We start from the raw sequence: 44,504 nt of genomic DNA, 5'->3' as shown, positions 1-44,504 counted from the left end.
AATTGCGCGACCTGATTGCGGTGGGCAAGGCCAAGCCATCCTGGATCGTGTCGCACGAGATCCCGCTCAGCCAAGCCGCGGATGCTTACAAGAACTTTGGCGACCGCAACAACGGGTGGACCAAAGTCATCCTCAAGCCCGAGTAGGCCAACGTCGACCAAACTCGCCGCGGTATGGTCAGCGCCCGGACTCGACCGTTGCGCAAGTGAATTCGAGTTCGTCCAGCGATCCAACCCCCAGGGCGCAATAATCACAGGCACCGAGACTCAAGCGCGTCGCATTTGCTGCCGATGAGGCGTCTGTTGTGTACTGATTGCGCGGTGTAAAAATGCTCCGTCGGAAGAATCCGGCGGAGCATTCATCGTGGTGGACGTTGACCGAGGAGACACGGGGTCATTCGGTTGAAACGGGTCAGATCGGCCGCAGCCCTTGAGTTTGACGGGAAATCAAGGAGTAGGTCGGTTCGTCGACGCGGCGGAAGACTCGGGCTCGGGCACCAACCCAGCTGGGCCATCGGCGAGCAGGAGGCGAAACTCGTCGGCGTCGAGAATGCGGATGCCGAGGGTCTCGGCCTTGCCGAGCTTGGATCCGGCACCCGGCCCGGCAGCGACGAAGTCGGTGTTCTTGGACACGCTCGACGCGCTCTTACCGCCAGCGGCGATGATCGCTTCCTGGGCGCCCTCGCGGGTAAAGCCCTCGAGGGAACCGGTGGCCACAACGGTCAGCCCGGCGAGCACTCCACCGGCCGCCTCGGCTGCGCCCGGCCCCGGATGGCCCGGGGTGGCGAACTGTACGCCGGCCGCTGCCCACTGGGTGACGATATCGACGTGCCACTCCACCAGGAACCAGTCCAGCACCGCGTCCGCAATAATGCCGCCGACCCCGTCGACCTCGGCGAGTTCCTCCCGGGTGGCCTCGCGAATGGCCGTGAGTGAGCCAAAATGGTTGGCCAGGGCGCGGGCGGCGACCGGACCGACGTGACGGATATTGAGCGATACCAGAACGCGCGACAGCGGCTTGGTCTTAGCTTTCTCAATCTCGACGAGGAGTTTGAGCGCGCTCGACGACGGTTGCAGGTCGATGAAGCCGGCCTTCTTCTCGGCCGGAGTCGGATTGCGCGAGAATGGCATGCGGATTTTCGCCACCCCATCGTCGTCTTCTTTTGGAAGCCCGGTTTCGGCATCGCGCACAATCACCTGGATCGGCAGCAAATCAGCCAGCTCAAGGTCGAACAGGCCAGCCTCGGTCGGCAGCGGCGGCTCCGCCGGCACGGTCGGCTGGGTGAGCGCGGAGGCAGCGACCTCGCCGAGCACCTCGATGTCCAGGCCGCCGCGGCTGCCGATGTGTTCGACCCGACCGCGCACCTGGGCGGGACAGCTGCGCGCGTTCGGGCAACGCAAATCGATGTCGCCCTCCTTGGCCGGGGCCAGCGGTGTGCCGCACTCGGGACAGTCCCGCGGCATGACGAATTCGCGTTCCGTGCCGTCGCGAAGCTCGACAACCGGGCCGAGCACCTCGGGAATGACATCACCGGCCTTCCGCAGCACGATCGTGTCGCCGATCAGCACGCCCTTGGCCTTGACCACGTCCTGGTTGTGCAGTGTTGCCTGGCGCACCTCACTGCCGGCCACGAGCACCTTCTCCATCACCGCGAAGGGGGTGGCGCGGCCGGTGCGGCCGACGCTGACGACGATGTCGAGCAGTTTGGTATTGACCTGCTCTGGCGGGTATTTGTAGGCGATGGCCCAGCGCGGCGCCCGGTTGGTGGCGCCGAGTTCGGCGTGTAGGGCGAGCTCGTCGATCTTGATCACGATGCCGTCGAGTTCGTGCACGACGCTGCCGCGGTGCGCCCCGTAGTACTCGATGAATTCCGCCGCCTCTGCGACCGAGGTGACCACGCGGAAGTAGCTGCTGGTGGGCAGGCCCCAGCTCTCGAGCAGGCCGTAAACCTCGGACTGAGACGTGACCGGCGGGTTTTCCCAGGCGCCGATGCCGTGCACGAGCATGCGTAGCCGGCCCAGGCGGGCCTTCATCAGCCGCAGCTGGTCGGTGTTCTTGCCAGCGGCCTTCTGCCGCAGCGACCCGGCTGCCGCATTGCGGGCGTTCGCGAACACCCGCTCGCCTGCGGCGGACTGCGCGGCGTTGAGTTCGTCGAACGCCGCCACGGGAAAGAAGACTTCGCCGCGCACTTCCATCAACGACGGATGCCCGGTGCCGGCCAGCTGACTCGGGATACCGGGCACCAGGTCGATATTCTCGGTGACATCTTCGCCGACGACGCCGTCGCCGCGGGTCGCCGCCGAGACGAGCACGCCGTTGGCGTAGCGCAGGTTGATAGCCAGGCCGTCGATCTTGAGCTCGCACAGGTACTGCACGGCACGGCCGGAATTCTCCGCTGCCTTGCGAGCCCAGACCTCGAATTCTTCGCGGGAAAAGACGTTGTCGAGGCTGAGCATCCGTTCGGCGTGCGTCACCGGGTCGAACAGGGTGACCTCGGCCCGCCCGCCGACCGTCTGGGTGGGGCTGTCCTGGCTTTGCAGCTCGGGATAGCGACGTTCAAGTTCGGCAAGACGCTGCACCAGCAGGTCGTACTCGGCGTCGGAGATGACGGCCGCGTCCTGACCGAAGTACGCGTCCCTGGCTGCCAGCACTCGGGTGGTGATGTCGGCAGCTTCGGCGGCCGCTGTGCTCAGCTCGTCGGGAGTGGTGTCGGCGACGGACTCAGGCATTGACCGGGACGGGGCTGGCCGAAGCGGTGCTTGCAGGAGTGGTGCTTGCAGTAGTGACTGAAACCGGAACGGCGCTGACCGTGCGGTCGATGGTGCACTGGCCGAGCACCCGGGTGCCGACATAGACGACGGCGGTCTGCCCGGGAGCGACGCCGGCCAGCGGCTCGTTCGGAATGATGCGCAGTTCGAGCGTTCCTTCGATGCCGGTTACCGAGGTCGTCGAGACCACCTGCGCAACAGCGGGAACCGGGTCGGCGTGCGCGCGGATCTGCACGTGGCAGTCGAACTCGACCTCGGGGTGCTCGGGCGCGAGCCCGGCCCAGGTGTACTTGTTGCCGGCGATCTCCTTAATGGCGAGCGCCTCCTTGGGGCCGACGACGACGGTGTTGGTGATCGGGCGCACCTCGAGTACGAAGCGGGGCTTGCCGTCGGCGGCCGGGGTGCCGATCGACAGGCCCTTGCGCTGGCCGACGGTGAACGCAACGGCGCCGTCGTGCTGGCCGAGGGTGTTGCCCGCGCGGTCGAGAATGTCGCCGGTAGCGGGAGCGACGCGTTCGCCGAGCCAGCCCTTGGTGTCGCCGTCCGGGATGAAGCAAATGTCGTAGGAGTCTGGCTTGTTCGCCACCGAGAAGCCGCGCTCGGCTGCTTCGGCCCGCACCTCGGCTTTGGTCGGCGTTGCACCGAGCGGAAACATGCAGTGGCTAATCTGGTCGGCGGTGAGCACGCCGAGCACGTAGGACTGGTCCTTCGCCCAAGCGGCCGCGCGATGCAGCTGCTTGTTGCCGTCGGCATCCGTCACAATGCTCGCGTAGTGGCCGGTGCAGACGGCGTCGAAGCCGAGGGCCATGGCCTTTTCGAGCAGGGCAGCGAACTTGATTTTCTCGTTGCAGCGCATGCACGGGTTCGGGGTGCGGCCGGCGGCGTATTCGGCGATGAAGTCGTCGACGACGTCGAGTTTGAATCGTTCGGAAAAATCCCAGACGTAGTACGGAATGCCCATGATGTTGGCGGCCCGCTGGGCATCCATGGAGTCTTCCACGGTGCAACAGCCGCGGCTTCCGGTGCGCAGCGTACCCGGCATTCGGTTCAACGCCAGATGCACGCCGACCACCTCGTGCCCTGCTTCGACCGCGCGCGCGGCTGCGACGGCGGAATCAACACCGCCACTCATTGCTGCTAAAACCTTCACTCAACGAGTGTACGCGCCAGTGCCCAGTGTGGGCCGACGAGGCGAGCCACGATCAGCGCCCTGGCACCCGATCGGCCATGCCGGCGGCGAGCGCCAGCGCGTGTGCGGCCGGCAGCGCGGCGAGCAGGGCGTCGACGTCGGCTTCGGTCGACGTGTGTCCGAGGGTGATGCGCAGGGCCCCGCGGGATTCGCTCTCGCTGCGCCCCATCGCGCGCAGCACGTGCGATGGTTCCGGCACGCCGGCCTGACAAGCCGAACCGGTCGACACCGACACTCCGGCGACGTCGAGGGCGAACAATAACGAGTCGCCCTCGCAGCCGGGAAAGCTGAAGTGGGCGTTACCGGGCAGCCGACTGGCCGGGTCGCCGTTCAGCACCGCCGACGGCGCGACGCGGGCCACACCGGCAATCACCCGGTCTCGGAGAGCAGCCAGGCGCGCTGTTTCGAGACCATGCCCCTCTTCTTGCTGCTGCGTTGCCAACTGATTCGGTGCCATCTCTTCCGAGCTGATAACGGATGCCGCCACCGCGAACGAGACCGCCGCCGCGACATCCTGGGTACCGCTGCGCACCTTGCGCTGCTGTCCACCACCGTGGATGAGCGGCTCCACGGTCGTCTTCCGACCGAGTACCAGCGCTCCGATTCCAACCGGGCCACCGACCTTGTGTGCCGAGACGCTCAGCGCCGACACCCCCGCTGTGGCGAGGGCGCGAAAATCAACCGGGATATAGCCGTAGGCGGCGACGGCGTCAACGTGCACCGGAATGCCGTGGGCTGCGGCGAGCGCCGCCACCTCGGCGACGGGTTGGATCGTGCCAACCTCGTTATTGGCCATGATCACGCTGACCAGCGCAATGTCGAGGGGGTCACGCGCAATGGCGGCCGCAAGCGCAGCTAGGTCAATGCGGCCCTGCTCGTCGAGCGGAATCCACTCGACGACGGCACCCTCGTGCTGGGCCAGCCACTCGACCGTGTCGAGGGTGGCGTGATGCTCGCCTCCGGGCACCAGAATGCGCTGGCGCGGAGCGCGCGCCCAGTACACGCCCTTAATACCGAGATTGATCGCCTCAGTGCCACTGCCGGTAAAGACGACCTCGATCGGATCACAACCAAGGCTCGCGGCCACGATTTCACGCGACTCTTCGAGCATCCGTTTCGCGTTTTGGCCCTGACTGTGCACGGACGCGGGGTTACCGACAACGCCCATCGCCTCGGCGTAAGCGGCAATAGCGGTGGGAAGCATGGGCGTGGTCGCCGCATGATCCAAATAGACAACCATGCCCTCCATTTTACAGATGAGCGGATGCCGGTAGTCATCACGGCTTACTCTTGAACTCATGAGTTCCGCCGACCCCCTGCGTAATCTCGGCGTACACCTGACGAGCGCCGGTGGTGAACTGCGCGTCTGGGCTGAACACGCCGACGCCATGGACCTGTGTCTGTTCGATGACACTGACCCGAACTGGATCATCAAGAGCGTGCCGATGACCAAGGACGTGCACGGAGTCTGGTCTGGCAAGTCCCGCACACTGTCCCCCGGACGCCGCTATGGCATTCGCGTGTCCGGTCCTGCCAGCCCCAAAAACTCCTTTCATCCAGAGAAAACCCTGATCGAACCGTATTCGCGGGGTTTGGTTCGGGTCGGTGCCGGTCTCTGGCAGTCCTCGGTCGTTGACGACGCGTTCGATTGGAACGGTGCCACCAAACCGGCGACCCTGCTCGATCACACCGTCGTCTACGAGGCGCACGTACGGGGCATCAGCCGGCTGAATCCGCTGGTGCCGGCGGCGCTGCGTGGAACCTACGCCGGACTTGCCCACGAATCGACCATCGCCTATCTCACTGACCTGGGCGTCACCGCGATCGAATTATTGCCGGTGCAGGCCTTTGTGTCGGAACAGCGTCTGATCAAACAGGGCCTGATCAACTACTGGGGCTACAACACCCTCAACTTTTTCACGCCGCACGCCGACTATGCCACCCAGGCGGCGCAGTCGGCCGGCCCGGAGGCTGTGCTGCGCGAGTTCAAGGGCATGGTCAAGCTGCTGCACGAGGCGGGGCTCGAGGTCATCCTCGATGTCGTCTACAACCACACGGCCGAGGAGGGTCGCAACGGACCGGTCACGAGCCTGCGCGGCATCGACAACGCTGCCTACTACCGGCAGGACGAGTCCGGTGCTTACATCGACGTGACAGGCTGCGGCAACACCGTCGACTTCAGCCACGACGTGCCCCAACGGCTTGTGCTGGATTCGCTGCGCTACTGGGCCAATGAGGTGCAGATCGACGGGTTCCGGTTCGATCTGGCCGCGACGCTCGGGCGCGACGCCGGCGTCGTCTACGATCCGGAGCATCCGCTTCTTCGGCAAATTCGTGACGACCCGGAGCTTGCCGGGGTCAAGCTCATTGCCGAGCCCTGGGATGTCGGCCAGGGCGGCTGGCAAACAGGCAACTTCGCGCCCGGCTGGACCGAGTGGAACGATGGCTATCGCGACCGAATCCGCGACTTCTGGCTCTCGGACATGCAAAGCCTGCGCCACACGGGCACAGCCGGCAGCGGCATCGGGCGCTTCGCAACCCGGGTCGCCGGTTCGTCGAACACGTTCGCCAATGAACGCGGCCCCCTCGCCTCCCTCAACTTCATTACCGCGCACGACGGGTTCACGCTCGCCGACCTGACCGCGTACAACACCAAACACAACCTCGGCAACGGGGAGTCGAACCGCGACGGCACCGATAAGAACAGCTCCTATAATCACGGCGTCGAGGGTCCAACCCGCGACGTGGCAATTCTGGCAACCCGGCGGAAGGCCATGCGCAATCTGCTCGGTACGCTGCTCCTCTCGGCCGGCATCCCCATGCTCACCGCCGGCGACGAGTTCGGGCGCAGCCAGCGCGGCAACAACAACGCCTACTGCCAGGACAGTGAGCTGACCTGGCTCAACTGGAACTTCGACGACTGGCAGCACGACCTGCACCGGGTCACCAGACGGTTGTTGCAGCTGCGCCGGGAGAACCCAGCGCTGCGACCGGTGCGTTTCGGTCGATTCGGCGAGACGACCCCGAGCGCGAGCCAGCTGGACTGGTACAACATCGCCGGTGAAGCCCTGCAGGGTGATGCCTGGAATTCACCGAGCGAGCGCACGCTGCAGTACATGGCGGCGTCCACGCCGGAGCACGAGACCTTCAACCGCATCCTGCTTGTCGTGAACGCGCGGGAGCAGAATGAAACCGTCACCCTGCCACGGCACGAGGGAGTGGATGGCTACACGCTGCTGTGGGATTCCAGTCACGATGATCTGCGCGACGCGGTCATCGAGCACGCGCCCGGCACTGCCTTGGTCGTGCCCGGCGCCTCGATGCAGCTGATGCGCGCGCACGGCGCGACAGTGCCGCTCACCGCAGTACCGCGCAGCAGCGCCCGGCGCTCCTAGCCGCCGGACCCACCGCCTAACTGGCGACGGCGACCAGGCCCATTTCGGCGGGGCTAATCAGAAGCGCGTTCTTGGGTACAACCCGCACGGTGTACCCAAAAGTCCCAGCGCGGTCGAGTTCGACCGTGCCGGTGAACAGGGTGGCGCCGCCGGCCGGTGCTGCTTTAACCTGCGCCGGCGCCGGCGCCGGCGCGAGAGCCGCAATGGCCACATCGCGCAGTTCGTCGGTGCCGAGGCTCTTGCCGTAGACGACCTCGACGGTCACATCGTCGGCGGAGAGCCCGTTCAGCTGCACGTGCGCCCGCAGGTGCAGGTCGTCGCCGACCTCTGGCACCGCTGACACCCCGCCGGATTCCACATGGGTGACGGCGACCTGCGGCCAGGCGGAGACGATCTTGCCCTTCCAGGCGGCGAGTTCGCGGGCCGCCCGGTAATTGTTGGCCGACATTAGCGCCTCAAAGTGGCCGGCCGGGCGATACAGCCGCTGCACGTATTCGCTCACCATGCGGTCGGCGGAGAGCTGCGGCGACAAGGTGGAGAGGGTGTGTCGAATATTGGAGACCCACCGCTCCGGCACGTCGTCGCCATTACGTTCATAGAACATCGGCGCCACCTGGTGTTCGATCAACTCGTACAGCGCGTCGGCTTCGACCCGGTCGCGTTCGGCGGCGTCCCCGGCAGAATCGGCAGAGGGAATCGCCCAGCCGTTCTTGCCATCGTAATATTCCGGCCACCAACCGTCGAGGATCGACAGGTTGAGCGCACCGTTCAGGGCAGCCTTCATGCCGCTCGTGCCGCAGGCTTCGAGCGGGCGTAGCGGATTGTTGAGCCAGACGTCCGTTCCCGGATACATCAGCTGGGCCATCGCGATGTTGTAGTCGGGCAGAAACGCGATGCGGCCGCGGAGCGCCGGGTCGGCGGCGAATTGAACGATCTGCTGGATCAGCCGCTTGCCCTCTTCGTCTGCGGGGTGCGACTTGCCCGCGATGACGATCTGAATCGGATGCTCCGGGTGCAGCAGCAGGGAACGCAAGCGTTCCGGGTCGTGCAGCATCAGGGTGAGGCGCTTGTAGGTGGGAACGCGTCGGGCGAACCCGATGGTCAACACGTTCGGGTCGAAGACCCGTCCGATCCAGGCCGGGGCGATGCCACCCGGGTTCTGGTCGCGCCAGGCGTTCAGCAGGCGCCGGCGAGCGTCCTCAACAAATTGTTGGCGCATCTGGCCCCTCACCGACCACAGGTCCTGGTCGGAGACCTCGCTGGAGGCCCAGTTGGCCGTTGACGTGTCGCTCGTGCCGAGTTTGCTGCTGGCGAGGCTTTTGAGTGCCGGGTCCGTCCAGCTCGGAGCGTGCACACCGTTCGTGATCGAGGTGATCGGGACATCCGCTGAATCAAAGCCAGGCCAGAGCCCGTTGAACATTTTACGGCTGACCTCACCGTGCAGGGTCGACACTCCGTTGGCGTGCTGGCCCAGGCGCAGACCCATAATCGCCATGTTAAACACCTCGGAGGAGCCGCCGGCGTAACCCTCCGCACCGAGGGCGAGCAGATCCTCCACGTCGACGCCGGGCAGCAGATCGGTAGCAAAATAGCGGTGCACGAGCGAGCGATCAAACCGGTCAATACCGGCCGCGACCGGGGTGTGGGTCGTGAAGACGGTTCCGGCGCGGGCCACCTGGAGGGCTTCCTGAAAGCTCAAGCCCTCGCCGATCAGGCTCGAGATGCGCTCGAAGCCGAGAAAACCGGCGTGGCCCTCGTTGGTGTGGAACACCTCGGGTTCGGGAAGTCCGAGCAGGGTGCTCCACAGCTTCACGGCGCGGGCGCCGCCGATGCCGAGCAGGAGTTCCTGCAATAAGCGGTGTTCGCCACCACCGCCGTACAGGCGATCCGTGACCAGGCGCAGGTCATCGGCGTTTTCGGGAATGTCAGCGTCGAGCAGCAGCAGCCGAACCCGACCCACCTTGGCCTGCCAGACCCGGGCATGCAGGGTGCGGTCGTCGGGAAGGGCGAGCGAAACTTGCACGGCGGAGCCGTCGGCACGGCGCAGCACGGCCAGCGGCAGCCCATCCGGGTCGAGCAGCGGGTAGCTTTCCATCTGCCAGCCGTCGGGCGAGATGGCCTGGCTGAAGTAGCCGGCCCGGTAGAACAACCCGACACCGACGAGCGGCAGGCCCAGGTCTGAGGCGCTCTTGAGGTGGTCGCCGGCGAGAATTCCCAGGCCACCCGAGTACTGCGGCAGGGCGGCGGCAATGCCGAATTCCGGCGAGAAGTACGCGATTGCGGCGGGTTTCTCCCCCTCAAGGCTCTGATACCAGCGCGGCTGCTCAAGGTAATCGCGCAGTGCGTCGCGGGTGGCGTTCACCTCGGCCACATAGTCGTGGTCCTGCGCAAGTTCATCGAGGCGGCGCGGATCAACCGCGCCAAGCAGGGCAACCGGATCGGTGCCGATCTCGCGCCACAGCTCGGGGGCAATACGCTCGAACAGCTGTCGAGTTGGCTCGTGCCACGACCATCGGAGGTTGCCAGCCAGTTCATCAAGAGCGGCGAGGGGCTCGGGGAGGACGGCGCGGACGGTAAATTTGCGGATGGCCTTCACGAGGTCAACCTTAGGGGTGCCGTGTGAGAATTACGCAACACGCCAATGCGGGAGTCACGGCCACTCTTTCACGCTACGGTCGTTCTGTGGCCAAGACAGCAGCAAAAAAGACGATCCCGCCGACAGCAGCGAGGAGTAGCAGCAGCCGAGCCGGCGCATCCACTCGCACGTCGCCTATAGCTGACGTTGAACCCGTGTCGGGCAACCGGGCATCCGTTGGCCGGATCCCCGTGCTCGACCTGTCTCCCCAGCTGAACGACAACCTCTGGCCGGTGCGCGCCTTCGCCGGCGAGGTCGTACCGTTCGGTGCGACCGCTTTTCGGGAGGGCCACGACCTGATCGGCGTCGACCTCCAGCTCACGGCTCCCGACGGCAGCACGACGCGGCATCCGATGCTGCCGCAGGCCGACGACAATGACCGGTATAGCACCATCGTGCAACTCGGCACTGCCGGCCACTGGACCTATCGGGTGCGTGCATACGCCGACGACTTCGCCACCTGGGAACACAACGCCCTGATCAAGGTTCCAGCCGGCATCGACACCGAGCTCATGTTCAGCATCGGCGCCGGACTGTTGCAGCAAGCCGGCGCTGATAAGGCTAGGCCGATGAAGGAACGACGCCTGTTTCAGGCGGCAGCGGCCACCATCGCCGACACCGGCAAGCCCGTTGCCGTTCGTTTGCTGGCAGCAGCGGATGCCGCCCTCCGGCAGGCCATCGCGGCCCACCCCCTCGCCGGCCTGGTTTCGCTCTCGGCCGAACGCAGCATCATCGTCGAACGCACCCGCGCCGGGGTAGGTGCATGGTACGAATTCTTTCCACGCTCGGAGGGCGCCGTGCGGCACAGTGACGGCAGCTGGACCAGCGGAACATTCCGCACCGCGGCCCAGCGTCTGCCGGCCGTGGCCGCGATGGGCTTCAACGTGCTCTACCTGCCGCCGATCCACCCGATCGGCCAGGCGTTTCGTAAGGGGCCGAACAACTCACTCACTGTCGCGCCCGGCGATCCGGGCTCGCCGTGGGCGATCGGCTCCGCCGACGGCGGCCACGACGCCATCCACCCCGACCTTGGCACGGTAGCCGACTTCACGTCTTTTCTTAAAAAGGCCGCTGGCTTCGGCATTGAGGTCGCTCTCGACTTTGCTCTGCAGGCCTCCCCCGACCACCCGTGGGTGCAGGAGCATCCCGAATGGTTCACGACCCTGCCCGACGGCACCATCGCCTACGCCGAGAACCCGCCGAAAAAATACCAGGATATCTACCCGATCAATTTCGACAACGATCCGGCCGGTATCCGGGCGGAGGCGCTGCGCCTGCTGCGCTACTGGATCAGCCTCGGCGTGCGCATCTTTCGGGTCGATAATCCGCACACCAAGCCGCTCGACTTTTGGGAGTGGCTCATCGCTGAGGTCACTGCGACCGATCCAGACGTGGTGTTTCTGGCGGAGGCCTTCACCCGCCCTGCACTCATGCAGGCGCTCGGCAAGGTGGGTTTTCAGCAGTCGTACACGTACTTCACCTGGCGCAACACCAAAACTGAGCTGGAGGAGTTCTTCGATGGCCTCGCCACCACGACGGCCGATTTCCTTCGCCCCAACCTGTTTGTGAACACCCCCGACATTCTCACCGAATACCTGCAGTTCGGCGGCCCGGCAGCCTTCAAGATTCGCGCAGCCCTCGCCGCGACGGCGGCGCCCAGCTGGGGCGTCTATGCGGGCTTCGATCTGTTCGAAAACGTGGCTCGGCCCGGCGCCGAGGAGAGCATTGACAGCGAGAAGTACGAGTATCGGCCGCGCGACTGGAGCAAGGCCGAAGAGCTCGGCACGTCCCTCGCGCCGTACCTCACGCTGCTCAATCGCATTCGGAGTGAGCATCCGGCGCTGGCTCAGCTGCGCAATCTGGACATCCACTCGAGTGACGATGAGTCGATTCTGGTCTACAGCAAGTATCTCGATGCCGCATTCACCGGTACCGGTCAAGCGGATGCCCTCATTATCGTTGCCAATGTCGACCCGCACTCCGTGCGCGAAAGTATCGTGCATCTCGACGTCACTCGGTTCGGCATCATTCGCGGCGACAGCTTCGACGTGCACGATCTGGTCTCCGGAGCCACCTGGACCTGGTCGGCCGACAACTTCGTGCGACTAGACGCCTTTACGGAGCCGGTGCATATTCTGCACGTCACGCCACACAATTCGGCCCGAGCATGAGCGGTCACGACAAGAAGAAGAAGAAGCACGACAAGCAGAAGCACAACAAGCACGAGAACGCGAGCACCTCCACGGATACGAAGGGTCAGGCAAAGAAAATCGACGGCAAGAAGGCACAGTCTCCCGCGGCGCAGTCCCCGAAGGCACAGCCGAAGAAGACCACGGCGAAAAAGACACACCCGCACGCCGCCCCGCTCGAACCGGCGCCCATTCCCGAGCACGTGCTCGAGGCCGTCGCCGCGGGCAGCTACTACAACCCGCATGAAATTCTCGGCCAGCACCTCGCCAACCTGGCCGGCGTGTCCGACTCGCTCGTCGTCATCCGTGCGCTGCGACCGCTCGCTACCGAGGTGTTCGCGATTCTCGCCAACGGCTCGCACGTCGAACTGGCCCACCTCGCGCACGGTATCTGGCAGGGCGAAAGCACCGTCGGGCTCAGCGACTACACGATCGAGGCCCGCTACCAGGACGCGCCATCGTGGATCTGCGACGACCCATACCGCTTCATTCCCACCCTCGGCGAACTGGACCTGCACCTGATCGGCGAGGGCCGTCACGAACGCCTGTGGGACGTTTTGGGAGCACACCACCGTCAGCACCAGGGCATTGCGGTCGCATCCATCGGCACCTCGTTTGCCGTCTGGGCCCCGCACGCACGGGCCGCACGCGTCATTGGCGACTTCAATGGTTGGAATGGTGTCACTCACGCCATGCGCAACATGGGCACCACCGGCGTCTGGGAACTGTTCATTCCGGGACTGGAACTCGGCACCAACTACAAGTTCCAGCTGCTCGCGCAGTCCGGCGCCTGGGTCGAAAAGGCCGACCCGATGGCCCGCCTCGCCGAGGTTCCACCGCAGACGGCGTCGGTCGTCACCGCGTCGAACTACGAATGGGCGGATGCTGCCTGGCTGGCTAACCGCGTCGCCAACGATCCGCACAACCAGGCCATGAGCATCTACGAGATGCACGTGGGTTCCTGGCGGCCCGGGCTCGGCTATCGGGACCTCGCGGATGAGTTGGTTGGTTATCTGAACGAACTCAGCTTCACGCACGTGGAATTCATGCCCCTTTCTGAGCATCCGTTTGGCGGCTCCTGGGGCTATCAAGTCAGTGGCTATTACGCGCCGACCAGCCGTTTCGGCTCACCGGACGACCTGCGTTACCTGATCGACCGGCTGCACCAGGCCGGCATCGGCGTCATCATGGACTGGGTACCGGGGCACTTTCCGAAGGACGACTTTGCCCTCGCCCGCTTTGACGGCCAGGCGCTCTACGAGCACCCGGACCCGCGCCGGGGCGAACAGCTGGACTGGGGCACCTACATTTTCGATTTCGGTCAGATGCAGGTGCGCAACTTTCTGGTCGCCAACGCCCTGTACTGGCTCGAAGAATTTCACATCGACGCGCTGCGCGTCGATGCCGTCGCCTCGATGCTCTACCTCGACTATTCCCGAGAAGACGGCCAGTGGGAGCCGAACCAGTACGGCGGCAACGAGAACCTTGAGGCGATCAGCCTGCTGCAAGAGATCACGGCGACGGCGTACAAGCGCAATCCCGGCACCATCATGATTGCGGAGGAATCGACCAACTGGGGCGGGGTGACGGCTCCGACCAGCGGTGGCGGGCTCGGTTTCGGGTTCAAGTGGAACATGGGCTGGATGCACGACTCGCTCGAGTACATGCACGTCGACCCGATGTACCGGTCGTACCACCACAACGACATCACGTTTTCGTTCATCTATGCATTCAGCGAGAATTTTCTGCTGCCGATCAGCCACGACGAGGTCGTGCACGGCAAGGGCGCCCTGGTCGCGAAGATGCCTGGCGACTCCTGGCAGCAGCTGGCCAACGTGCGTGCCTATCTCTCGTTCATGTGGGCGCACCCGGGCAAGCAGCTTCTGTTCATGGGCAGCGAATTCGGGCAGCGCTCGGAGTGGAGCGAAGCGCGGGGCCTTGACTGGTGGATGCTCGACCAGCCGGCGCACCGGGGCCTGTTCAACCTGGTCGGCCAGCTCAACCGGGTGTATCGCGACAACGCAAGCCTGTGGAGCCGGGACAACGACCCGGGCGGTTTCGAAATTCTCGACGCCGGCGCCGCCAGCCAAAACGTCGTGTCGTTTCTGCGCTGGGACAACCACGGTGTTCCGGTGGCCTGCTTCTTCAACTTCGCCGGCCACCCGCACACCGACTACCGGGTAGGCCTGCCATTTGCCGGACAGTGGGAAGAAATTCTCAACACGGATGCCGCCGACTTCGGCGGCTCCGGCGTGGGCAACCAGGGCAGCGTCGAGGCGTACAACGAGCCCTGGGCCGGTCGCCCAGCCGCCGCGACCATAACCCTGCCGCCCCTAGCCGGACTCTGGCTCCGCCTACGCCGCTAGGCCCTTCTCGCGAGAAGATCAGTAGAGGAGGGCGGTGAGGCGGGAGCGGGTGGGCGCTACCCGGGGGTCGTCTTGGCCGATGACCTCGAACAGTTCGAGGATGCGCTCGCGGATGGCGTTGCGGCCGGGGGCTGGCTGGGCCGGAAACAGGCTGAGCAAGCGATCGAAGGCATCCTCGATGTGCCCGCCAGACAGGTCGAGGTCGGCGACCAGCAGTTGCGCCTCAAGATCGTCGGGAGAAGATGCCGCACCGTTTCGAATCTGGTCGATGGTCTTGCCCTGCAGCCGGGCGAGCAGGCTCACCTGGGCAAGACCGGCGACGGCCATCGTGTCGTTCGGGTTCTGGGCGAGCGCCGTACGGTATTCGCTCTGCGCTGTGGCATAGTCGCCGGCTTCGATGGCCGCGTAGGCCTCCAGGTGGTGCGGCGGCAGTGGTTCCTCGACGGGTGCGGCGGCCGGCTCGTCGGAGGCGGCCGGCACTTCAGCCATGCCCGTCACGCCCTGCTGGGCGGCGAGTTCGAGCACGCGGCCGAGTACGTCGCTAATTTGTTCCTCGGCCAGCGGGCCGTTGAACAGCTGTACCGGCTGGCCGGTGATGACGGCGGCGACCGTAGGAACCGACTGCGCCTGAAAGGCCTGCGCGAGTTGAGGGTTCGCGTCAATGTCAACGCGGGCCAGCACGAACCGGCCGGCGTAGGCCGTGATGATCTTTTCCAGCCCGGTCATCAGCGCAGTAGATGGCTCGCTCCAGGACGCCCACAGACCCACGATCACGGGAACGCGCGACGACAGTTCGAGCAGCTCACCGAAGTTCGCGTCGGTACCGTCGAGCACCAGGCTCGGCACCGCGACCGGTCCGGTCGCGGCTCCCGGGGCGGCGGGAGAACCCCCGGTGACGGCAGCCGGCGGTGCACCGGCCGGTGCCCGATTCACGAGCGAGGAGAGGTCGACCGCTCCGCGCAGGCTGGAGGGGGAAGGGGGCATATTCGTCATGGAAGCTCCGCCGATGAGATCAGGCCCTGGGCAAAGCCCAAAAGCACTATTTTGTCGCTTGAACCGGCCGTCGGTACGTAGAACAGCAGTTGGTCGCGATAGGTATTTTGAAAGCCCTTGGCCGTGGTGGTAATGCCAGAGAGCGCCTTGGTGGCCGCGGCATCCGCATCAGGGCCGACCGTGGCACCCTCGTCGACCGGCTTGACCGTTTCGGTTTCGGTCATGCTCACGGCCACGATGCTGCCCGAATCGTTGGTCGCCAGAGCGACCGCCTCGTCGTTGCCCGCCGCTGCGGCAAATTCAATGGATGCCGTCGTCGGCAAGGCGGCAATCTTCGCCGCATTCAAATCGGCGACCTGGATGCGAAAGTTGTCTCCTTCGCTTTCGAACAAAGGGTACAACGCGCTGGCCTCACCGTTCAGCAAGATATCGGCGTAGGCGGCAGAGATCTCATTCGGCGGCAGCAGCAACAATTTGTTGTCGGGCGCGATCGCCGGGGCACCCACCACCGCCGGGGCTACCTTCGGCACGTGCGCTGACTGCTCGAGCGCGAACAGGTATTCCACTTGATAGTTGGAACGAGCCGACTCCTGCTTGAGCATGACCGCCGTCGTGGGAATGGTGGAATCGTTGGCGTCCTGAACCACGGTCATAACCACCCGTGGCCACGAGTTGGTCTGCTGGGGCAGTGTGAACGTAAGCGGAGCGCCCGGGAGAGCCAGCAACGGAGCCACAGCGGGGTCGACGGCGCGAATCTTGTAGTTGGCCAGGCGTTGCTCAAGGGCCGGACCGGTAAACCTCGTGGCAAGCGTTTCGGAATTCAGGTTCGCATCGGCATCCGCTGTGAGAACAGAAATCTCGCTCATGATGTTCTCGAGTTGGGCGACCGTGACCGCTGGCGGTGGAAGTTCGGCTGCCGCCTCGACCGAGTCGGTGGCTTGCGGCGTCGGGGTCGGTGTGGCGGTGACCGTCGTCGCCGGGCTGAAATCGGGCCAGAGTTCGGCCGAGCAGCCACTCAGCGCCAGGCCGGACACCACAATCATCGGGATAATGGCAACCCGACGGGCGATTCCGCGCCGAGAAGTGGTGATCTGACTGGCCTTGATCGCCTTGGGGCGCGGGGCGCGCGGCAACCGGGGTAGGCGCGGTCCACGCGGAACGTTGCGCCGCGGGCGACGTGACCGGCGCAAGTGCAGCAGCGCAAGCAAATACAGCACCAAGCCCGAGAGCAGCAGCAGTGCCCCGCCGGCCAGCAGCGGACCGGCCCACGGAGTGGAGTTGTCAGAGGCCCACGACAAACGGATGCTGGTCGGCGCCGGTTCGATCCCGTCGGAAGCGATGATGACCGATATGCCCTCTGGCAGGGCCAGCGTGCTCGTGAGTGAATCGATGCTGGTGAATTCCTCCAGCCACAGGTCGGAGCCAGCCGGGTTCACAATGGTCGGTTCCTCAGCGGCCGTGATTCCGGCAATGCCGGTCTCGTTCTCCTCTACGACGGCGGCGGTTGTCGTCGCGGAGAGTTCACCCGTTTCTTCGCTGAGGCCAACCGTCGCGTATGCGTCATTGCCGATCCAGGCGGACACGTCTTCCGAACGCCCATAAGCCATGAAGATATCTCCAGCGCCTCGCACGTCGATGGTCTGGCTACCCGCGGACGCGGCGAGGGCCGCTGGATCAACCACGACATACTGCGGCTCACCGGTTACTGTGGCGGTCAAGGAGCTGAAAGCGGGTTCCAACAGGATTGTTCGCTGCGCGATGCCGAGAACGATCATCACGGCGGCAAGAACGAATGCCGCTATGGCAAGAGCAAATCGCACGTATCACCCTTCAGCGTTGAACGCTGGTCGGTACTATCTGGGGCACTGTTCAGTCACTGTGGGTGACTCGCGTGACTGAAGGTCCTCAGACACGGACCTTTCACGTTACTGCGTTCTCCTGAGAGGAGCCTAATAGAGTGCGGCACCAGCTTGTTAGCTCGAACGAGAACGGTCGCTGGCCGCACAGGACTAAAATTGTGGTGTTCCCCGTCATGCATGATCCATCTACGGGCCTGGGCCCCACCTGCAAGGAGTTAACGTGTCTGACGACCAGGGTGATTTCACCCAAGTATTTCGTGGCTATGACAAAGACGAGGTCTCGAAGGCCGTTCAGGCCCTCCGACGCGAACTGATCCAGGCAAACACCCAAAATGCTGAGGCTGGCCGCGAGATCAAACGGCTGGCCGCACGCATCGAGGATCTCACTGCCGAGATTGAAGAGGTCGGTAGTCCCACGTTCTCTGGCCTAGGGACGAAGTTGGAAAGCACCCTACGCGTGGCGGAGGAACAGTCCACCCGCGTTATCGCCCAAGCAGACATCGACGCGGAGAAACTGCGCGCTTCGACGCAGGCCGAGGTCGACCTGCTCCGCAACAACGCGCTCGAGCACGCCGAGCGCACCCTCTCTGATGCCACGGTCAAGGCCCGCCGCGTTCTCGACGACGTGCGAGCAGAAACGGGAGACGCCCAAGCCCGCGCTCAGGACGAGCAAGCCCAGATCACCCAGGATGCCGTGCGGGAAGCGTCTCTGATTCGTGGCGCTGTCGCCACCGAAGCGGCCGAGGCGCGCGCAACGGTCAAGCGCGAGGTCGCCGCCATCCGTTCTGAAGCGGATCGAGAAGCCGCCGAGGTGCGCGTCGTGGCCCAGCGTGAGGCCACCGACGCGCGTGAGACCGCTGCCGGCTTGACCCGGGAGACCGAACTGATCCGAGCCGAGGTAGCGCTCGAACTCGACCAGCAACGCGCCGACCTGCAACGTGAAACCGAGCAGGCCCGCTTAGACCTTTCTACCGAAACCGAGCAAGCCCGGGTAGACCTCGCCCGCGAGACCAGCGAGGGCCGCCTGGCGCTGGCCCACCAAGCCGACCAAGCCCACACCCTGCTCGCCGCAGAGGTCGAGCAAGGTCGAATCGATCTGGCCCGCGAAATCGAACAGAGCCACGCCGTGCTTGCTGTCGAACGTGAACAAGCCAGCACCGATGCGGCCCGCGATCAGGTGCGCCAGCGCGCCGCCCTGACTCGCGAGACTGAGCAGGCCCACGCCGCGCTCGCGGCCGAAGTTGAGCAGGAAACGGCCGACCGAATTCGCCAGAACCAGCAGGCCAGGCTGGATGCGGAGTCCGATGCCGAGCAGGCTCGCATCGACCTAGAGAATCAGCTCGCGGCTGCCCGCTCGAAGAGCGAGCACGAGGTGTCCCAACTGGCCAGAGAAGTCGACCAGACCCGTGCCGACTTCGACGTTGAGCTGAAAGCTCGCCGTGACGAGGCCGAGCAAGAACATCTCGCCCTGCATCAGGAAGCGCTCGCGCAGGCGCAGAAATTTCAAGCGGATGCCTCCAAACAGCTGGCCGAGACCACCGCACGCACCGCAGAATTGCGCGCCGTCAACGAGCAGCTCGATACTGGCGCCCGCGCCGCAGCCCAGGCCGAGAAGCAGCAAGCCGAGGAGGCGGCCGAGCGTATTCTGAGCGACGCCCACAGCAGCGCTACTGCACTCGTCACCGATGCCACAACGCGCTCCCAGGCACTCGTCGCTGACGCCGAAGATCGCATGGCACAGATTAGAATTGAACGCGACGCTGTTGCGGGATATTTTGAAAGCCTTCGCAGCGTTTTGACCCAGGCAGAGCGGGTCGCAGCCGAGTAAATCCCCAGGCCTGGAGACGACCCGTGAAAATTCAAAATGCGTTTCGGTTCGGACTCGTCGGTACTTTAGGCGTGGGCCTGGGCCTGCTCATCATCACCTCGATCATCTCGTTGCAGACGATCATCATCTACGTCGGGGCCGCGCTGTTCATCGCGCTCGGGCTCGACCCAGCAGTGTCCTGGCTGGAGAAGAAGAGATTCCCGCGGTGGGCCGCGATTGTGACCGTTCTCGCCGGCGTGCTCGGCGTGCTGACGGCGGTCGTCTTCGCGATCGTGCCGATCATCGTCGACCAAGTATCTAAGCTCTCTAAGCTCTTCCCCGAGCTAGTGCGTGCGGTCAACTCCTCCACCCTCTCGGTCGATCTGCAAAATCAGTTCCCCGCACTCGATGTGCCTGCGCTCACCAAGTCCATCACCGATTACCTGGGTGGAAACCTCTCAAACATCACCACGACTTTGGTTCAGTCGGGCTTGGCGTTTGTGAGCGGGCTCTTCGGGGCGTTGATCATCCTCATTCTCACGCTCTACTTCACCGCCTCCCTCAACGGCATGAAACGCGCAACGTACCAGCTGATACCCGCGTCGAAACGTGAGCGTTTCACCAACCTGAGCGAGCAGATCACCACGGCCGTCGGTCGCTACATTGTCGGGCAGGCCGCCCTGGCCTCTGTGAACGGGGTGTTGAGCTTCATCTTTTTGTCGATCATTGGGGCGCCCTTTCCGGCGTTGCTCGCGTTCATCGCCTTCCTGCTCTCACTGATTCCGCTCGTCGGTACGATCAGCGGTTCCGTCATCATCGTGCTGACCTGCCTGATCCCCGAGATCGGCAGCTCACCAAAGACGGCCCTGGTCGCGGCAATCTACTACCTCATTTATATGCAGGTCGAGGCATACTTCCTGAGCCCCAAGATCATGAGCCGGGCTGTTGCAGTGCCGGGAGCTGTCGTCGTCATCGCTGCCCTAGCCGGCGGCAACCTGCTGGGCATTCTGGGCGCCCTCATCGCCATTCCGGTCGCTGCGTCCGTCATCATGATCGTCAAACAAGTCGTCATTCCCCGGCAGAACGAGCTGTAAGTTACTCCCCGTGGCCGCGAACTCGGGTCACAAAGCGGCGCTCAGGAGGCAGCCGCCAGCTCTCCGGTCCACTCGGTGGGCAGCGGGAGCGCTTCTGGATTGACCGTCGCGACGATCTCGGTCAGCACCCGACGGGTGAGATTCTCACCGACCCAGAGGTGTTTGCCGCCCTCGACCTCGATAAACCGCAGGCCCGGAACGCTAGCAAACCGCACGCGGGCAGCATCCGGTCTGAGATAATCGTCAAATTCGGCGATGACCGCTACCAGCTGGCGCTCATTACCGGCCCACGCCGCCAGTTCGGCGTTCGTCGTGCGGTGCAGGGGCGGTGAGAGCAGTATGGCACCGAGAATCGGATACTCCAGGCCGTATTTCAGAGCGAGTTCCGTTCCGAAAGACCAGCCGACCAGCCACGGGTTGGGCAGGTTGCGTGCGGCGACGAAGGCCATCGCTGCCGCCACATCGGCGCGTTCGGTCACGCCACCCCCGAAGTTACCGCCACTGGTTCCGCGCGGTGACGAGGTGCCTCTGGTATTGAAGCGCAGCACGGCGAGGTCAGCCATCGCCGGCAAGCGGTTGGCCGCCTTGCGCAGAATGTGCGAGTCCATGAACCCGCCGGCGGTGGGCAGCGGATGCAGCGTGACCAGGGTCGCCACGATCGGTCGCCCCACCGGGGTCGCCAACTCGCCCACCAGCGTGAGTCCATCGCTGGTGTTAAACGTGACCTGTTCTCTCATAGCGGGCAGTGCGATGCCTCCACGAACATTAACGGGCAGGGTCACTGGGTCTCCTTGCGTCTCGAGTGTGGCAGGGTCACGAGTCATTTGATCTTCCAACAGTGCATGTGCCAGTGCCGACGATTCGATAAGTCGGCCGCATCGCCCAGGACTCCGTCGCCGCGCCAGGTGACCATGTGCGCAGTGCCCGGCACGATGTCGAGCGTGCAACCGGGGCACAAATAGGTCTTGGCGGCATTCTTGGCTGATACCGGCTGAACGTGCCACAGACCGTCCCGGCGAACCTCGCTTCGACGCCAGCCCGCCAGCAGGTCATTTAAGTCGTCAGCGTCGTCATCATCCCGGGGAGCTGACTTGCGGCCTCGGGGTCGATTGCTGCGCGCCATTGCTCCAGTCTAAAGCGCGTGCAGGCCGGTACGCGCCCAACGGCTTACCCAGCTGCCTGGTGCAGACAAGCAGGGCTGTCAGTACCAGCCGGATGCCTCGGACTTCGCCCACGCTCCGCACGGCGTGCCGTACCGCCCCGAGACGTAGCCCAGGCCCCATTCAATCTGCGTTCCGGCGTTCGTTGCCCAGTCTTCACCCGCTGACGCCATTTTGGAACCGGGCAGTGCTTGAGGAATGCCGTAGGCGCCACTCGAACCGTTCTGAGCGCTCACATCCCAGCGCGACTCTTTTTGCCACAGGGAAACGAGGCAGTCGTATTGGTCTTCACCCCAGCCACGAGCCGCAACGGCGTCGTAGGCGTACGCCTTGGCAGAGCCAGGATCGGGCACGGCAGCCGCGGGTGCTGTGAAAGTCTTCTTCTTCGCGGCGACAACGGGAACGGGAACCGGCTTGGGCTTTTCCGTCACGGTGTAGCCGTCGCGGGTGATGGTGTTCGTGTAGCTGCCGGCCACGAGCACGGCTTGTGCCGGTGCGGAATCGGTGCTGCTGGCCAGTTGAAAGTAGGGCGATGCTGTGGCACCCGAGTACGGATCGACCACGGTGACCAGAACGAAGGCGAACGCTGCGGTGAACCCGAACACGACCTGTGATGGCTTGGCACGCCGCCGGGTACGACGAACAGGCGGCCGAGCCGGAGCCGAGATGGTTTTGATTTCTTGCAGATGCCTACCCATTAGTAGAAGACCCTAGCCGACAATTTTGATAACGGCCAGATAACGGTCTCCCCATTACCGAACCGCAAGCATGACCTGCACGACACTGTCGAGCACCAGATCGACCTGCGCTTCGCGGTATCCTCCCCGTTCAGGGCGAAAAACGGCCGTGCGAACTTCGTCCACCGAGAGCTCACGGCCGTCGTGAAAATACTTCACCAACTTATTGGCAAACCGATCAACATCGACCCGTCTATAGCCAATTGCCAGCACACTCGTGCGGGTGAACCGGTGTCCGGGCGCACGGCTGAGGCGGGTGACCAGTTCGTTGGCCACGGCACCGGCCTCGGCCATCCACGCCCCCGCTCCCCCGGTGCGTGTGGCCTGATCGCGTTCCCGAGCCGCGAACGCGTCTTCCAGACGTTCCAAAGCCGCGTCAACATGTTCCGGCGAATAACCGCCCTTGTGCATGGCAAAAGCGGTGTGCCGGATGCCCTCCGCCGTCAGGTTCGCGCCGCTGCGGCGCGCTTCGTCCGTCGCCTGCTTCGTGCCAACTCTCTGGTGGTCGGGGGCGGGCTGCCGTGCCCCAGCACGTCCGGCCGCGATCCAGTCGACCGATCCCAGGGCACCGGTGTCGGCATCGCTTTGATCGGTCTCATCGACCTGGTCATAGGCTCTGCGGGCAGCGGCCATAAAAGCGTCAACCTGCGCGACGTTATAGCCGAGAGACTTCTTGCCCACTCGGGGAAATATGGTGCTCATACCCTCATTGTCTCGTACGGAGTTCGTGGTGGAAGAATCGGTCAGACTCACGCGAAGACCAAATAGAGCGCGTACGCTGCAGCGGCCGACGGCAGGATCGAGTCGAGCCGGTCAAGAAAACCGCCGTGCCCTGGCAGCCACGAGCTCATGTCCTTGATACCGAGGTCACGCTTGATGAGCGATTCGGCGAGGTCGCCGAAGGTGGCGGTGAGCAGGATGACTGCTCCGAACACCAGACCGAACCACCATGGCTGGTCGAGCATGAAGATCGACAGCACGACACCGGCGATCACACAGATCACGCCAGCACCGATGAAGCCCTCCCACGTTTTCTTGGGACTGATCAAGGGAGCCATCGGGTGCTTGCCGAAGTTCAGCCCGCTGACGTAGGCCCCAATATCGGCAGAAATCACCAGGATCAAAAAGGCGAGGGTCCACCACTGGCCGTGGTCTTGGGCCACCAGGAGCACGGCGAAACTGGCGAGAAAGACGACATATACCTGAATCAGGATGCCGCCACCCACGTCGCCGACGAGGGAACGGGCCGAGGCACGATGCGACGGAATCACAAGAAGGCCCAGACGCCACAGGCCGATCAGCACGATACCACCGAGCATAGCCAGCCACTGGCCGGTCGCCCCAAAGTAGAACGCTGCCGGAACGATGGCAATCGCCGAGATGATCACGGGAATGCGGGGAACGCTATGCCCGGCGTGGCGGAGGGCCTGTGCCAATTCAAAGGCACAAAAGCCCACGATCACGACGGCAAAAATCATAAACAATTGCTTGATGATGATGAGGCTGACCAACATGGAGCCGCCGAGCACCAAACCGATCAAAGTAGCCAGGATGAGGTTGCGCCCGGTACGCGCCGCGATGCGCTCGTTCGTAGCATCAAGCTGGGCGCGGGTCGCCTGCACCTGACGTTCAAAATCGGCCTTGGTGTTTTGCACCTGGCGTTCGAAATCTGCCCGCGTAGTTTTTACCTGCGCCCGAAACTCGGCACGACTGACACCGTGACCGCGCTTGTGCGGCTGGTCATTCCCGGGTTTCTCGGTCATCTCAGCGTTCCCTAGATCTCGAGGAGTTCGGCTTCCTTGCGCTTGAAGGCGTCATCAATGCCATCCACGTGGCTCTTCGTGATCAGCTCAAGCTCTTTCTCGGCCCGACCGACCTCGTCGTCGCCGACCTCAGTCTTGAGAGTGTCGAGTTCATCCTTAGCCTTGCGGCGAATGTTGCGCACCGAGATGCGGGCATCCTCTGCCTTGGCTTTGACGATTTTCACGAATTCCTTGCGGCGTTCCGTGGTGAGTTCTGGAAGGGTTGCCCGAATGGTGGTGCCGTCATTGCCAACGTTGGCACCCAGGTTCGGCGTGTCCCGAATCGCGATCTCGATGTCCCGCAGTGCCGCCTTGTCGTACGGACCGATCAGCATCGTGCGAGCTTCCTGGTTCTGTAGGGAGGCGAGCTGCTCCAGCGGAGTCAGGGTGCCGTAATAGCTCACCAGAATCTTCGCGAACATCTGCGGGTTGGCACGCCCCGTGCGCACGGTACCAAAATCGTCTTTGGCAGCCTCGAGGGCCCGGTTCATGCGCGCAGTGGCGTCGGAAAGAACATCCGCTATCACGGTGACTCCTTTATTGGTGGTGGAACAATTCTAGTTGGAGACGCGAGTGCCCAGATCGGTGCCCAGGATGGCCGCTGTCACGTTACCTTCTGGTGCCATACCGAACACCTGCATCGGCATGTGGTTATCCATGCACAGACTAAACGCGGTGGAGTCAACCACCTTGAGGCCACGCTGCAGGGCCTCGAGGTAGGTGATGTGGTGAATCTTCTGGGCGTCGGGATTGGTGCGCGGGTCGTCGGAATAGACGCCGTCAACGCCGTTCTTGGCCACGAGCACCACATCGGCGTCAATTTCGAGGGCGCGCTGAGCCGCAACGGTATCGGTAGAGAAGTACGGCAGCCCGGCGCCAGCGCCGAAGATGACGACGCGGCCCTTTTCCAGGTGACGTTCGGCGCGCCGCGGAATGTACTGCTCGGCGACCTGGGTCATCGAGATGGCGGACTGCACGCGGGTCTCAGCGCCGGCCTGCTCGAGAAAGTCCTGCAGGGCCAGAGCGTTCATAACCGTGCCGAGCATCCCCATGTAGTCGGCACGTCCACGGTCCATGCCGCGCTGGGAGAGTTCGGCGCCGCGAAAGAAGTTTCCGCCGCCAACGACGATGGCCACTTCGACCTGTTTGGCACCCTCGGCGATTTCTCGCGCCAGCGAGCTGACGACATCCGGATTCACCCCAACGGCGCCGCCGCCGAAGGCTTCACCGGACAGTTTCAAGAGCACACGGCGTTTTTTGGGGATAGCACCCGGGTGCACCGGGCTGGAGTGGGTGTGGGTACTGGCCGTGTCAGTCATGTCGTGCGGGGCCTTCCGAAGTGGGGTACTACCAAACTACCAAGTGCGCGCGTATACCCGGCAGGGGCACACACACAAACGGAGGTCGGATCGCTTTCGCAATCCGACCTCCGTCAGTTTTTGTTAGGCGCCGACCTTGAACCGGGCAAAGCCCGACACGGTCAGTTTTGCGTCGTCCAGAACCTTCGCGACGGACAATTTGTTGTCCTTGGCGTAGTCCTGTTCGAGCAGGGCCACCTGCTTGAGGAATGCCTTGACGCGTCCCTCAACGATCTTGGGCAGGGCCGCTTCCGGCTTGCCCTCGTTCTTCGAGATCTCGGTGACGATCTTGCGCTCGGTCTCCACGAGGTCAGCAGGAACGTCGCTCGCTGCCAGGTACTCGGGGTTGGCGAACGAGATGTGCTGAGCAACGCTACGAGCGGTCTCTACATCGGCTCCGGAGAAGCCGAGAACAACACCGACCTGCGGGGGCAGGTCCTTGCTGGTCTTGTGCAGGTAGATCGAGAACGACTCGCCGGTGACGGCTGCAACACGGCGAAGTTCGAACTTCTCGCCGATGATGGCTGCTTCGCCGTCGATGAGCTCGGCAACGGTCTGGGTGCCAGCCGTTGCGGCCAGTCCAGCCTCAACAGTGGTCGCGCCAGCGGCGGCGATCGCGTCGATAACCTTGTCGGCCAGGGCGACGAACTTGACACCCTTCGCGACGAAGTCGGTCTCGCAGGCGAGCTCGATCAGGTACGCGGTGTTGCCAATTTCTTTGGCAGCGACCAGTCCCTCAGAGGTGGAACGGTCAGCGCGCTTGGCGTTGCCCTTGGCACCCTTGAGACGCAGGATCTCGATGGCCTTGTCCATGTCGCCGTCGGCTTCAACGAGGGCGTTCTTGGTGTCGACCATTCCGGTGCCGAGGTTCTCGCGGAGAGCCTTGACGTTTTCGAGTGTGAAGTTTGCCATACCGGGTTCCTTACTTGGTCTCGTCGGCGACGACGGTCGGCTCTTCGGCGACAGCGTCGGCGATGCTGGTGTCAGCAACGATGACCTCTGCAACGACGGCCTCATCGGCGGCGACGGAAGCGTCGGCAACCTTCTCGGTTTCGGCAGAGGACTGCGCGGGGGTGCTCTCGGCGTCGGAGGCCTGCAGCAGTTCGGCTTCCCACGCGGCGAGGGGCTCAACTTCGGCCTCCGGCTTGGCGTGGCGCTGGATCAGGCCCTCGGCTGCTGCGTCCGCGATGATGCGGGTGAGCAGGCCAACGGAGCGGATGGCGTCGTCGTTGCCCGGAATCGGGTACTGCACGTCGTCGGGGTCGCAGTTGGTGTCGAGAATGGCGATGACGGGGATGCCGAGCTTGCGCGCCTCGTCAATGGCGAGGTGCTCCTTGTTAGTGTCAACAACCCACAATGCAGACGGGGTCTTCGTGAGGTTGCGGATTCCGCCGAGGCTCTTGTGCAGCTTGACCAGCTCGCGCTTCTTGATAAGCATTTCCTTCTTCGTGAAACCGCTCTTGGCGGTGTCGTCGAAGTCGAGCTCTTCGAGTTCTTTCATGCGGGCCAGACGCTTGGAAACGGTCTGGAAGTTCGTGAGAAGTCCACCGAGCCAGCGCTGGTTGACGTAGGGCTGGCCTACGCGCTGCGCCTGCTCCGAGATGGATTCCTGGGCCTGCTTCTTGGTGCCAACGAAGAGGATGGTGCCGCCGTGAGCAACCGTCTCCTTGACGAAGTCATAGGCCTTGTCAACGAACCCGAGCGACTGCTGCAGGTCGATGATGTAGATGCCGGAACGCTCGGTGAAGATGAAGCGCTTCATCTTCGGGTTCCAACGGCGGGTCTGGTGCCCGAAGTGCACGCCGCTGTCGAGCAGCTGGCGGATGGTTACGACGGCCATATGCCGTACTCCTGTTCTAATCTGCGCTCGCACGCACATCAATCGGTTTGTGCGATAATCGGTCGATCATCGCTCCTGGTGCCCGGCACACGTCCGCCCTGTGACACGAAGATTCACTGTGCATGAATCTGGCGTGAGACGGGACCGATTGGACATGGCGGCCAAATGGGCACGCGTAGTCAGCGCACAAAGCGCTGCTGGGGATAGCGTACCACCGCTGGCCGGTCGGGCGGAACCGTTCGAGTGGGTCCGAGTAAGGTGGCGCGGGCGAGACGGGGCGGCTCCTCCACAGGCGTGGTTCTGCGGTTCAGTGCACGGATACCATCGCATCCCATTTCGCACGGTTGACGCACGGCAGGCTGTGCTCATGCAGACTGTACGCGGTGCAATGGTTCATCTTGTTGCAGGGCATGTTCGGACGCGGCGTATTCACGGTCGCCGACTGGCAGCATCCGCTTTAATGGGGTTGATTCTTCTCGCGAGTCCGGTTCCCGCGGCGAGCGTGGAACCGCCGATGGGCGTTGCTACGGCAGCGAATGGCTGGCGCTGGCCGCTCCCGGAGCCGCACCGGCTGATCGCACCGTTCGTTGCGCCGGCATCACCGTATGCCGCCGGTCATCGCGGCATCGACCTGGCGGCGCAGGCCGGGGACGCCGTGCTGGCACCGCACGACGGCGTCGTGTCGTTCGCCGGCGTGGTCGTTGATCGACCCGTGCTTTCCATCACGCAGGCCGATGATGTGATCGCAACGGTGGAGCCGGTACTGGCACTCGTGTCGGTCGGCGACCGGGTACTGGCTGGGCAAGAGATTGGCACGGTGGCTTCTGGCGGTCATTGCCCGCCGGGCTGCCTGCACCTGGGGATACGCCTGCACGGGCAATACGTCTCGCCGCTCCTCTATTTGGGCGGCGTGCAGCGGGCCGTTCTACTGCCAGCCGGGCCGTGATCGGTGCGCCACTTCGACGTGACGACGGCCACCGCGCGCTCGGTATGGCCAGGATTTAAGCGCGGGGGTGGGCCAGTCCGTAGCTGGCCTTGAGGCGTTCGGCGGAGACGTGCGTGTAAATCTGGGTGGTGCCAAGGCTGACGTGTCCGAGTAGTTCTTGCACGGCCCGCAGGTCAGCGCCACCGTCCAGCAGATGGGTGGCTGCCGTGTGCCGCAGGGCGTGCGGCCCGGCCGGACCGGTACCGGGAACCTCGGCGAGCAACGTTGCGACTAGACGGTAGACCCCGCGCACGCCCAAGCGCTGCCCCCGTCGGCCGAGAAACAATGCGGCGGCGGGCACTAGAGACTGGGGTGCCGTGGCTGCGCCCGTGCTCGCGGTCTGCTCCAGGAGGGCGGGCCTGGCCTGGCCGAGGTACTGCACGATCGCACGCTGTGCCGGCACACCGAACGGCACCACCCGCTCCTTGGATCCCTTTCCCGTGACCCGAACGGTCAGCCGGTCAAGGTCGACGTCGGCGACGTCGAGTCCGATCAGTTCTGAAACACGCAGGGCAGAGGCATAGAGCAGTTCGACGATCGCCAAGTCGCGCCCGGCCATCGCCTCTCCGCCTCTGGCCCGGGCCGTCAGCGAGTTGAGCAACTCGTTCATTTGGGTGTGCGTGATGACTCGAGGCAGGGTATGGCCAGGCTTGGGCGAACGGAGGCGGGCGGCCGGATCCACACTGTCATCGCGGGCGCGAGCCAGCCAGGCGGTGAAGCTGCGTACCGTCGCCGACCGGCGGGCGAGCGTCGCGCGGGCTAGGCCAGCCTGGGTGCCAACCCACAGCCATTCCCGCAGCAGTTCCAAGCTCAGATCAGCGGATGTCGCGACGCCACGGTCGACCGCAAACACAGCCAGCTGCGTCAAATCAGTGCGGTACGCCCGCACGGTGTGCGCCGAGTAGCCCCGCTCCGCACTGAGGTAGCACAGAAACGCGTCAATGTCATCGGTCAGCTGCACGGGTTCACTGTCTCTTTCTCGACGTCATTGCTGACGAGAGAAGGCGTCGAGTCGATCTTCGGGCGAGAGGGAGTCCAACCGTTCGAGGTAGTCGGCCGAAAAATGCGTGGCGGTCTCGAAGGTGCCCAGCGGCACCTGCGAGTGCGTGATCTGATCGGCGTAGACGTGCACGAGGTTGAGGGTCTGTCCGCCGTTTACCCCGGTGAGTTCACGACTGGGTGCACTGAGATCCATCGTGTAGCAAGTGGCCGCAGCCACCGACACCGGAATTCCGGCAAACACGCCCTGGGTTGCATAATGCAGGTGCCCGCCGAGGATGGCACGCACGTCGCTGCCGGCCAACACCGCGGCCAGTCTCGGTTGTTCTTGCAACTCGAGCACGCTCATGAGCGGTAGCGGCGTCGGAATCGGCGGGTGGTGGAGGGCCAGGATGGAGCCGTGGCGAGCGGGCGTGCTCAGCACTGTGCGCAGCCATTCCAATTGCGCGTTGGTCACTTCACCGTGGTGATAGCCCGGCACGCTGGTGTCGAGGGCAATAATTCGCAGGCCGTCGAGGTCAATCACTTGGTCGATGGGGTCCTGGTGGTCGGCGTTCTGATCGACGCGGGTCTGAACGTCGGTATATCGGACCTCGGGCGCCACCGGTGCGCCCGATTGGTTCTGGCGGAGCAGGGTACTGCGAAACGCGGCGCGCTTGTCGTGGTTGCCCATCACCCAGATGATCTTGGCTTCCCACTGGGCGGCGGCGGCCTCCATGATGCCGCGGATGCGGCGGTAGGCATCCGCTTCGCCCCGATCGGCGATATCACCGGTGAGAATGAGTGCGTCGGGGCGGATGCCGGAACGGTGCAACTGTTCGAGAGCGCGGTGCACCGTGTGGTCGGTGTCGATGGCGTCGTAGAGCGCAGCGCCCTCCGCGAGAAAATGCGTGTCGCTGAGGTGAACCAGAATCTTTTCAGCGGGCGCATACTGGCCCCAGTGCACGGTCGACATGCCCCACCCTTCGTCACGATCCAGCCTACGGGCTGCCACCGACACTCGGGTTCTGCGGTGCCACTACGCCGGAACGCCCGCGCTGCAGCGTGAGCGTCCAGGACGTCCCGCGCACCGCACCGGCCCCACGTTGCACGCCGTTATGCCCGGCGCACCCAGCCGGCCTCTCGCTCCTGGACGGCCCCGTCGAGGTCGAGGCCGCCGAGGGCGCCGCGCACGGCGTCACTCGACAACCCGGCGCGGCGCGACAGATCGGCGACCGTGCGCGGAGACCGACCGCTCAGGGCATCAAACACGCGGATCTGGTCGCTCGTTCGCGGTACCGGGCCGGGGCCCGCGTCGGTGTCTGGAAAGTCCAGGGGAACCTGAATCGACCGCTCGCCGACAAGCTCAGCCATTTCACTCGGATTCGTCACGCAGACGGCGGCGAATTCGCGAATCAGGCGATGGCAGCCGGCCGAGGTGGGGCTCGTGATCGGGCCGGGAACCGCGCCCAGTGGGCGGCCGAGGGCAGATGCATGGCCGGCCGTGTTGAGGGAGCCAGACCGCCAGCCAGCTTCGAGCACGATAGTCGCCGCACTGGATGCGGCAATGAGTCTGTTTCGTTGCAGAAACCGCCATTTTGTCGGTGCCGCGCCGCAGGGAAGCTCGGAGATGACGGCGCCGGAGGCCACGATCCGGGTCAGCAGGGAGTCGTGGCCGGTCGGGTAGAACCGGTCGACTCCCCCGGCGAGGAAGGCCACGGTGATTCCATCGCTGGCGAGCGCGGCCCGGTGCGCCATCCCGTCGATGCCATAGGCAGCACCCGACACGATGGCAAATCCGCGGTCGACGAGCCCGGCCGAGGCTTCCATGGCGATGTGTTCGCCGTATCCGGTGGCCGCCCGGGCTCCGACTAACGCGATGGAGTTGGGCAGGGCGGCGAGCGCAGAAGGCACGCCGCGCCACCAGAGCGCGAGCGGCGCATGCAGCTCGAGGTCGTTCAGAGCCTCGGGCCAGAGGGCATCCGTTGCCAACAGTAACCGGGCTTCGACGCGGGCCGCCTGTTGCAGAAAACGGATGACTTCGGTTGAGTTGAGCCGCGGGCGCCAGCGCTGCAGCCCCAGGTCGAGGGCGGCCTCAAGTTCGGCGCTCGTGTCGGCATCCGCGTCGCTGAAATCAATGGCCGGACTCACGGCGAACAGCACACGTGGGCCGACTGGCGCGTCGCCGGAGAGCGCGTCGCGCACCAGGGCGCCCAGGCGCACCGGGCTCCACGACTCGAGGATCGCGGTCAGGGCAACCCTGGCCCCGAGGCTAGCCACGAGCAGTCCGGCCGTGCCGTCTCCCGGTTCGGCTATGCCCGACCAGGCCGCGCGGGCGAACACCTCGGCGATAGCGGCGGTGTCGGTTCCCATCGCGTCGGTTCCCATCGCGTCTATTCTCACCGCGTCTGTTCCCATCGGGTCGGTTCCCACCGGGTCTGTTCCCATCGCGTCTGTTCCCACCGGGTCTGTGACGGTGAGGGTCGCTGTGTTGTCGGCGCTGCGCGTAACGGATGCGCGGCCCGAGACGACGGTGCTGCTAGCGTCATCCGAACGGCCACCCCCAGCGGTGCTCCCGGAAACGTCTGTGCTGCCGACGAGGTGAAGTGCGTTGGTGATCGGCATGTCGGTGATCGGCATGCTGTTAATAGGCATGCTGTTAATAGGCATGCTGTTAATAGGCATGCTGTTAATACGTATAGGGGCTACATCGTGGCCGCGTTCGCGGTTGGTGCCGAAGGTAGGTGGCGAGTCACCCGATGCCGCCATGCCGCCGCGTACCCCCAAAGCCAGCGCTCTGACCCGGGACTCGTCGAGACCGAACAACTTCATGATGTCATTCCTTTGCGTAGGTAGAGGGCTTGCCCGACCTGATCGGCGCCGGGACTGGTGAGACCGTCGTAATCTGCGAGAGTCCAGGCGATGCGCAGCACCCGGTCGTAGCCGCGCATGGTAATTCCGCCACGTTCGAGCGCACGGTCAAGGCCCGCCGTTGTGGCCGCGGTCAACCGAACCTGGGCGCCGCGCAGCCACGGGCCAGGAACCTGCGAGTTCAACGTCCACGGCGTGCTGGCGAGCCGCTCGGCCGCCGCAGCTCTGGCGCCAACCACCCGATTTCGGGCGCTGCCGCTGGTGAGCCGATTCGTGCCGGCGGCGAGGCGCAGCTGAGCGGCCGTGATGCGCTTGACGTTGAGCTGGATATCAATACGGTCAAGCAACGGTCCGGAGATGCGGGCGAGATACCGGCGGCGCGCGTTCGGCGGGCAGGTGCAGCTGAGGTCCCCCGCCCCATACTGCCCGCACGGGCAGGGGTTGGCCGCCATCACGAGCTGGAATCGGGCCGGAAAATGCGCGACGGCATTGGCCCGGTGAATGCTGATCCACCCCGATTCCAACGGTTGACGCAGGGCGTCAAGCACCGGCGAGGCGAACTCGGGAGCCTCGTCGAGAAACAAAACACCGTGCGAGGCCTGCGACGCGGCCCCCGGCCGAATCTGCCCGTTGCCACCCCCCACCATGGCCGCCGCCGTCGCCGTGTGATGGGGCGCCTCCCACGGCGGGCGGGTAATGAGGGCATCACCAAGCCCGAGGCCACCGAGTGAGCGCAGCGAACTGACTTCAAGCGAACTCGCCGGGTCGAGGTCGGGCAGCAGCCCCGGTAGGCGGGCCGCAAGCATGGTCTTGCCGGCCCCTGGCGGGCCCAGCAGAAAGACGTGATGTCCGCCGGCTGCGGCGATTTGCAGGGCCAGGATGGCGTCATCATTGCCGATCACGTCGGCCAGGTCGGGTTCGGCGTCGGTGCTGTTCGGCAGGGCCGCCGCGAGGATTGGCTCGACCGGTATCGGCGCGAGCTGGGCTCCGTGGAAGATCGCCGCATCACGCAGCGACGCGACGCCAATCACCCGCACATTGGGCACGAGCCGGGCCTCGGCCTCATTGCCGATCGGCACCATCACCGTTGTATACCCGAGGCGAGCGGCCGTCATCACGCCCGGAAGGATGCCCGGGGTTGGTCGCAGTCGCCCGTCGAGGGCGAGCTCCCCAAAGTGCACGACCTTGCCCACTGAGACGTGCGAAATGGTGCTGTCCGCGGCGAGGCACGCCAGTGCGATCGCGAGATCGAAGCCGGCGCCGTGTTTGGGTAACGCGGCCGGCGACAGATTGATGGTGAGGCGGTGAACGGTGAGCGGGCATCCGCTATTGGTGGCCGCCGCGCGTACCCGCTGGGTTGCCTGGGAGAGGGCCGCGTCGGGCAGACCGATCAAAATCATGCCGGGCAGTTGCGCCGAGATGTCGGCCTCGACCTCGACCAGTGCGCCGGTCAGGCCCAGCAGGGCAACGGCGTGGGTGCGAGCGATGCCCATCAGAACACGCCCTCGAGGTGTTCGATGACCGGTTGGCGGCCGTTTGGCGCGATCACCGCGATAACGTCGAGCCGGATCTGGCGCGGCCACCGCTCGGCCTGTACGCACCATGCGGCAGCGAGGCGGCGCATCCGGGCGAGCTTTTTGACGGTGATCGCTTCAAACGGATGCCCGAAGCTCAGGCTGCTGCGCGTCTTCACCTCGACGAAGACCACCGCAGAGCCGCGTTGCACGACGAGGTCGATCTCGCCCTCTGCGCAGCGCCAATTACGTGTCAAGATCGTGTAACCGGCACCCTCGAGAAAGCGAGCGGCCTGCTCTTCGCCGAGTTTGCCGACTTCGTCTTTACGCGCCACGAGTGCCTCCGAGAACCAGAGTGATGTCTCGGGGCCCGTGCAGCACCGGCCGCCACCACATTGGTGGAGAAGACCCCAACCGTGGTGCCTGTGGAGGAGGCGCTACGCGAAGTGCAGCACAGGCGGCACTGTTTGGTAGTCAGCTGCCCCGCGCAGCGCTACTCGTCGTGCATCACGAACAGGCGGCGCACGACGTCGCCGGCCACGAGCGCATCCAAGCTCTCGTTGAGGTCGGCGAGCGGGCGGGTATCGGTGTGCAGCAGTTCGACCGGCAAGAGGCCATCTCGCCACAGCTGCAGGTAGCGCGGAATGTCCCGGCTCGGCACCGAATCGCCCATGTAGGAGCCGAGCAGCCGATGGCCAAGCCCGGCAAACTGCAGGGCGGACGTCGTGATGGTCTGCTCGGGATGCGGCAGGCCGACCGACACCAGTGCGCCGCCGCGGGTGAGTAAGGCGAGGCTGGCTTCCATGACGCGGGCACTGCCGACGGCTTCGATGGCGAGGTCGACGCCATCTCCAGCGTGCGTGTGCACGAGCTCGGCCGCCTGGTCGGGCGATCCGGCATGCTGCGCGCCTAATCGGAGGGCCAGCTCCTGTTTCTGTGGCAACGGATCGATCGCGATCACGGTCGTGCCGGCTACCTGAGCCGCGGCCATCACGGCCATCAGGCCGACCGCGCCGAGACCGAAGACGATTACCGATTGGTCGGGCGCGAGGGCGCCGGTGTTGAGCACGGCGCCGATACCGGTGAGCGCCGCGCAGCCAAACATGGCGGCGACGTCGAAGGGAACGTCTTGGTCAATCACCACGACCGATTCGCGGGCGACGACCGCGTACTGCGAGAAGGCCGAGACGCCCAGGTGGTGGTTGATGCGCTCCCCCGAGTCGCTCGCCAGCACTGCCGGGCCGTGCAGCAGGTCGCCGGTTCCGTTCGCCGCGGCGCCGCGGTGGCAGAGCGCTGGTCGCCCAGCCAGGCAGGCCCGGCACTCGCCGCAGCTCGGCACGAACACCAGCACGACCCGGTCGCCGACGACCACATCGGTGATGCCGTCACCGATGGCTGCCACTGTGCCGGAGGCCTCGTGGCCGAGCGCCATCGGCAGGGGGCGGATGCGCGAGCCGTCGATCACCGACAGGTCCGAGTGGCAGAGGCTCGCTCGTTCGATGCGCACGAGTACCTCACCCGACCGCGGTACCGGCACCGGAATCTGCTCGAACGTCAGCGGTCGGCTGTCGGCGTAGGGGCGCGAGGAGCCGGCTTCGCGAAGAATCGTGCTGAGCATCGTTGCTGGAATCATTCCTCCAATCTATCGTCAGCTCCACGTACGCTGGGCATATGAAAACGCTGCGCAACCGGGTAACCGACTTCGGCATGTATGCCCTGAACGGCGTGCACCGGATGCTGCTGGCTCTAACGCGCGGACGCCTCGGCTGGACCATCGGCACCATGCAGACGGTCGAGCTGCACACGATCGGCCGCAGCAGCGGGCTTCATCGGTCGACGATGCTCACAGCGCCGGTGCAGGAGGACGGTCGATACATATTCGTGGCATCCAAGGGCGGCGACGACCGGCATCCGTTCTGGTACCTCAACCTCGTGGCGCAGCCAGCGGTGGACCTGACCATTCGCGGGGTGACGCGGCCGTTTCGGGCGCGCACCGCATCATCCGCTGAAAAAGCCGAACTCTGGCCGCGCATCGTCGCCGCTTACCCCGGATATGGCGCCTACCAGGGCAGGACCGCGCGCGACATTCCGGTGGTCATCTGCGAGCCGCGGATCTAATCGCGGATGGGGCCTGGGCCCGGACCATGGGCCCAGTTTATAAACTGGGCCCATGGACGGGGCCCAGGCCCCGTCCATGGCAGGGGTCAGGCTACCGGCTCGAGGGTCTCGGCGGCGACGATGGCCGGGAAGATCGGCGCGTGCACGCCGGCCATCTCCTCCAGCACCCGGATGACTTGGCAGCTGTACCCGAATTCGTTGTCATACCAGACGTACAGCACGGCCTTCTGGTCGGTGACGATGGTGGCGAGTCCGTCGACGATGCCGGCACGGCGAGAGCCGAGAAAGTCACTCGAGACGACCTCGGGCGAGTCGATGTAGTCGATCTGCCGGTGCAGCGAGGAGTGCAGCGACATGGTGCGGAGATACGTGTTGAGCTCGTCCTTGTCGGTCGCGCCGGCCAGGTTGAGGTTGAGGATGGCCATTGACACGTCGGGGGTGGGCACGCGAATGGCGTTGCCGGTGAGCCTGCCGGCCAGCTCGGGCAGGGCCTTGGCCACGGCCTTGGCCGCACCGGTCTCGGTAATGACCATGTTGAGCGCGGCCGAGCGGCCGCGGCGGTCGCCGGAGTGGAAGTTGTCGATGAGGTTCTGGTCGTTGGTGAAGGAGTGCACGGTTTCGACGTGGCCGTCGATGATGCCGTAGCGGTCGTTGATGGCCTTCAGCACCGGGGTGATCGCGTTCGTGGTGCAGGACGCCGCAGTGATGATGCGGTCGCTGGCCAGAATGTCGCCGTGGTTAATGCCGTGCACGATGTTCTTGAGCGCGCCCTTGCCCGGCGCGGTCAACAGCACTCGCGCGACTCCTGGGCACTTCAGGTGCTGCGACAGGCCCGCTTCGTCGCGCCACTTGCCGGTGTTGTCGACGACGATGGCGTCGTGGATGCCGTACTGCGTGTAGTCGACGCTGGCCGGGTCGGCGGAGTAGATCACCTGGATCAGCGTGCCATTGGCCAGAATGGTGTTGTTCTCTTCGTCGATGGTGATCGTGCCCTCGAAGGGGCCGTGCACCGAGTCGCGGCGCAGCAGGCTCGCGCGCTTGATCAAATCGTTGGCGGATCCGCGCCGCACGACAATCGCTCGCAGACGCAGCCCCTGGCCACCACCGGCGTGCTCGATCAAGATTCGCGCGAGCAGTCGGCCAATGCGGCCAAACCCGTAGAGCACGACGTCGGTACTGGTGCGACCATCGAGTCCGTGCTGGCCGACCACGTCGGCCAGTTCGCCGCGCAAGTATTCCTCCAGGGTGACGCCGTCGTTCTGCTCGCGAAAGCCGACGGCCAGGCGTGCTAAGTCGACCGAGGCTGCGCCGAGACCCAGCCGGTCGAGCTCTTGCAGAATCGGCAGCGTCTCGGCGAGCGGCAACTCGACATCCGCTATGTGACGGGCGAAACGGTGGGCCTTGAGCAGTCCGATGACCGACTTGTTCACTAGGCCGCGTCCATACACGCTGGTAACAACGTTGTTGTCCCGGTAGAGGCGCCCGATCAGGGGAATCATCGCCTCGGCCAAGGCCTCACGGTTGCTCCATGTTGCACGGGCACGATCAGCGTCCTGAATCACAGGGTTGCCTTCCTAAACCTTCGTTGGTTAGTCCGTTAAACGGATCATGTCCGGCCACCCACGGTCCCGGAGTAATTCTTACTCGTCGAGCGCCAGTTCCTTGGGGAGTTCGAAGTCTTTCGACGCGAGTTCTTCTACGTTGACGTCCTTGAAGGTCAGCACGCGCACCGACTTCACGAATCGGTCGGAGCGGTAGACGTCCCAGACCCAGACGTCTTTCATGGTCAGTTCAAAATAGAAATCGTGTTCGGTGTCACGGCGCACCAATTCGACCTCATTGGCGAGGTAGAAGCGTCGTTCGGTTTCGACGACGTACTGAAACTGTCCGACTACGTCTCGATATTCCCGGTACAGGGCCAACTCGACCTCGCGGTCGTAGTCCTCGATTTCGTCTTCTTCCATGGTGATCTCATCTTACGCTGAGATTTTGAGCCACGATTTTCGGTGTAAGGGGCTCGGTCCGAGCAGGTTGATCGCGCTCATGTGGGCTGCACTGCCGTACCCCTTGTTCGACGCCCAGCCGTAGCCAGGCTCTTCGTCGTGCGCGGCGATCATCAGGCGATCGCGGTGCACCTTCGCGATGACGGATGCCGCCGCCACCGACCCACAATCCCGGTCAGCCTTGATACGAGTCACGACGTTCAGGGGGGTGGCCAACGCCTTGTTCAGCCAGTCGTCGCTGCCGTCGAGCAACACGATGCTGCCGGCCACGTCGACGCCCTGCGCATACAGGTCGGACAAGGCACGCTTACCGGCAAGGCCGAGGCAAGCGATAATACCGAGTTCATCGACCTCCGCGGCCGAGGCGAGGCCAACAGCAGAGAATGTCGCCCAGGCGACGGCGAGCGGCGCGAGCAGCTCCCGGCGCGGCTCGCTGAGCATCTTCGAATCGCGCAGCCCCTGCGGCATGCTCAAAACGGAAGCGTTCACCGCGGCAAATCCCACTGCCACCGGCCCGGCGAGGGCCCCGCGACCGACCTCGTCACAGCCGATCACGAAGCTTGCACCGGTGCGCAACAGGTCGAACTCCACCTCGAGGGTGGGATCGGACACCGCCACTACTGCGCACCCTGCTCGTGCTGTGCGCCCTGCTCGGTCTGCTCGACCTCGCGGAACACGTCAGGGTAGTCATCGAGCCAGGCCCAATGGTCGAGCGGCCAGCTCACCACCAGCGCTCGACCGACGACGTTCTCGACGGGCACATAGCCCTTACCAGCCGTCTCGCCGTTGTAGCGGGAATCCTTGGAGTTGTAGCGATTGTCGCCCATCATCCAGAGCGAATCAGCCGGAATTGTGACATCGAAGTCATCCCTGGAGACCTTGGTCTCACCGGCCGGCAGCAGCGCGTAGGCCGACTCGTCGAGTGGAATATCGTTGACACTCATCTGGCCGAGGGCATTGCAACAGACAACGTGGTCGCCGGACAGCCCGATGACCCGCTTGATCAAGTGGTCATTGCTGTCGGGAGCTGACAGTCCAACGACAGACAGGAGCCAGTCGGCTCCGGCCACGATCGGGTTCTGCACGATCTCGGCCTGCGGCAATAGCCATCCGCCCGGGTCCTTGAACACGATGACGTCGCCGCGAGTGATCGGAATCAGGTCGGGTTCGAGCTGGTTCACAATGATGCGGTCATTGACTTGCAGGGTGTTCTCCATCGACCCAGATGGAATGTAGAACGAGCGGATCAAAAAGGTCTTGATCAGAAACGAGATGAGCAGTGCGACCACAAAAATGATGAGGAGGTCGCGAATGAACAGCAAGACACTGCGCTGCTTGCTGGGTGCCATCTTTCTGGGATACCTCTTCGACCCTGATACCCGGTGGTCGGGCTGAGAGGCGAGCACTTCATCTGTCATTTAACCGCCTGAGCTCCCCATCAGTTTAGGTGATGGGGAGCTCAGGCAAATGCGGGGTCAGCGCGAGAGTTAGCGCTTTTCCTTGATCTTGGCCTTCTTGCCACGCAGGTCGCGCAGGTAGTACAGCTTCGCGCGACGAACGTCGCCGCGGGTCACGATCTCGATGTGGTCGATGACCGGGGAGTGCACCGGGAAGGTACGCTCGACGCCGATCTGAAAGCTGACCTTGCGAACGCAGAACGTTTCGCGCACGCCTTCGCCGGAGCGGCCGATGACGACTCCCTGGAAGACCTGGATACGAGAGCGGGTTCCCTCAATGATGTTGACGTGAACCTTGACGGTGTCGCCGGCACGGAAGTCAGGAAGATCCTTCTTCAGTGATGGGGCGTCTACCGCGTCGAGAATATGCATGTTGTTTCGCTCTCTGTACCCGCCACAGGTCGACTACGCTAGGTGCTTCATTCGAAGCAATCAGTATGAGGATGTGCGCCGCAACGAGCAGGTTCCCCTGTGGCAGAGTCCTGCAGCGGCACAATCGCCAAGTCTGCCATGAATTCGGCCACGCGCCAAGTCAGGCCCCAGCCCAGGTCAGGGTCGGTCGCGCTTTTCTTCGATAACAATGACGTCTGGCGTGTTGCCGCGTGCAAAAGTCGGTGCCGGTTTCGAGATATTTGGCGACGCATAGGGCAGTGGATGCTGCGGCCCGGCTGGTGCAGACTGCCCGCGTGCGGTCTGTTCCACCAGATCAACCATCGCGCGCATTCGACGCTTAGCCGAGCCGAACAGTTCCCAGACCGCGAACCAGAAGACGGCGATGCCGCCGATAATGACGAGCACGCTGAGCCAGCCGGCGGCATCCGTTGACAAGGGAACAGCGATGATGAGCGCGTGCCAGAGGGCCAGTACGCCGACGTCGGCGTAGGAAAGCGCCCGGGCTTCGCGCACTTCTTTGCGCGCATAAAAGAGGAGGGCAACGAGAAGCAGCCCGAAACCAATGAGGACAGCTGCGAAGAAAATGCCCAGCACAGCCCAGGCACCGGATCCGAAGATCGCGGACCCAACGAGGAGCCAGAGCGGCAGGGCTCCGGCGGCAATGAATTGCCAGTGGTAAAAGGCTCGGCGGATGATCACCGGGTCAGCCTATCGGCGCACTCTGGGGCTTTCCTTGGCGTTCGCTGGAGGCAGAAGATGGGCCGTCAGAATGGGCCGGACGGGCTTTCAGGTCGAGTGCGTTCAGGTCGTGGGCTGCTGAATGGTGCGCAGCAGCAGGTCGGGGCGTACGCGTTCGGTGCGTTCGATTTGCTGCTCGTGGCGCCAGGTACTGATGGCACCGTGGTTGCCGCTGAGCAACACCGGCGGCACATCGAGGCCGCGCCAGCTGGACGGTTTGGTGTAGCTGGGGTATTCCAGTAGGCCGTCTTCGTGGGATTCCTCAACGAGGCTCTCAGGGTTGCCGACGACGCCGGGAATGAGACGTCCGATCGCTTCAATCATGGCCATCACTGCGACCTCTCCCCCGTTGAGCACATAGTCGCCGAGGCTGACCAGGCGCACCCGGCCGCGCTGTGAGTAGTGGTCCACGACGCGCTGATCGATGCCCTCGTAGCGGCCGCATCCGAAGACGAGGTGCCGTTCGAGCGACAGTTCGCGGGCCATGGCCTGGGTGAACTGGTCGCCAGCCGGCGACGGAAAGATGAGGATCGGGCCGTCGTCGGAGGCGTTGACGGTGGCTGGCGTTTCGGTCAAGGCTGCCTCGGGCGAAGCACCGAGGATGGCGTCGAGGGCGGCTCCCCAGGGTTCTGGCTTCATCACCATACCGGCGCCACCGCCATAGGGAGTGTCGTCGACCGAGTGGTGCCGGTCGTGGGTGTGGTCGCGCAGGTTGTGCACGCCCAGTTCGATCAGTCCACTCTGGCGAGCCTTGCCGAGCAGCGACAGGTCGAGCACATCGAAGAATTCCGGAAAAATGGTGACAATGTCAATGCGCATGGTCAAATTCTAGAAGAGTCCGGCGTGCGCTTTCGCCTCCAGATAGCGGTCGATGACCAGATCAACCAGTGCGCCGGGGGCATTTTCCCCCGGCAGGAGCAGCGGGGCGGTGACCAGCTCGGCGCCCGCGCTCTGGGCACGGGTGAGATCAAAAAAGTATCCGGGCGCCATGAGATAGGTGCTCACCGTCACACTGTCGGTGCGCAGCCGGGCCTCGATGAGGGCATCAGCCAAGCGCGGGGTTGCGGCGGAGAGAAAACCGACCGTGACCGGCACGTCAAGGCGTTCGGCGAGCATGGCGCCAACCGTGCGGCAGTCATCGACCGCCCGCTCGTCACTGGAGCCGGCGGCAGCGAGCACGATTTCACTATGTGCCCCGCCGGTGAACCCCGCGGCACGCAGCCGCAATTCGAGCACGTCGATGAGGCGTTTGTCGGGGCCGAGGGCGCGCGAGAGAGTCGTCACACGCCCCGGAACACGGGTTTCGCGCTGCAGATCCACGTGAACGTGATAGCCGGCGGAGAGCAGGAGGGGCACGACCACGGCGGCGTGATTCGGGCGCAGCGCGCCCAGGCTCGCCACAACATCCGGTTGTTGAACATCGACGAAACCTCCAGTCACGCCCAAATCGGGGCGAGCATCGGCGACGGCCTCGACGAGCGCAGCGATGGCGGCCTGACCGTCAGCTGAGCTCGTGCCGTGCGAAATAGCGACGAGTGCGGCGGTGAGCGCAGCCTGCTGTGGGGCATCCGTTTGGTCAGTGCGGAGTCGATCGGCCCGCACCTGATCGGTGCTGGCCGGATCGGTTCGCACCCGCAGGGAACTGAGTCGTTCGTCGAGCAGGATCATGCCGCGCTCTACAGTTCACGGGGGGCGTGCACGCCAGGCTCGACGGCGACCTCGATGAAACCGCCAACGACGCGGGTTTCGTAGGTGTTCAGCACGAGCGTCGGATTGGTGAAGCATTCTCCGGTGCCGAGGTCGTACACCTCTTTGTGCAGCGGCGAGGCGATGGTGGGGCGGTCACCCTTGGAGCCGACGATGCCGCGGGCCATGACGTTGGCCTCGGTGTGCGGGTCGCGGTGGTCGACGGCGTAGATCTCGGTCGGAGAGAGCAGAAACAGGGCAATCTGTTTCATGCGGATGAGGGCGGCTTCGCCCCAGCTGGGTTCCAGGTCGGTCACGGCGCAGGCGCGCTCCCACACCAGAGTCGGGCGGGCCACGGTCATGGTCTGGTCTGGTCTGTCATCGTCATGGTGCGCTCCCCGGGGTTTCGCGTTTGTGCGTTGATGCCACGGTAGGCGAGCCATATTTCGGCCAGTCGCCCGCTATGTTTCCCCGCCGTGAAACTCGCCTCACAGCGGGGGTGCGCAGCTGTGGGGCTTTGGATCAGTAGTGGACACATGCGCGACACGAGGGGGAAACTGCCCCAAACTACGCTCACAATTGCCCCGCCTTGAAAGGATGCTGATGCCAGCTTCGGATGAAACCGCCTCCGCGTATTCTGCCTCAGACCCCACAGCTCTCGTTGTGGGCGCGACACATGCCGTCATACCAGCCAGCGCAGCGGATGCCGCCCGTCCCGCTGCCGAGACGCCGCGCCGGGTCATCGTGATCGGCGGCGGCCCGGCCGCCCACCGCCTCACCGATGCCCTGCACTCGCGGGACACCAAGCAGACGCTCTCGATCGTCGTGTTGGCCGAGGAGAACCACCGGCCCTACGATCGGGTCGCACTCAGCCACCGGCTCACCGGCCTGATCGACCTCACCCTGGAGCCCACCGCACCGTGGGACAGCGAGCGCATCGCACTGCGCATCAACGAGCGAGCGACCAGCATCGACCGGGTGAACCACACCGTTACGACGTCCACCGGGGCTCTGCTCGAGTATGACGACCTCGTGCTCGCTACCGGGTCGAGCGCCCCCGTGCCCGAGATGCCCGGCCGCGAACACATTCGGGTATACCGCACCCTCGACGACGTCGATGCCCTGGTCGACGAACTCGCCGCCCTGACCGTCTCGCTCGGCCGCGCCCCGCGCATTGTCGTGGCTGGCGGCGGGCTGCTCGGCCTCGAAGCGGCCGGTGGATTGCACACGCTCGGCGCCGAGTCGGCCATCGTGCACTCCGGTGGCTGGCTGATGTCGGCCCAGCTCGACGAGGGCGGCGGGCAGGCGCTCGGCCGGCTGATCATCGCCCAAGGAATCGAGCTGCACCTCGGCACCCGGGCCTGCACCATCCTCACGACGGGCGACAACAGCGCAGTGACCGGCCTACAGCTTTGCAACGGCCGCCAAATCGACGCCGACCTGGTCGTCTACGCGATCGGCATTTCGCCGCGCGACGAGTTGGCCCGGGCGGCCGGACTGCTCATGGGCACCCGCGGCGGCGTCACGATCGGCAACGACTGCCGCACCAGCGATGCGAACATCTGGGCGATCGGCGAGGTCGCGAGCTGGAACGAGCGCTGCGTCGGCCTCGTCGCCCCGGCCAACGCCATGGCCGAGGTTGTCGCCGATCGACTGCTCGGCGGCACGGCCGAGTTCACCACCGTCGACGATGCCACCAAACTCAAGCTCTCCGGCGTTGACGTCGCGAGCTTCGGCGATGCCCTGGCGACCACACCGGGTTCGCTCGAGATCGTCTACGCCGACCCCGCCCGCGGGCTGTACCAGAAGCTTGTCATGACCGACGATGCGAAAACCCTGCTGGGAGGCATCTTCGTCGGCGATGCCACCCCGTACTCGGCGCTGCGCCCGATGGTCGGACGCCAGCTGCGCAGCGAGCCCGCCGCGTACCTTTCGGCGGCCGGTGCCGAGGCTCCAGCCGGCGACGAACTGCCAGACGACGCCCTGGTCTGCTCCTGCAACATGGTTTCGGCCGGTGCGGTGCGGCAGGCGGTGCGTGGCGATGATCATACTGACGGTTGCACCGAACTCGGCGCACTGAAAGCCTGCACCAGGGCTGGCACGCAGTGCGGTTCGTGCGTGCCACTGGTCAAGAAGATTCTCGAGGCCGAACTGACGGCATCCGGTCAAACGGTTTCGCACGCGCTGTGCGAACACTTCGAACTGAGCCGGCAGGAGCTGTTCGACTCGGTGCGGGTGCTCGAGCTCACCTCGAGCGACGAGATCTTCTCCCGCTTCGGCACCGGCCGCGGCTGCGATGTGTGCAAACCCGCGGTCGGCTCGATTCTGGCCAGCCAGAACAGCTCATATATTTTGGATGCCGGCCGCGGCACCCTGCAAGACACCAACGACCGCGCCATGGCCAACATGCAAAAGGACGGCACCTACTCGGTAGTCCCCCGCATTCCGGGCGGCGAGATCACACCGACCAAACTGGCCGTTATTGCGCAGGTCGCGCTCGACTTCGACCTCTATACCAAGATCACCGGTGGGCAGCGGATCGACCTGTTCGGCGCCCGACTGGAACAGC

The 44,504-nt window shown here is 64.6% G+C and carries 38 protein-coding genes (1 of these 38 running past the window's edge); 8 read left to right on the top strand and 30 right to left on the bottom strand.

The window, feature by feature from the left end; genetic code table 11:
• Positions 1–446: 446 nt before the first annotated feature.
• From ligA to CXY75_RS19290, 3 genes are read right to left on the bottom strand one after another with little or no spacing between them, the layout of a single operon-like run.
• Positions 447–2,729: an NAD-dependent DNA ligase LigA gene (gene ligA, locus CXY75_RS19300; RefSeq protein WP_104084374.1), complete on the bottom strand. Its 2,283-nt coding sequence runs from the start codon at positions 2,727–2,729 to the stop codon at positions 447–449.
• Positions 2,722–3,918 (bottom strand): tRNA 2-thiouridine(34) synthase MnmA, encoded by a 1,197-nt coding sequence (mnmA, locus tag CXY75_RS19295; RefSeq protein ID WP_199182509.1) that lies wholly within the window; start codon positions 3,916–3,918, stop codon positions 2,722–2,724. Before mnmA ends, ligA begins: the two co-directional genes overlap by 8 nt.
• 52 nt (positions 3,919–3,970) lie before the next feature.
• Positions 3,971–5,197, bottom strand: a complete 1,227-nt coding sequence (locus tag CXY75_RS19290; protein WP_104084372.1) for a cysteine desulfurase family protein — start codon at positions 5,195–5,197, stop codon at positions 3,971–3,973.
• Positions 5,198–5,255: 58 nt separating this feature from the next.
• Here CXY75_RS19290 and glgX point away from each other — a divergent pair, with 58 nt between their 5' ends.
• Positions 5,256–7,352, top strand: a complete 2,097-nt coding sequence (glgX, locus tag CXY75_RS19285; RefSeq protein ID WP_104084371.1) for a glycogen debranching protein GlgX — start codon at positions 5,256–5,258, stop codon at positions 7,350–7,352.
• Positions 7,353–7,368: 16 nt separating this feature from the next.
• On the opposite strand, the gene glgP is transcribed toward glgX, so the two are convergent.
• The gene (gene glgP, locus CXY75_RS19280) at positions 7,369–9,948 is read right to left on the bottom strand and encodes an alpha-glucan family phosphorylase (RefSeq protein ID WP_104084370.1); all 2,580 of its coding nucleotides are present in this window, start codon (positions 9,946–9,948) and stop codon (positions 7,369–7,371) included.
• A gap of 194 nt (positions 9,949–10,142) precedes the next feature.
• On the opposite strand from glgP, the gene CXY75_RS19275 reads away from it, so the two are divergent.
• Positions 10,143–12,158 (top strand): alpha-1,4-glucan--maltose-1-phosphate maltosyltransferase, encoded by a 2,016-nt coding sequence (locus CXY75_RS19275; protein WP_233202032.1) that lies wholly within the window; start codon positions 10,143–10,145, stop codon positions 12,156–12,158.
• Positions 12,155–14,542, top strand: coding sequence for a 1,4-alpha-glucan branching protein GlgB (gene glgB / locus CXY75_RS19270; RefSeq protein WP_104084369.1), 2,388 nt, complete (start codon positions 12,155–12,157; stop codon positions 14,540–14,542). Before CXY75_RS19275 ends, glgB begins: the two co-directional genes overlap by 4 nt.
• 18 nt (positions 14,543–14,560) lie before the next feature.
• Here the strand turns inward: glgB and CXY75_RS19265 are convergent, their stop codons facing one another.
• A complete protein-coding gene (locus CXY75_RS19265) occupies positions 14,561–15,535 on the bottom strand; it encodes a tetratricopeptide repeat protein (RefSeq protein WP_104084368.1) in 975 nt (324 codons plus the stop codon).
• Positions 15,532–17,355 (bottom strand): hypothetical protein, encoded by a 1,824-nt coding sequence (locus CXY75_RS19260; protein ID WP_104084367.1) that lies wholly within the window; start codon positions 17,353–17,355, stop codon positions 15,532–15,534. The genes CXY75_RS19265 and CXY75_RS19260 overlap by 4 nt, the downstream gene beginning before the upstream one ends.
• A 259-nt stretch (positions 17,356–17,614) precedes the next feature.
• Between CXY75_RS19260 and CXY75_RS19255 the strand changes: the two genes are divergently transcribed.
• Positions 17,615–19,222, top strand: coding sequence for a hypothetical protein (locus CXY75_RS19255; protein ID WP_104084366.1), 1,608 nt, complete (start codon positions 17,615–17,617; stop codon positions 19,220–19,222).
• A gap of 23 nt (positions 19,223–19,245) precedes the next feature.
• Positions 19,246–20,295, top strand: coding sequence for an AI-2E family transporter (locus CXY75_RS19250; protein WP_104084365.1), 1,050 nt, complete (start codon positions 19,246–19,248; stop codon positions 20,293–20,295).
• Between the two features lie 41 nt (positions 20,296–20,336).
• Here the strand turns inward: CXY75_RS19250 and CXY75_RS19245 are convergent, their stop codons facing one another.
• The 9 genes from CXY75_RS19245 to rpsB all read right to left on the bottom strand — a co-directional run bounded on the left by CXY75_RS19245 (position 20,337) and on the right by rpsB (position 27,192).
• Positions 20,337–21,032, bottom strand: a complete 696-nt coding sequence (locus tag CXY75_RS19245) for an alpha/beta hydrolase (RefSeq protein ID WP_233202048.1) — start codon at positions 21,030–21,032, stop codon at positions 20,337–20,339.
• Between the two features lie 83 nt (positions 21,033–21,115).
• Positions 21,116–21,418, bottom strand: a complete 303-nt coding sequence (locus CXY75_RS19240) for a hypothetical protein (RefSeq protein WP_199182508.1) — start codon at positions 21,416–21,418, stop codon at positions 21,116–21,118.
• A 78-nt stretch (positions 21,419–21,496) separates the two neighbouring features.
• Complete coding sequence (locus tag CXY75_RS19235; protein ID WP_104084363.1) at positions 21,497–22,153, bottom strand: hypothetical protein; 657 nt, start codon at positions 22,151–22,153, stop codon at positions 21,497–21,499.
• A 54-nt stretch (positions 22,154–22,207) separates the two neighbouring features.
• Complete coding sequence (locus tag CXY75_RS19230; protein WP_233202031.1) at positions 22,208–22,894, bottom strand: DivIVA domain-containing protein; 687 nt, start codon at positions 22,892–22,894, stop codon at positions 22,208–22,210.
• 47 nt (positions 22,895–22,941) lie between these two features.
• On the bottom strand, positions 22,942–23,955 hold the full coding sequence (locus tag CXY75_RS19225; RefSeq protein WP_104084362.1) for a phosphatidate cytidylyltransferase: 1,014 nt from the start codon (positions 23,953–23,955) through the stop codon (positions 22,942–22,944).
• A gap of 11 nt (positions 23,956–23,966) precedes the next feature.
• Positions 23,967–24,521, bottom strand: a complete 555-nt coding sequence (frr, locus tag CXY75_RS19220; protein ID WP_104084361.1) for a ribosome recycling factor — start codon at positions 24,519–24,521, stop codon at positions 23,967–23,969.
• Between the two features lie 30 nt (positions 24,522–24,551).
• The gene (gene pyrH, locus CXY75_RS19215) at positions 24,552–25,313 is read right to left on the bottom strand and encodes a UMP kinase (protein ID WP_104084360.1); all 762 of its coding nucleotides are present in this window, start codon (positions 25,311–25,313) and stop codon (positions 24,552–24,554) included.
• A 123-nt stretch (positions 25,314–25,436) separates the two neighbouring features.
• Positions 25,437–26,264 carry a translation elongation factor Ts gene (gene tsf, locus CXY75_RS19210; protein WP_104084359.1) on the bottom strand — a complete coding sequence of 276 codons (828 nt, stop codon included), beginning with the start codon at positions 26,262–26,264 and terminating at the stop codon, positions 25,437–25,439.
• 10 nt (positions 26,265–26,274) lie between these two features.
• A complete protein-coding gene (rpsB, locus tag CXY75_RS19205) occupies positions 26,275–27,192 on the bottom strand; it encodes a 30S ribosomal protein S2 (protein WP_104084358.1) in 918 nt (305 codons plus the stop codon).
• A 367-nt stretch (positions 27,193–27,559) separates the two neighbouring features.
• Between rpsB and CXY75_RS19200 the strand changes: the two genes are divergently transcribed.
• A complete protein-coding gene (locus CXY75_RS19200; protein ID WP_233202030.1) occupies positions 27,560–28,138 on the top strand; it encodes a murein hydrolase activator EnvC in 579 nt (192 codons plus the stop codon).
• 55 nt (positions 28,139–28,193) lie between these two features.
• On the opposite strand, the gene CXY75_RS19195 is transcribed toward CXY75_RS19200, so the two are convergent.
• The 6 genes from CXY75_RS19195 to CXY75_RS19170 form a co-directional block, all read right to left on the bottom strand.
• On the bottom strand, positions 28,194–29,138 hold the full coding sequence (locus tag CXY75_RS19195) for a tyrosine recombinase XerC (protein ID WP_233202029.1): 945 nt from the start codon (positions 29,136–29,138) through the stop codon (positions 28,194–28,196).
• Positions 29,139–29,162: 24 nt separating this feature from the next.
• Positions 29,163–30,131 carry a metallophosphoesterase gene (locus CXY75_RS19190; RefSeq protein WP_104084357.1) on the bottom strand — a complete coding sequence of 323 codons (969 nt, stop codon included), beginning with the start codon at positions 30,129–30,131 and terminating at the stop codon, positions 29,163–29,165.
• A 140-nt stretch (positions 30,132–30,271) separates the two neighbouring features.
• Positions 30,272–31,987: a DNA-processing protein DprA gene (dprA, locus tag CXY75_RS19185; RefSeq protein ID WP_233202028.1), complete on the bottom strand. Its 1,716-nt coding sequence runs from the start codon at positions 31,985–31,987 to the stop codon at positions 30,272–30,274.
• Positions 31,984–33,519, bottom strand: a complete 1,536-nt coding sequence (locus CXY75_RS19180; protein ID WP_104084356.1) for a YifB family Mg chelatase-like AAA ATPase — start codon at positions 33,517–33,519, stop codon at positions 31,984–31,986. The genes dprA and CXY75_RS19180 overlap by 4 nt, the downstream gene beginning before the upstream one ends.
• On the bottom strand, positions 33,519–33,875 hold the full coding sequence (locus CXY75_RS19175; RefSeq protein WP_104084355.1) for a YraN family protein: 357 nt from the start codon (positions 33,873–33,875) through the stop codon (positions 33,519–33,521). Before CXY75_RS19175 ends, CXY75_RS19180 begins: the two co-directional genes overlap by 1 nt.
• A gap of 158 nt (positions 33,876–34,033) precedes the next feature.
• Positions 34,034–35,173, bottom strand: a complete 1,140-nt coding sequence (locus tag CXY75_RS19170) for an alcohol dehydrogenase catalytic domain-containing protein (RefSeq protein ID WP_104084354.1) — start codon at positions 35,171–35,173, stop codon at positions 34,034–34,036.
• A 38-nt stretch (positions 35,174–35,211) separates the two neighbouring features.
• Between CXY75_RS19170 and CXY75_RS19165 the strand changes: the two genes are divergently transcribed.
• Complete coding sequence (locus tag CXY75_RS19165) at positions 35,212–35,658, top strand: nitroreductase family deazaflavin-dependent oxidoreductase (protein ID WP_199182507.1); 447 nt, start codon at positions 35,212–35,214, stop codon at positions 35,656–35,658.
• Positions 35,659–35,744: 86 nt separating this feature from the next.
• Here the strand turns inward: CXY75_RS19165 and CXY75_RS19160 are convergent, their stop codons facing one another.
• The 9 genes from CXY75_RS19160 to nirD all read right to left on the bottom strand — a co-directional run bounded on the left by CXY75_RS19160 (position 35,745) and on the right by nirD (position 42,291).
• Positions 35,745–37,220, bottom strand: coding sequence for a glyceraldehyde-3-phosphate dehydrogenase (locus CXY75_RS19160; RefSeq protein ID WP_104084353.1), 1,476 nt, complete (start codon positions 37,218–37,220; stop codon positions 35,745–35,747).
• A 78-nt stretch (positions 37,221–37,298) separates the two neighbouring features.
• A complete protein-coding gene (locus CXY75_RS19155; RefSeq protein WP_092449218.1) occupies positions 37,299–37,622 on the bottom strand; it encodes a DUF2469 family protein in 324 nt (107 codons plus the stop codon).
• Positions 37,623–37,634: 12 nt separating this feature from the next.
• Positions 37,635–38,279, bottom strand: coding sequence for a ribonuclease HII (locus tag CXY75_RS19150; protein ID WP_104084352.1), 645 nt, complete (start codon positions 38,277–38,279; stop codon positions 37,635–37,637).
• A complete protein-coding gene (gene lepB / locus CXY75_RS19145) occupies positions 38,279–39,079 on the bottom strand; it encodes a signal peptidase I (protein WP_104084351.1) in 801 nt (266 codons plus the stop codon). Before lepB ends, CXY75_RS19150 begins: the two co-directional genes overlap by 1 nt.
• A 69-nt stretch (positions 39,080–39,148) precedes the next feature.
• Positions 39,149–39,490, bottom strand: coding sequence for a 50S ribosomal protein L19 (rplS, locus tag CXY75_RS19140; RefSeq protein ID WP_092108884.1), 342 nt, complete (start codon positions 39,488–39,490; stop codon positions 39,149–39,151).
• 177 nt (positions 39,491–39,667) lie between these two features.
• Entirely contained in the window at positions 39,668–40,210 is a 543-nt protein-coding gene (locus tag CXY75_RS19135) for an MFS transporter (protein WP_104084350.1), read from the bottom strand.
• A gap of 102 nt (positions 40,211–40,312) precedes the next feature.
• Complete coding sequence (gene trmD / locus CXY75_RS19130) at positions 40,313–41,068, bottom strand: tRNA (guanosine(37)-N1)-methyltransferase TrmD (protein WP_104084349.1); 756 nt, start codon at positions 41,066–41,068, stop codon at positions 40,313–40,315.
• Between the two features lie 9 nt (positions 41,069–41,077).
• Positions 41,078–41,917, bottom strand: a complete 840-nt coding sequence (locus CXY75_RS19125; protein ID WP_104084348.1) for a sirohydrochlorin chelatase — start codon at positions 41,915–41,917, stop codon at positions 41,078–41,080.
• A gap of 8 nt (positions 41,918–41,925) precedes the next feature.
• Positions 41,926–42,291, bottom strand: coding sequence for a nitrite reductase small subunit NirD (nirD, locus tag CXY75_RS19120; RefSeq protein ID WP_233202027.1), 366 nt, complete (start codon positions 42,289–42,291; stop codon positions 41,926–41,928).
• Between the two features lie 247 nt (positions 42,292–42,538).
• Here nirD and nirB point away from each other — a divergent pair, with 247 nt between their 5' ends.
• Positions 42,539–44,504: the 5' portion of a nitrite reductase large subunit NirB gene (nirB, locus tag CXY75_RS19115; RefSeq protein ID WP_104084427.1), read on the top strand. It continues 734 nt past the right edge of the window; the window shows 1,966 of its 2,700 coding nt (coding positions 1–1,966); it begins with the start codon at positions 42,539–42,541; the stop codon falls past the right edge of the window.

This window comes from Cryobacterium sp. Y11, assembly GCF_002929535.1.
GTDB lineage: Bacteria > Actinomycetota > Actinomycetes > Actinomycetales > Microbacteriaceae > Cryobacterium.
This window is presented reverse-complemented; position numbering and strand designations above follow the sequence as displayed.

Coding starts and splice junctions, on each gene's coding strand:
- glgX (WP_104084371.1), top strand. CDS start 5,256: ATGAGTTCCGCCGACCCCCTGCGTAATCTCGGCGTACACCTGACGAGC.
- CXY75_RS19155 (WP_092449218.1), bottom strand. CDS start 37,622: ATGGAAGAAGACGAAATCGAGGACTACGACCGCGAGGTCGAGTTGGCC.
- CXY75_RS19190 (WP_104084357.1), bottom strand. CDS start 30,131: ATGTCGACCGTGCACTGGGGCCAGTATGCGCCCGCTGAAAAGATTCTG.
- tsf (WP_104084359.1), bottom strand. CDS start 26,264: ATGGCAAACTTCACACTCGAAAACGTCAAGGCTCTCCGCGAGAACCTC.
- ligA (WP_104084374.1), bottom strand. CDS start 2,729: ATGCCTGAGTCCGTCGCCGACACCACTCCCGACGAGCTGAGCACAGCG.
- CXY75_RS19225 (WP_104084362.1), bottom strand. CDS start 23,955: ATGACCGAGAAACCCGGGAATGACCAGCCGCACAAGCGCGGTCACGGT.
- rpsB (WP_104084358.1), bottom strand. CDS start 27,192: ATGGCCGTCGTAACCATCCGCCAGCTGCTCGACAGCGGCGTGCACTTC.
- CXY75_RS19125 (WP_104084348.1), bottom strand. CDS start 41,917: ATGATCCTGCTCGACGAACGACTCAGTTCCCTGCGGGTGCGAACCGAT.
- lepB (WP_104084351.1), bottom strand. CDS start 39,079: ATGACAGATGAAGTGCTCGCCTCTCAGCCCGACCACCGGGTATCAGGG.
- glgB (WP_104084369.1), top strand. CDS start 12,155: ATGAGCGGTCACGACAAGAAGAAGAAGAAGCACGACAAGCAGAAGCAC.
- pyrH (WP_104084360.1), bottom strand. CDS start 25,313: ATGACTGACACGGCCAGTACCCACACCCACTCCAGCCCGGTGCACCCG.
- CXY75_RS19290 (WP_104084372.1), bottom strand. CDS start 5,197: ATGGTTGTCTATTTGGATCATGCGGCGACCACGCCCATGCTTCCCACC.
- rplS (WP_092108884.1), bottom strand. CDS start 39,490: ATGCATATTCTCGACGCGGTAGACGCCCCATCACTGAAGAAGGATCTT.
- dprA (WP_233202028.1), bottom strand. CDS start 31,987: ATGAAGTTGTTCGGTCTCGACGAGTCCCGGGTCAGAGCGCTGGCTTTG.
- CXY75_RS19265 (WP_104084368.1), bottom strand. CDS start 15,535: ATGACGAATATGCCCCCTTCCCCCTCCAGCCTGCGCGGAGCGGTCGAC.
- CXY75_RS19200 (WP_233202030.1), top strand. CDS start 27,560: ATGCAGACTGTACGCGGTGCAATGGTTCATCTTGTTGCAGGGCATGTT.
- CXY75_RS19165 (WP_199182507.1), top strand. CDS start 35,212: ATGAAAACGCTGCGCAACCGGGTAACCGACTTCGGCATGTATGCCCTG.
- CXY75_RS19245 (WP_233202048.1), bottom strand. CDS start 21,032: ATGAGAGAACAGGTCACGTTTAACACCAGCGATGGACTCACGCTGGTG.
- CXY75_RS19235 (WP_104084363.1), bottom strand. CDS start 22,153: ATGGGTAGGCATCTGCAAGAAATCAAAACCATCTCGGCTCCGGCTCGG.
- CXY75_RS19240 (WP_199182508.1), bottom strand. CDS start 21,418: ATGGCGCGCAGCAATCGACCCCGAGGCCGCAAGTCAGCTCCCCGGGAT.
- CXY75_RS19230 (WP_233202031.1), bottom strand. CDS start 22,894: ATGAGCACCATATTTCCCCGAGTGGGCAAGAAGTCTCTCGGCTATAAC.
- CXY75_RS19170 (WP_104084354.1), bottom strand. CDS start 35,173: ATGATTCCAGCAACGATGCTCAGCACGATTCTTCGCGAAGCCGGCTCC.
- CXY75_RS19180 (WP_104084356.1), bottom strand. CDS start 33,519: ATGGGCATCGCTCGCACCCACGCCGTTGCCCTGCTGGGCCTGACCGGC.
- trmD (WP_104084349.1), bottom strand. CDS start 41,068: ATGCGCATTGACATTGTCACCATTTTTCCGGAATTCTTCGATGTGCTC.